The organism is Oceanobacillus phoenicis (assembly GCF_047238145.1).
Taxonomy (GTDB): domain Bacteria; phylum Bacillota; class Bacilli; order Bacillales; family Amphibacillaceae; genus Oceanobacillus.
In genome coordinates this window covers 3,157,546-3,215,216 of record NZ_JBDFME010000001.1, presented here as the reverse complement: position 1 = coordinate 3,215,216, position 57,671 = coordinate 3,157,546, and the positions used below count along the sequence as shown (strand labels likewise).

The 57,671-nt window shown below is 34.2% G+C and carries 52 protein-coding genes and 3 pseudogenes (2 of these 55 only partly in view); 36 read left to right on the top strand and 19 right to left on the bottom strand.

Going from position 1 to position 57,671, the window contains the following annotated elements; genetic code table 11:
- On the top strand, positions 1 to 1,031 hold the 3' portion of the coding sequence (ftsW, locus tag ABC346_RS16120) for a putative lipid II flippase FtsW (RefSeq protein WP_413235817.1). It extends 88 nt beyond the left edge of the window; 1,031 of the gene's 1,119 nt are visible here — the last part of the coding sequence; its start codon lies beyond the left edge, outside the window; the stop codon is at positions 1,029 to 1,031.
- Between the two features lie 66 nt (positions 1,032 to 1,097).
- Here the strand turns inward: ftsW and ABC346_RS16115 are convergent, their stop codons facing one another.
- The 9 genes and pseudogenes from ABC346_RS16115 to ABC346_RS16075 form a co-directional block, all read right to left on the bottom strand.
- Positions 1,098 to 1,436 (bottom strand): hypothetical protein, encoded by a 339-nt coding sequence (locus tag ABC346_RS16115; protein WP_413235816.1) that lies wholly within the window; start codon positions 1,434 to 1,436, stop codon positions 1,098 to 1,100.
- A gap of 2 nt (positions 1,437 to 1,438) precedes the next feature.
- Positions 1,439 to 3,305, bottom strand: a pseudogene (locus ABC346_RS16110) (DUF6792 domain-containing protein).
- A gap of 5 nt (positions 3,306 to 3,310) precedes the next feature.
- A complete protein-coding gene (locus ABC346_RS16105; RefSeq protein WP_413235815.1) occupies positions 3,311 to 3,919 on the bottom strand; it encodes a hypothetical protein in 609 nt (202 codons plus the stop codon).
- Positions 3,920 to 4,145: 226 nt separating this feature from the next.
- Complete coding sequence (locus ABC346_RS16100) at positions 4,146 to 4,298, bottom strand: hypothetical protein (RefSeq protein WP_413235814.1); 153 nt, start codon at positions 4,296 to 4,298, stop codon at positions 4,146 to 4,148.
- Positions 4,299 to 4,303: 5 nt separating this feature from the next.
- Positions 4,304 to 4,969, bottom strand: coding sequence for a hypothetical protein (locus ABC346_RS16095; protein WP_413235813.1), 666 nt, complete (start codon positions 4,967 to 4,969; stop codon positions 4,304 to 4,306).
- 414 nt (positions 4,970 to 5,383) lie between these two features.
- On the bottom strand, positions 5,384 to 6,046 hold the full coding sequence (locus ABC346_RS16090; RefSeq protein ID WP_413235812.1) for a hypothetical protein: 663 nt from the start codon (positions 6,044 to 6,046) through the stop codon (positions 5,384 to 5,386).
- 132 nt (positions 6,047 to 6,178) lie between these two features.
- Positions 6,179 to 6,844 carry a hypothetical protein gene (locus tag ABC346_RS16085; protein ID WP_413235811.1) on the bottom strand — a complete coding sequence of 222 codons (666 nt, stop codon included), beginning with the start codon at positions 6,842 to 6,844 and terminating at the stop codon, positions 6,179 to 6,181.
- A 200-nt stretch (positions 6,845 to 7,044) separates the two neighbouring features.
- Positions 7,045 to 7,470 carry a hypothetical protein gene (locus tag ABC346_RS16080; RefSeq protein ID WP_413235810.1) on the bottom strand — a complete coding sequence of 142 codons (426 nt, stop codon included), beginning with the start codon at positions 7,468 to 7,470 and terminating at the stop codon, positions 7,045 to 7,047.
- Positions 7,471 to 7,550: 80 nt separating this feature from the next.
- On the bottom strand, positions 7,551 to 9,008 hold the full coding sequence (locus ABC346_RS16075; RefSeq protein ID WP_413235809.1) for a flavin monoamine oxidase family protein: 1,458 nt from the start codon (positions 9,006 to 9,008) through the stop codon (positions 7,551 to 7,553).
- A 124-nt stretch (positions 9,009 to 9,132) separates the two neighbouring features.
- Here ABC346_RS16075 and ABC346_RS16070 point away from each other — a divergent pair, with 124 nt between their 5' ends.
- On the top strand, positions 9,133 to 9,579 hold the full coding sequence (locus tag ABC346_RS16070) for an NUDIX hydrolase (RefSeq protein ID WP_413235808.1): 447 nt from the start codon (positions 9,133 to 9,135) through the stop codon (positions 9,577 to 9,579).
- Between the two features lie 66 nt (positions 9,580 to 9,645).
- Here ABC346_RS16070 and ABC346_RS16065 read toward each other — a convergent pair whose 3' ends face one another.
- Positions 9,646 to 10,644 carry an anti-sigma factor gene (locus ABC346_RS16065; RefSeq protein WP_413235807.1) on the bottom strand — a complete coding sequence of 333 codons (999 nt, stop codon included), beginning with the start codon at positions 10,642 to 10,644 and terminating at the stop codon, positions 9,646 to 9,648.
- The gene (locus tag ABC346_RS16060) at positions 10,625 to 11,155 is read right to left on the bottom strand and encodes a sigma-70 family RNA polymerase sigma factor (RefSeq protein WP_413235806.1); all 531 of its coding nucleotides are present in this window, start codon (positions 11,153 to 11,155) and stop codon (positions 10,625 to 10,627) included. Before ABC346_RS16060 ends, ABC346_RS16065 begins: the two co-directional genes overlap by 20 nt.
- Before the next feature lie 520 nt (positions 11,156 to 11,675).
- On the opposite strand from ABC346_RS16060, the gene ABC346_RS16055 reads away from it, so the two are divergent.
- The 10 genes and pseudogenes from ABC346_RS16055 to ABC346_RS16010 all read left to right on the top strand — a co-directional run bounded on the left by ABC346_RS16055 (position 11,676) and on the right by ABC346_RS16010 (position 23,124).
- On the top strand, positions 11,676 to 13,682 hold the full coding sequence (locus ABC346_RS16055; protein ID WP_413235805.1) for a glycoside hydrolase family 3 protein: 2,007 nt from the start codon (positions 11,676 to 11,678) through the stop codon (positions 13,680 to 13,682).
- A gap of 30 nt (positions 13,683 to 13,712) precedes the next feature.
- A complete protein-coding gene (locus tag ABC346_RS16050; protein WP_413235804.1) occupies positions 13,713 to 14,129 on the top strand; it encodes a hypothetical protein in 417 nt (138 codons plus the stop codon).
- A 20-nt stretch (positions 14,130 to 14,149) separates the two neighbouring features.
- Positions 14,150 to 14,707: a signal peptidase I SipW gene (gene sipW / locus ABC346_RS16045; protein ID WP_413235803.1), complete on the top strand. Its 558-nt coding sequence runs from the start codon at positions 14,150 to 14,152 to the stop codon at positions 14,705 to 14,707.
- A 22-nt stretch (positions 14,708 to 14,729) separates the two neighbouring features.
- Positions 14,730 to 15,317 carry a TasA family protein gene (locus ABC346_RS16040; RefSeq protein WP_413235802.1) on the top strand — a complete coding sequence of 196 codons (588 nt, stop codon included), beginning with the start codon at positions 14,730 to 14,732 and terminating at the stop codon, positions 15,315 to 15,317.
- A gap of 338 nt (positions 15,318 to 15,655) precedes the next feature.
- Positions 15,656 to 18,325, top strand: a complete 2,670-nt coding sequence (ggt, locus tag ABC346_RS16035) for a gamma-glutamyltransferase (protein WP_413235801.1) — start codon at positions 15,656 to 15,658, stop codon at positions 18,323 to 18,325.
- 107 nt (positions 18,326 to 18,432) lie between these two features.
- Positions 18,433 to 19,638, top strand: a pseudogene (locus ABC346_RS16030) (exo-beta-N-acetylmuramidase NamZ family protein); the annotation flags it as partial.
- Positions 19,615 to 19,902 (top strand): FIMAH domain-containing protein, encoded by a 288-nt coding sequence (locus ABC346_RS16025; protein WP_413236566.1) that lies wholly within the window; start codon positions 19,615 to 19,617, stop codon positions 19,900 to 19,902. The pseudogene ABC346_RS16030 and the gene ABC346_RS16025, both read left to right, overlap by 24 nt.
- A 20-nt stretch (positions 19,903 to 19,922) precedes the next feature.
- The gene (locus ABC346_RS16020) at positions 19,923 to 21,044 is read left to right on the top strand and encodes an endonuclease/exonuclease/phosphatase family protein (RefSeq protein WP_413235800.1); all 1,122 of its coding nucleotides are present in this window, start codon (positions 19,923 to 19,925) and stop codon (positions 21,042 to 21,044) included.
- A 424-nt stretch (positions 21,045 to 21,468) separates the two neighbouring features.
- Positions 21,469 to 22,569 carry a D-alanine--D-alanine ligase gene (ddlA, locus tag ABC346_RS16015; protein ID WP_413235799.1) on the top strand — a complete coding sequence of 367 codons (1,101 nt, stop codon included), beginning with the start codon at positions 21,469 to 21,471 and terminating at the stop codon, positions 22,567 to 22,569.
- A gap of 93 nt (positions 22,570 to 22,662) precedes the next feature.
- Complete coding sequence (locus tag ABC346_RS16010) at positions 22,663 to 23,124, top strand: hypothetical protein (protein ID WP_413235798.1); 462 nt, start codon at positions 22,663 to 22,665, stop codon at positions 23,122 to 23,124.
- Between the two features lie 191 nt (positions 23,125 to 23,315).
- On the opposite strand, the gene ABC346_RS16005 is transcribed toward ABC346_RS16010, so the two are convergent.
- Positions 23,316 to 24,596: a helix-turn-helix domain-containing protein gene (locus tag ABC346_RS16005; RefSeq protein ID WP_413235797.1), complete on the bottom strand. Its 1,281-nt coding sequence runs from the start codon at positions 24,594 to 24,596 to the stop codon at positions 23,316 to 23,318.
- 256 nt (positions 24,597 to 24,852) lie between these two features.
- Here ABC346_RS16005 and ABC346_RS16000 point away from each other — a divergent pair, with 256 nt between their 5' ends.
- Positions 24,853 to 26,508 (top strand): ABC1 kinase family protein, encoded by a 1,656-nt coding sequence (locus tag ABC346_RS16000; RefSeq protein ID WP_413235796.1) that lies wholly within the window; start codon positions 24,853 to 24,855, stop codon positions 26,506 to 26,508.
- 67 nt (positions 26,509 to 26,575) lie between these two features.
- Here ABC346_RS16000 and guaC read toward each other — a convergent pair whose 3' ends face one another.
- Positions 26,576 to 27,559, bottom strand: coding sequence for a GMP reductase (guaC, locus tag ABC346_RS15995; RefSeq protein WP_413235795.1), 984 nt, complete (start codon positions 27,557 to 27,559; stop codon positions 26,576 to 26,578).
- Between the two features lie 427 nt (positions 27,560 to 27,986).
- On the opposite strand from guaC, the gene ABC346_RS15990 reads away from it, so the two are divergent.
- The 17 genes and pseudogenes from ABC346_RS15990 (at position 27,987) to ABC346_RS15910 (ending at position 45,339) form a co-directional block, all read left to right on the top strand.
- Complete coding sequence (locus ABC346_RS15990) at positions 27,987 to 28,283, top strand: WXG100 family type VII secretion target (RefSeq protein WP_017796447.1); 297 nt, start codon at positions 27,987 to 27,989, stop codon at positions 28,281 to 28,283.
- A 198-nt stretch (positions 28,284 to 28,481) separates the two neighbouring features.
- A complete protein-coding gene (esaA, locus tag ABC346_RS15985) occupies positions 28,482 to 31,988 on the top strand; it encodes a type VII secretion protein EsaA (protein WP_413235794.1) in 3,507 nt (1,168 codons plus the stop codon).
- Positions 31,963 to 32,457 carry a type VII secretion protein EssA gene (gene essA, locus ABC346_RS15980; protein ID WP_413235793.1) on the top strand — a complete coding sequence of 165 codons (495 nt, stop codon included), beginning with the start codon at positions 31,963 to 31,965 and terminating at the stop codon, positions 32,455 to 32,457. The genes esaA and essA overlap by 26 nt, the downstream gene beginning before the upstream one ends.
- 12 nt (positions 32,458 to 32,469) lie before the next feature.
- Positions 32,470 to 32,724 (top strand): EsaB/YukD family protein, encoded by a 255-nt coding sequence (locus ABC346_RS15975; protein ID WP_413235792.1) that lies wholly within the window; start codon positions 32,470 to 32,472, stop codon positions 32,722 to 32,724.
- A 40-nt stretch (positions 32,725 to 32,764) separates the two neighbouring features.
- Positions 32,765 to 34,093 carry a type VII secretion protein EssB gene (gene essB / locus ABC346_RS15970; protein ID WP_413235791.1) on the top strand — a complete coding sequence of 443 codons (1,329 nt, stop codon included), beginning with the start codon at positions 32,765 to 32,767 and terminating at the stop codon, positions 34,091 to 34,093.
- Positions 34,094 to 34,137: 44 nt separating this feature from the next.
- The gene (gene essC / locus ABC346_RS15965; protein ID WP_413235790.1) at positions 34,138 to 38,586 is read left to right on the top strand and encodes a type VII secretion protein EssC; all 4,449 of its coding nucleotides are present in this window, start codon (positions 34,138 to 34,140) and stop codon (positions 38,584 to 38,586) included.
- A gap of 17 nt (positions 38,587 to 38,603) precedes the next feature.
- A complete protein-coding gene (locus ABC346_RS15960; RefSeq protein ID WP_413235789.1) occupies positions 38,604 to 39,017 on the top strand; it encodes a DUF5082 domain-containing protein in 414 nt (137 codons plus the stop codon).
- A gap of 5 nt (positions 39,018 to 39,022) precedes the next feature.
- Positions 39,023 to 39,331 (top strand): TIGR04197 family type VII secretion effector, encoded by a 309-nt coding sequence (locus ABC346_RS15955; protein WP_413235788.1) that lies wholly within the window; start codon positions 39,023 to 39,025, stop codon positions 39,329 to 39,331.
- Positions 39,332 to 39,343: 12 nt separating this feature from the next.
- Positions 39,344 to 40,861 carry a T7SS effector LXG polymorphic toxin gene (locus ABC346_RS15950; RefSeq protein WP_413235787.1) on the top strand — a complete coding sequence of 506 codons (1,518 nt, stop codon included), beginning with the start codon at positions 39,344 to 39,346 and terminating at the stop codon, positions 40,859 to 40,861.
- A gap of 58 nt (positions 40,862 to 40,919) precedes the next feature.
- On the top strand, positions 40,920 to 41,582 hold the full coding sequence (locus ABC346_RS15945; protein ID WP_413235786.1) for a DUF443 domain-containing protein: 663 nt from the start codon (positions 40,920 to 40,922) through the stop codon (positions 41,580 to 41,582).
- Positions 41,583 to 41,623: 41 nt separating this feature from the next.
- Complete coding sequence (locus ABC346_RS15940) at positions 41,624 to 41,935, top strand: DUF4176 domain-containing protein (RefSeq protein WP_413235785.1); 312 nt, start codon at positions 41,624 to 41,626, stop codon at positions 41,933 to 41,935.
- A gap of 120 nt (positions 41,936 to 42,055) precedes the next feature.
- Complete coding sequence (locus ABC346_RS15935; RefSeq protein WP_413235784.1) at positions 42,056 to 42,781, top strand: hypothetical protein; 726 nt, start codon at positions 42,056 to 42,058, stop codon at positions 42,779 to 42,781.
- A 46-nt stretch (positions 42,782 to 42,827) separates the two neighbouring features.
- Positions 42,828 to 43,472, top strand: coding sequence for a DUF443 domain-containing protein (locus ABC346_RS15930; protein ID WP_413235783.1), 645 nt, complete (start codon positions 42,828 to 42,830; stop codon positions 43,470 to 43,472).
- Between the two features lie 82 nt (positions 43,473 to 43,554).
- Positions 43,555 to 43,801 (top strand): annotated as a pseudogene (locus tag ABC346_RS15925) (DUF4176 domain-containing protein).
- 180 nt (positions 43,802 to 43,981) lie between these two features.
- Positions 43,982 to 44,512 carry a hypothetical protein gene (locus ABC346_RS15920; RefSeq protein ID WP_413235782.1) on the top strand — a complete coding sequence of 177 codons (531 nt, stop codon included), beginning with the start codon at positions 43,982 to 43,984 and terminating at the stop codon, positions 44,510 to 44,512.
- A 319-nt stretch (positions 44,513 to 44,831) separates the two neighbouring features.
- A complete protein-coding gene (locus tag ABC346_RS15915; RefSeq protein ID WP_413235781.1) occupies positions 44,832 to 45,152 on the top strand; it encodes a hypothetical protein in 321 nt (106 codons plus the stop codon).
- A gap of 58 nt (positions 45,153 to 45,210) precedes the next feature.
- On the top strand, positions 45,211 to 45,339 hold the full coding sequence (locus ABC346_RS15910; RefSeq protein ID WP_413235780.1) for a hypothetical protein: 129 nt from the start codon (positions 45,211 to 45,213) through the stop codon (positions 45,337 to 45,339).
- A 117-nt stretch (positions 45,340 to 45,456) separates the two neighbouring features.
- On the opposite strand, the gene ABC346_RS15905 is transcribed toward ABC346_RS15910, so the two are convergent.
- Complete coding sequence (locus ABC346_RS15905) at positions 45,457 to 46,050, bottom strand: PepSY domain-containing protein (RefSeq protein WP_413235779.1); 594 nt, start codon at positions 46,048 to 46,050, stop codon at positions 45,457 to 45,459.
- Positions 46,051 to 46,329: 279 nt separating this feature from the next.
- Here ABC346_RS15905 and ABC346_RS15900 point away from each other — a divergent pair, with 279 nt between their 5' ends.
- Positions 46,330 to 46,611: a hypothetical protein gene (locus tag ABC346_RS15900; protein ID WP_413235778.1), complete on the top strand. Its 282-nt coding sequence runs from the start codon at positions 46,330 to 46,332 to the stop codon at positions 46,609 to 46,611.
- Between the two features lie 53 nt (positions 46,612 to 46,664).
- Here the strand turns inward: ABC346_RS15900 and ABC346_RS15895 are convergent, their stop codons facing one another.
- Together ABC346_RS15895 and ABC346_RS15890 are read right to left on the bottom strand one after the other, a co-directional pair.
- Positions 46,665 to 46,868 carry a hypothetical protein gene (locus ABC346_RS15895; protein ID WP_413235777.1) on the bottom strand — a complete coding sequence of 68 codons (204 nt, stop codon included), beginning with the start codon at positions 46,866 to 46,868 and terminating at the stop codon, positions 46,665 to 46,667.
- Between the two features lie 18 nt (positions 46,869 to 46,886).
- Complete coding sequence (locus ABC346_RS15890; protein ID WP_413235776.1) at positions 46,887 to 48,482, bottom strand: amidohydrolase; 1,596 nt, start codon at positions 48,480 to 48,482, stop codon at positions 46,887 to 46,889.
- Between the two features lie 274 nt (positions 48,483 to 48,756).
- Here ABC346_RS15890 and ABC346_RS15885 point away from each other — a divergent pair, with 274 nt between their 5' ends.
- From ABC346_RS15885 to ABC346_RS15870, 4 genes are all read left to right on the top strand, one after another.
- Positions 48,757 to 49,938, top strand: a complete 1,182-nt coding sequence (locus ABC346_RS15885) for a D-alanyl-D-alanine carboxypeptidase family protein (RefSeq protein WP_413235775.1) — start codon at positions 48,757 to 48,759, stop codon at positions 49,936 to 49,938.
- 308 nt (positions 49,939 to 50,246) lie between these two features.
- On the top strand, positions 50,247 to 51,149 hold the full coding sequence (locus tag ABC346_RS15880) for a hydroxymethylglutaryl-CoA lyase (RefSeq protein WP_413235774.1): 903 nt from the start codon (positions 50,247 to 50,249) through the stop codon (positions 51,147 to 51,149).
- Between the two features lie 402 nt (positions 51,150 to 51,551).
- The gene (locus tag ABC346_RS15875) at positions 51,552 to 52,085 is read left to right on the top strand and encodes a helix-turn-helix domain-containing protein (protein ID WP_413235773.1); all 534 of its coding nucleotides are present in this window, start codon (positions 51,552 to 51,554) and stop codon (positions 52,083 to 52,085) included.
- A 21-nt stretch (positions 52,086 to 52,106) separates the two neighbouring features.
- The gene (locus tag ABC346_RS15870; RefSeq protein WP_413235772.1) at positions 52,107 to 52,520 is read left to right on the top strand and encodes an HIT domain-containing protein; all 414 of its coding nucleotides are present in this window, start codon (positions 52,107 to 52,109) and stop codon (positions 52,518 to 52,520) included.
- A gap of 475 nt (positions 52,521 to 52,995) precedes the next feature.
- On the opposite strand, the gene ABC346_RS15865 is transcribed toward ABC346_RS15870, so the two are convergent.
- From ABC346_RS15865 to ABC346_RS15855, 3 genes are all read right to left on the bottom strand, one after another.
- Positions 52,996 to 54,537 carry a multicopper oxidase family protein gene (locus ABC346_RS15865; RefSeq protein ID WP_413235771.1) on the bottom strand — a complete coding sequence of 514 codons (1,542 nt, stop codon included), beginning with the start codon at positions 54,535 to 54,537 and terminating at the stop codon, positions 52,996 to 52,998.
- 161 nt (positions 54,538 to 54,698) lie between these two features.
- Positions 54,699 to 54,881: a Spo0E family sporulation regulatory protein-aspartic acid phosphatase gene (locus ABC346_RS15860; RefSeq protein ID WP_413235770.1), complete on the bottom strand. Its 183-nt coding sequence runs from the start codon at positions 54,879 to 54,881 to the stop codon at positions 54,699 to 54,701.
- Positions 54,882 to 55,263: 382 nt separating this feature from the next.
- A complete protein-coding gene (locus ABC346_RS15855) occupies positions 55,264 to 56,622 on the bottom strand; it encodes a sigma-54 interaction domain-containing protein (RefSeq protein WP_413235769.1) in 1,359 nt (452 codons plus the stop codon).
- A gap of 262 nt (positions 56,623 to 56,884) precedes the next feature.
- On the opposite strand from ABC346_RS15855, the gene pruA reads away from it, so the two are divergent.
- Positions 56,885 to 57,671 carry the 5' portion of an L-glutamate gamma-semialdehyde dehydrogenase gene (pruA, locus tag ABC346_RS15850; RefSeq protein WP_413235768.1) on the top strand. Its footprint extends 761 nt past the window's final position, so only the first 787 of its 1,548 coding nucleotides appear in the window; the start codon lies at positions 56,885 to 56,887; its stop codon lies beyond the right edge, outside the window.

Below are 57,671 nucleotides of genomic sequence, written 5' to 3'. Positions count from 1 at the left end.
GCGCCAGCTTTCCTTTTGCATACGTAAACTATGATAACTCAACTTATTTTGTTCAAAGACAAATTCTATGGTTTTTAATCGGTCTAGTGTTTTTTATATTCGCCACACTTATCCCTATACATATATATGGGAGGTTAAGTCCGATTTTCATATTACTGTCTATCATATTATTAATTCTTGTATTACTTCCAGGAGTTGGAGTAGAAAGAAATAATTCGCAACGGTGGATACAACTTGGTTTCTTTCTATTCCAGCCAACTGAAGCAATTAAAATATTTATGATTATCTATTTTTCTTACATTTTTGCTAGAAAGCAGTCATACATAGAAAAATTTCATAAAGGATTATTACCGCCGTTAATTATTTTACTAGTAGTATTCCTGCTAATATTATCACAACCAGATTTAGGTACAGCTGCATTAATTTTACTATCTTGTGGAATTATTGTTACGTGTTCAGGTGCAAAGTGGAGCCATCTATTGTTTTTAGTCAGCACCGCAGTTGTCGGGCTTATTTATTTTGCATATTCTTCCCCGTATCGATTGGATCGTTTAACGTCATTCCGCGATCCATTTGACAATTTTGCCGGAGACGGATATCAGTTGGTGAATTCTCTAACTGCAATTGGAAGTGGGGGATTGACTGGGAATGGGTTAGGAGCAAGCATTCAAAAGTTAGGTTTCTTACCAGAATCACACACGGATTTTATTATGGCTATTACCATTGAGGAATTAGGTTTACTAGGATTATTTATAGTGATTATAGCGTATATGTTTATTCTAGTTAGGGGAATACAAATTTCGAGAAAACTTACCGAATCATTTCATCAATTTCTGGCAATAGGTATTACATGTCAACTAATGATACAAATCATGTTTAATTTAGGAGCTGTTTCAGGTCTATTACCAATAACTGGTATAACACTCCCGTTAATTAGTTATGGGGGATCTTCCCTATTATTTACAATGATATCCATTGGAATATTAGTGAATCTATCTTCTTATGTGAAGCAAACGGAAGAAAAAATATAAAGATGGGAAGGAAGACATCTACTTCCTTGCCATCTTTAATTTGTTTCTTTATGCATAGGATAATCTTTAAGCTGACGGTGTATTTTCATAAGTTATGGTTAATCGTTGTTCTTTCAAATCTTCTACTTGTTCACTGAAATTAGTTACCACTCGGTTGATTTTATAACTTAAAGTAAGGCCAATAGATACGTCATGTAACTGTAGAAGGCGAGATTCACTTTGCAGAGATTCTACAATCTTTCCTTTTTGATCTTGTCCAACAATAACGTCTTCAATAAGTTTATAAAATTGATCATCTTGTTCTTGTATGTTATTCACATGTTTTCGTAATGTATCTTTTTTATATGAAAAATCTTCACTACTAAGTATACTCTCTGTAACAGTGATAGAGTGCAATTCACTCATAATTAGATCCTCCCAATTAACTTGAACATATCTGAAACGTGATCTTCTGCTTCAAATAAATCTTCAATGGACGTTCGGTACGTCTCTATATGTTTTTTCCCTTTTTCAACGGACTGTCGCATGTAACTAATTTCCTCATCAAGATCAGCTTGTTCTAAAGGAAGAAATTCTTCATGGACATTAATTTGACGGACAGTCTTATTCAAACGTGGAAAGTATATGTGTTTTCTTAGTAAATCTCTATATAGACCAGGACTAGCTTCCATTTCATTTATCTTGGCGATTACTTTTTGTTTTTCTTCATTAAATGCGGTTTGAATTTCATCAGTCACTGCTTTTTCGAGGTTATTAATCATGGTGGATTTCTCTTCAAGAAGGGGAAAGCATTGTTGATACATTCGAAGTGCCGCAGATATATTAATTTGTATGTTTCCTTCTTTACTGGAGGTTAATACCATATCTCTTCCTAGATAAGATTTATTACTGCCATCACCACTTATAGATGAAAGCATTTCTATCAGACTATGACTATCTGTAATTGCTTCTAAGTTGTGTAGAATATTACTATTCTGAATATTTTTGACGATTTCTGTGAAGCTTTTTCCGTGTTGCATGATTTTTAAAATTGTGCCAGAGTCTGCACCTAATGTAGCAAATGGGTTATTCAAATCTCGTACACTTATATTTCTTTCAATTAATTCTTGAATCTCATTAAGTTCGTACTGCAAATTACCGAACTCGGTGATTAATATATCTTGTTGGTTCTTGGTAATATAACCAGCTTCATAGAGTCTGCCGAAAATTAATTCTGAGTTATCTGTTATCATTTTAATCTTTTCGTTTAATATCGGAACATTGTCGTTTAAGTTACGGATGACAGTATCTACTTCAGTAGAATTTGTAATATACCATTTGAAATAGTCCATTCCGCCACTTTTATCTTCAAATATTGAAGGGTTAACTCCCAGTAATTTCTCAATACCAGCATTCATTCCACCTTGCTCTGCTGCTAACGTGTAATCTATGGCCATTTCTTGAAAACTAACAATGACATCGTCGGGAATATCATCAACCATTTCACGTAAACCAGGAAGGGTAGGGTTCGTGTTAATATACTGAACGGCTCCTAATGTTAGAAAACCACGTATACCACTCACAGCGTATAGTGGGTCATCTTCAGAAATAAGTTGTGTTATATTTTGTTCTTTGTCACTGTAGTAATCTTTTGCGAAATCGTGAAGTTCTTGAGGCGGGATGTCGTAGATGTCAGCATCTGAAAACACTATATTCTTTATTGACTTTATTTTCGAAATCTTCGTCAATGTGATATAGCTGATAATAATTGGTTTGTGCTCCGTTAACGCTAAAAACTTCATCAAACGTATCGAAAGCTAAGTGTGCTGTTGTATTATTGTTATGTGCTAAAGAGTGAGAAAGGCCAATTGTTTTTATATTATTAAGGTGGAAAATATCATTTGTTTCGTCTGCAAAATCTTTGGTGGCAATTGCTTGATCAGCATTATTTCCTGCAAACATTGCTTTTATATTATATTCCCAATCATGTATATCTTGTGTCCCTTGAGATATTATATATACTTCTTCTGTTTTACCATTATCAATATATAATGCGGTACCATCATAACTGGATTGATTGATTTGTTTATTACTCGACTGGGAAGAATGATATAGATTAAGATCCCCATCAAGTAATTCCCCAGTTTCTTCTAAATATATTTTTTCAAAATCTTTTTCAAAATTATTTTTTGCTTCATTTAAAGAAGTATTTTGTAATGCTTTAGGAGAAAAATGTTTATATTCTAAGTCGATTATTCTAGTCTTTAATTCAGGAGTAGATAAAATATTTTCCATTTATATCACTCCTTTTTACTATTAATTATGTTTATAGATTTAATTTGTTTCAGCCATTTTTCTTTTTCGGAATTTGTTTTTTCTGAGCATTGGTTTGCTTCAAGTTTATCGTTACACCTTAACCTTATAGTCAAATCTATTTGACCATGTGTATTCCAAATAAATACTGCTATCTTATAAAACTGTTCATCTGGTCTATATTCCGCAATGGATAAATTTGAATTATTGTCCGTTTCAATATTTCTAAATTCTAACTCTCTATCATGACTTTTTGATATGCGATCCATACTAGACTCAACATTAGGCTCTCCTTTGTAATAGCGTAATTTATAGTTCACAAAAATATCTTTCGTTTTATCAACATCCGCAAAAGTAATCGTCTCACTTCTGTCATCTGGTCCAACAATATGGGTTCTGTCACTGACCATCATCTCCTCAGGAAAGTCCATGGTAACACTATTTGATTTGGATAAAAAAGGATAGAAGCCTTCACGTACAGGTTCTATGGATTGTATAAATTCTCGGGTGAATTCATCTTGAAGGGCTGGAACATCGGGTAATTCTTCGGCATTCATTTCAGAAGGAGACACATTTTCTTCTTGATCATTATTCATACCACAACCTCCTATAATAATTAAGCAAGTGAATAGTAACCACATATATTTTTTCATGAAGCATTCCTCCAACATAGGTCTTAATATTCATCGTATATAAGTATATAGATTATATACCCCAAATCAATAAAAATAAGTAAAAATTATGAAAATAATGCAAATGTCTTGAATAATATTAACTATAATAGGTGAAAAGCAAGCGTGTAAATGTCTCTATTAAAAGAATTTATAAAGAATATTGGAATTGAAAAGAAGAAAAAATTGAGGGATCGCTTATCTTTTCCAAAGAAGTACCTTTAAATGCTTTAGGAGAAAAATGATTATATTCTAAGTCGATTATTCTGGTTTTAAATTCAGGTGATGAAATTATGTTTTCCATTATCATCACTCCTCTTCAATAGTAACAATATTAATGGTTTTTAAAAGCTCAATTACTTTTTCTTTATGATTAATTATTTGTTTTTGACAATCTTCTGAATCTAGAATGTCATTACATCTAAGGCTTATTGATATATCTATGTTTCCAATTTCGTTCCAACTAAATCCAGCAATATTATATAGTTGCTCATTAAATTTGTAATCAGCAACTGAAAGGGTCGTATCATTTTCAGTTTTTATTTTTTTAAATTCCAAATCTTCTCCATGGCTTTTGGAAATTCGATCTTCAACATTTTCCTCAATTGGTTCTCCTTTATAATAGTCAAGACTAAAGTTTAAAAAAACTTCTTCACCTCTATCGATATGTGAAAAAGTAATAGTCTCGCTTCTATTATTAGGTCCAATATTATGGAATTTATAATTTACTACCATCTCCTCTGGAAAGTCCATCGTAAAACTCTTTGACTTGGATAAGAAAGGGTAGAAGCCTTCACGTACAGGTTCCGTGGATTGTATAAATTCTCGTGTGAATTCATCTTGAAGGGCTGGAACATCGGGTAAATCTTCAGCATTCATTTCTAAAGGAGATACATTTTTTTCTTGATCATTATTTATACCGCAACCTCCTATAATAAATAAGACAACTAATAATAACCACATATATTTTTTCACGAGGCATCCTCCAACATAGGTCTCAATCTTCATCGTATATAAGTATATAGATTATATACCCTACATCAATAAAAATAAGTAAAAATTATGAAAATAATACAAATATCTTGAATAATATTTACTATAAGAGGTGAAAGTGAGAATCTATTTGAATTTCATAATTAATATATTTGGCATAAAATCCAAATGTTGTGCTGTTTGATTTCCATTGCAGACGGACGCTTTTTAGCGGGTACGGCCTCAGCTAACTTAAAAGAAAAACACTTTTCAAGTGGATCTTCAGCTCGTGCTATACCTGTAGGAGTCGCCGTCTTTCATTACAATACAATTAAAGCGAAGTTTTCACTACAAAATACTATAAATCTTGTTTTAATTTCAGGGGGTATTAAATAGATTAGGATTCATACTACTCACTCACTTTTTATAATCTTCAAATTTTATTGATTTAAATTGTTCAATGATACCATTTTTATGGTTATTTATCTTGCTTTCGCAATTATTTTCGTTCAATTCATTAGTACATTTTATGGTAGAGGTTATTTGAATTTGTTCATTATCATTCCATAATAATGAAACTAGCATTAACCTCTTGTCATTTATTTTATACTCTGCAGTATCAAATGTTTTTGTATTGTTACTATCTATATTTTTAAATTCTATGTCATAACCAGCATTTTGGGAGAGCTGCTCCTTACTATTATCTGGACTTGAGATAGCGTTAAAGTAGTTGAATGTATGACTTATAAAGATATCATTAATTGCTTCTTTATAACCTATAACCAGTGTTTCACTACGGTTATCTGGACCAACGATATGACTTTTTTCGTCTATCACCATATCCTCAGGAAAGTCCATCGTAAAACCATTTGACTTGGATAAGAAAGGGAAGGAGCCTTCGCGAACAGGTTCGGTTGACTGTATAAATTCTCGGGTGAATTCATCTTGAAGGGCTGGAACATCGGGTAAGTCTTCGGCATTTATTTCAGAAGGAAGTAAATTGTCTTCTTGATCACCATTGATACCGCAACCTCCTGTAATTAATAGGACAACTAATAATAACCACATATATTTTTTCATGAGGCATTCCTCCACCGTAAATCTTAATCTTTATCGTATAAGTATAAAGAATATATACCCTGATGAAATAATAAAATGCGTAAGCATTATTTTCTAGAAGAAATGAAAATTAATTTATTTTTGAACTTATAGTTATTTACTTTCATTATTAATTACATCTATGGTTTTTAAAATATCAATAATATGTTCTTTTTCCTTATCTACATGCTCTTGACATTGATCTGGTTCAAGATTATCGTTACACATTAAACTTACTCCAATTTGTACTCTGCCATATTCGTTCCAACTTAAAGCTGCTATAGAATAAAGTTTCTCGTTAAATCTGTAGTCTGCAATGGATAAATTCGTTTCATTATTTGTTTTTATATCTTCAAAATTTAAATCCCTGCCATGGGCAACTGACATTAGTTCTTTCGCATTTTGTTCATCAGGTTCTCCTCTGTAATAATGTAAAATAAAATTTGGATATACTTCTAAGTTTCTATCAGAAGGTCCCAAAGTAATCGTTTCGCTTCGGTTTTCAGGAGCAACTATATGACTTTCAGTATTTACTACCATCTCCTCTGGAAAATCCATTGTAAAACTCTTTGACTTGGATAAGAAAGGGTAGAAGCCTTCACGAACAGGCTCCGGGGATTGTATAAATTCTCGGGTGAACTCATCTTGAAGGGCTGGAACATCGGGTAAGTCTTCGGCATTTATTTCAGAAGGAGACACATTCTTTTCTTGAACATCATTGATATCACAACCTCCTATAATAAATAAGACAACTAATAATAACCATATATATTTTTCCATGAGACCTCCAACTTAGGTATTATTCTTATCGAATTTTGAAAATAACAAATATATCACAAGCACTATGTATTGTATGTACATAGGTCATTGTCTACACCACATATAAGTATATAGATTATATACCCCAAATCAACAAAAATAAGTAAAAATTATGAAAACAAAAAAATACAGATAGCGTATCTGTATTTTTTACAAACCAATTATTCTTTTTCTATTTTTGCATCAGTAATAATTGGATATGCCATTCTATTGATTCCTTCAAATGTTCCAACTACTCGAACATGGTCATCTTCTGTCCATTCTTCAATAGAATCAATAACAATAACATAAATATCACCTTCTGCATCTTCAATGTGAATATGGTTACTTTCTTTCAAAGTAAATGCTTCATGTTGTACGTCTTCACTATCTGAGCTTTTCATTACATGTGTTTGTTGGTTTTCATTAATTTTTTTAATTTTTCCATGCAAATTAACCGTAGTACCACTCGAAATAATCTCGTCATCAGCGTGGTCACCTAATTCCAGACTATTCAACATTTTCCTATAGTCTGCTTCAACCGTTTCATTATTGCATGCAGCTAACAAAGTAAAACAAAATAGTAATAGAACTAATACTTTTTTCATGATATATATTTACCTCCATTAATATATTATACGAATAGAAAAATAGCTAGTTCTGAAAAGAATACAGGATTTATCTGTGATCACTCCCGCTGATTCACTTCCGTTGCTGCTCTTATTCCTGATTGAATAGCACCTTCTATCCAGCCGTTAAAATCAGAGGTGTGTTCTCCAGCAAAGTGAATTCTTCCTTCCGGTTGCCTGATAATGTCTTCTGTTATTGAAGCACCGAGTAACGGTGTTAATAGAGTGAAGCATCCTGCTGAATATGGATTGAGACTCCAGTTAAAATATACGGAACGAGAAAATTGTTTATATACTATATTGCTGTATATTTTGGCAAGATCTTTTAAAATCATTTGTACCATGAGGGTAGGAGTTGTACTAGTCCAAAGTAGTGCATCTTCACCCCAACTATAACTAGCTAATAATACAGCTGGTCCTTTTGTTCCTTTACCATAACTAGGTATGTAAGAGAACCTACTGGGAAGGTCAGAGATAGCATTTCCCATATTTAAATCTTCCCAGAACCTTTCTTTGAATTCGATGCCTATTTTTACAGAAGGTATATGAAGTAATTGACGAATAATTTGCCATTTATAAAAAGAAATAGATTCATAGGGGATTACATCAATAAATTGAAAGACAGAGAATGGGGAGGTGTTTATTACATAATCGCCTTTATACGTTTGTTTTTTATCAGTGTGAACAGTAATATGTGTAGATGACTGATGAATTGCGATAACTCGTTGTTCTGTTTTTAAATTTTTGTCAAGCTGCTGAGAGATAGAATATGGTAATCTGTCATTTCCGTTGTTGATAGCATCGAAATGAACATTATCTACGGTTAAAGGTTCTAAAATATCAGTAATGACATCTACAAAACTACCTTGTGGAAATCCCTCCAGTCCAGAAATTATCCCAATTAATCTTATTGCATTTGGAGAAAGAGAGGGACCTAATGGATTATTTTGTAGAAATTCTCCAATCGAATAGCCTTTATATTTTTCTTCGAGTAATCTTTGTTCTTCTTCATCACTATTTGTATATAGTTCTATAAATGGATCAATGGCTTCTTGAAGAAGTTGTTGGGCTGTTTTTCCTTTTTCATGATCTGGTAGGGGGAAGTTTAATATATCAGGGTTCGCTTCATATTCTTCTCTAGTTGTTCGAACATTATTAACTAGAATGATATCTTCAGGCGTTTCGTTTATAAATGGATGGATTTTCAAGTCGAATTTTTTGATATACGCATGTACTAGTTGATGATAATTAGGAATTCTCATTGCACCAACATCTAAGTAATTTCCTTCGGTTAGTGGTTCACGGATTGTATAAACTCTTCCTCCAACACGTTTATTTGCTTCAATAATCATTACATCATGTCCAGCGTCCTTTAGTAAATGTCCGGCAACTAATCCAGCCAAACCAGCACCAATAATAATGATTCGTTTAGGAGTGCTTTTCCCTTTGATACCATTAACGATAATATGAAGATAGTCTTCGGGGTAACGTAGTTGAATTGGTTCTCTTGTGTTCATCTGATTACCACCTTTTTAAAACATCATATGAGTTACTTGTGTCTTATATGCTGAATAACGAGGATAAGGTGGTGTAAGTGTTTGCTATAATTAGTATTACGATAGAAAAAGTGAGGGGAACAGAATGAATGCATATCCGTTATTTATAATTAATGTAGAAGCTGCTATCTATAACAGAGGAAAGTGGTTGATTATAAGTAGAAGTGAACAAGAATCCCATGCGGGAGGTTTATTATCGCTTGTCGGCGGTAAGGTAGAGTATTCCGAGATAGAGCTAGATGTACTCGAAAATGCGTTGAAAAGGGAAGTGATGGAAGAAGTTGGTATTGTTGTAAATAATCCGGTTTATATTTATAGTAATTACTTTACATTTGATTCAGATAAACATGTAGTTAATATTGTCTTTGCTTGCTCATATCAAGAAGAAAATGAAAGGCCAATTATTAACAGTGAGGAAGAGATTGATGAGATACAATGGATGAGCTCGGAAGAAATTAATCAAAATAGCAAAGCACCAATTCACCTAAAAGAAAGTATTCAACGATGTGAAGATCGAATGTTCTGTATTTAAATCAAAGAAGGCCCAAAAACTAAGGTACAAAGTAATGGGCCTTCTTTGATTTATCCACTGCTATTTTTACCTATCCCAATTCCATAATTCCACTTCTCCTATTTCTTCATTTTGAATAAAAGGCAGGTCTTCAAGTTTTTTTAATTCTTTTACTGGTCCTGTGACAACTGCACCGTAAGTGATAAATCCTTCTTCTTTAATGTATTCATATTGTGCTTGTAAATGTTTTAAGTTAAGAAAATTAGTATAGTAACTCTTCGTTTGATTGAGAAGATCCTCCATATTTTTTAACATGATGTTTTGGCTGCTTTCTATATTAGATAAACTATTATATCTGCTTGATAATAAGTAGTCCGAGGAGTGTTCTATTCCTGGGGTTAGACCCAAACGATCTGTGATAGCAATTTGATCATTACTATTGGACCATCCTTCGGGTTCGTATTTTATAAATTCACCAGTATAAAGCGGCATCCATAAAAGCATTATATCCAAATCATGTAATTTGGATTGCAATTCTTTCGGGCTCATATATTTATCTGTAGAAAAAGCAAGTTCGCCTACGGTTCCTTCTGGTAGCTGTTCTAATGATTTCCATACACTCTGATTAGTACTGCCATCTACCGATTCATTTGTCCTCGGATCTTTCGGTAAATAAAAATCAAATGGTGGTAGCTCTTCTGAATTTTGCTCTGAGTAGTTAATGGAGGAAAAATAACTAATGAATGTTTTTTTGATCTCCGCTTCGCCGATAAATTGTTGTTCTGTGCCTATACGTTTTGAGATAGGGTAAGTAATTTCGTTTGTTCCAAAAAAGTTCATTTCTGATTTGGTATCTGTACTTAATTCAGATCCTGTTGCGTTAGGTGTTGTCCATTCTAGGGCTAATATGGAAAAATACAAATTCTTCTTCGTAACATTTAATTGGTCTGCAGCTATGTTAATGACTATCATATAAAAAGCATATAGGAAAAAAACAGCTAACATAATACGTAATACTCGAAATACGAGTGTAAAACGATATTTTCTAAAAATCTTCTTTTCCATATCATTGTTCCAATTCTTCATAGTACCATCCTTTCTTTTTAGCCAACTGTTGTAGTCTCTTTCTTGCACGATGAAGAGTTACTTTTACTTGCTCTTCAGTCAACTCGGTTGTTTGCATTATTTCTTGATAGGAGAAGTCTTCAAATTCTCGTAAGTAGATAATAGTACGATAATTTTCTGGAAGAAACTGCAATAACTGTGCAATATTCTCATAAGTTTCTTTTCTTTCTAAATCTTCCTCTGGGAGACCATATGGGCTTAACATCTCTTTTTGAGGAAGTAGTTTGTGAAACCAAATTTGTTGCCTTCTTACTTTTTTGCGCCATTCATCGATATAGGTGTTTCGAGTAACGCGAAACAACCAGCTTCGAACACTCTCGTCTTTAAAGGTATGTAAATGAATGGTTGCTTGAAGAAATGTTTCTTGAGTCAGGTCTTCAGCGGTTTGCCTAGATTTAGAAAGTTGATAAGCGTATTGGAAAACAGAAGGGGCATGTTTGATAAAAATTTCTTCTAATTGGTTTTTCTTCACTTAATCCCCTCCTAGTTTAAAGTCATTGATAATAACGTTTATGCTTACATCAATGTTACAGTAATTTTTCAAATATTTATATTTCGTCATAACAATGTTTTAATATTGATTATTTTCTTCGACATAAGTGATGATATTCGTCATTTCTCGACATGAATATTAGGTTTGTTGTCGATGTATTCGTAAGAATAATTTAAAGTAATTTATCTGGAAACTTTCGTATTTCTAAAGAATGGATATAAAGGATTAATTTTATGTTGGTATTTTGTTTTATTCAGAATAAAAAAATAATTCTTACTTCCTGCTAATTATTTAACTTGAAAGTAGACTTAGTCCTACGTATTCATTTTGTCTTCTTAAGCAGATTTACAACATATTCCAACAACATTTTCAAACAAGGTTTGCTAATGTCTAGTTAGCTATTACAAAATTACACATTACTTCAGAATTTGTTTTATCGAAGGAAGGGGGATTGACGGATTTTGATAGTGCTTTTTATAACGAAAAGGGAGGTATACAGATGGTCCGTAAATTCTTTCTATTAATTCTATCAATCGTATTAACCTTCACTATTTTACCGATGTCAGCGTTTGCCGAACAAGAAGATGAAATACAGACGATTATAAATAATATGTCTGTCGAAGAAAAAGTAGGGCAGTTATTTATTGTCCATGCATATGGACAAACTCCAACAGATCCAAATTATGAATCAACAAACCTTACCAATAACCGTGGTGGTAAGAACTTTCAAGAGGTAATTGAAAACTACCATATTGGAGGGATTATTTACTTCAATTGGTCACAAAACATCGGTACCCCACTAGAAAAACAACAAGTGCATGATTTATCAAATGGATTACAAGATATCGCCTTGGAACAAGATTCAGAGATACCCTTATTTATCTCAACTGATCAAGAAGGTGGTATTGTTCAGCGAGTAATTTCACCAGGTACGGTATTCCCAGGAAATATGGCGATAGGAGCAACAAATTCAATAGACTTTGCATCCAGAAGCGGTGAAATTCTTGGGAAAGAATTGGATGCTTTAGGTATAAATATGAATTTCGCTCCAACAGTAGATGTTAATCTTAACCCTGCTAATCCGGTCATTGGTGTGCGTTCTTTTGGTGAAGATCCGGCGATGGTATCACAATTGGGAGCAGCGCAAATTACAGCATATCAAGAACAAGATGTTATAGCTACTGCAAAACATTTTCCTGGACATGGTGATACGGATGTAGATTCTCATTATGGTCTTCCAGTTATTGATCATGATTTAGAGACTTTGCATGAAGTTGATTTACCTCCGTTCCAAGCAGCGATTGATGCAGGGGTAGGGGCAATTATGACAGGACATATTGTTGTACCAGCATTAGATGATTCTGGATTACCTGCGACATTATCCTATCCTATATTAACTGAATTACTTCGAGAAGATATGGGGTTTGAAGGGTTAATTATTACGGATAGCTTAGGAATGTCTGGAGCAAATGTGGTACCGCCGGATCGTGTAGCAGTTGAATCTTTTCTAGCTGGAGCTGATATTTTATTAAATCCTCCAGATGTACCAGTAGCATATGACGGTGTAATGGATGCTGTAGAGTCAGGAGAGATTAGTGAACAACGATTAAATGAATCGGTATATCGAATTCTGTCTGCAAAAACGAATTCTGGATTGTTTGAAGATCCTTATACAGAAAGTAGTAAATTAGAAGTTATTGGCTCAGAGTCACATCTAAAAACAGCTAGTGAAATTGCGGAGAAAAGTATCACTTTACTAAAGAATGATGGAGATGTATTACCGCTTCAGGAAGATGAAGAAGTGTTTATTACAGGCCCTTCAGCTGCATATCCAAATAAGATAGCAAATCTACTAGAGGAAGAAGATTTCAATGTTTCGCATTATAGTACTGCAACGAGTCCAACAGATGATCAGATTGCAGAAGCAGTAGACAGAGCAACGTCAGCAGATAAAATCGTTGTGACAACATATACTGCAAATACAAATGAACGACAACAAATGCTTGTGGAAGCACTACAAGAACTGGACAAACCGATTGTAGTTTCCGCGCATCGAAATCCGTATGACTTAATGGCATTTCCAAATGTAGATGCTTACCTTAATTCTTATAGCTATTTGGATGTTTCATTAGATGCAGTTGGTGATTCGTTAATTGGGAATATTAATCCTCATGGGAAATTACCTGTAACGATACCGGATATAAATGAAATAGGAGATGGTATTGATTATGTTGGTGCTGAAAGTGCAAATGATATTAAAGCACTTGTAGAAGATCTTCATGCAAATGAAGAATTAAATTCAGAAGAAGCGAAGAAAGCGTTAGAAAGACATTTAACTGCAATCGCGCAATTTGAAAAGACTAATCAATCAGCGAAAGTCATCAAACATTTGAAGAGTTTTCAAACATTAGTAGATCACTATAGTGAACAAGAAGCACTAAGTGAAAAGGCGTATAACTATCTAGAAACTACTAGTCTTCGTTTAATAGATCAATGGGAAGACTAAAATAATGCCAAGCAGTAAAGGAAGAAAAATATGTTGTTTCGATCATTAATGAAATTATCTCTTTTCTGTTGTTTAGTACTCTTGACTCTATTACAAATTCATTCACCTACCTCAGCTGTATTTTCTGATTCCGAGGAGATTCAAGGAGAAATTAATGTTGAGATAGAAGAAAAAGAACAAGAGACAGAAGATAATAAGAAAATGGAAGAAAGTGAAACAGAAAAAGACAAATTAAACAGTGAGAAAGATAGTGATTCTAAAGAAAAAGAAATTCAAGTAGAGGAAGATACACCACAAGACCAGAAATTACCTTCTGAGGAAGGGAATGAGGTTCATCATGAAAAGGATGAAACTAGTTCTGACATGGCTGAAGAGGAGAAAGAAACGAATAAAAAGGAATCTAGTGAAACAACGAATTCCGAAGATGAAATAGAGGAAGATTCATAATTGGAGAGGGGGTGAATGCTATGCGTATAACTAATATTTTTCGAAAAGTCGGTAAACTTATTTTCACATGTTGTTGGGTAGTATTAATAGCATTTTTAGCATTATCGCTAGTTTCAAAAGCAAATGGAAATGATGGAAGTATCCTTGGGTATCAGGTGAAGTCAGTTCTGTCTGGATCAATGGAGCCCGGTATCCAGACTGGGTCCATTATTGTTATTAATACGAAGTCGAATGCAGCTGACTATCAACGTGGAGATATAGTTACATTTACTGGTGAAGAAGGAATGTTAATTACTCACCGAATTGAAGAGGTTCAAAGTAGTGGCACGCAATTTATTACAAAAGGGGATGCAAATAATGGTCCTGATGTGAGTCCGGTCCCGGTATCAAATATCGTTGGAGAATATAGTGGAATTACCATTCCTTATATAGGATATGTGTTGCATTTTGCCACCACTGCACAGGGAGCAGCGTTATTATTTATTCTTCCTGGGATATTATTAGTAAGTTATTCCATTATTACCATTCGAAAAGCTTTAAAAGAAGTAAAACAATTAGTAGAAGAGAAAACGGCCTAATAAAAATGAGGAGGAAATTACAATGGATATTAAAAAGAAATTAGGAACAGGTATAGCTTCAGCGGTATTAGGATTAACGCTTATTAGTGGAGGAACGTATGCTTATTTTAGTGATTCTGTGACCACTAATAATACGTTTGCTGCAGGAACAATTGACTTAGGGGTGGATCCGACAGAAATTATATCCGTTGATAATATTAAACCTGGTGATGTAATTACACGAGATTTTGAGTTGCAAAATAATGGCACACTCGATATTGAGAAAGTGTTATTAGATACTGATTATACTGTAATTGATGTAAATGGTGATAATTCTGAGGACTTTGGTAGTCATATCCGAGTTGAGTTCTTATATAACGCGGATAAGCTTGATGAAGTTATCTATGAAACCACTTTAGCAGAGTTGAAAGATATGACACCTGAAGCAGTAAATGAAAATGTATTTTATCCTTTACTAGGTGAACAAGGTCTTCCAGTAGATTCCATTGATGATTTAGTTGTTCAATTTCAATTTGTAGATAATGGTGAAGACCAGAATCAATTCCAAGGAGATTCCCTAGAATTGTCTTGGACATTTACAGCATTACAAACAGAAGGTGAAGATAAATAATAGTAGCTATAAGAGGTTGGGACACAAGTATTAGTCAAAAGATAACCGAATGATTTGGTTCTGAGAACCCGCTTCAGAAATATACTCGCTTATCCAGCGGCGGCAGGTGAGCCTCCGAATGCTTATGCATCAGGGTCTCACTTATGCCTTCCTTCCTCCCATAGGACAAGGAAGACATCGACAGCATTGCATCGCACGCAGAAAATCTATTTTTGATCTTCAAGGAGTCTCTGTATATTTCTTACGCTTAATCTAAATATCATTCGTCTTTTTACCAATACTTTTTGTCATGTGCCAACCTCTTATTTCTATGGAGTAATGGAGGAAGGAGGAATGTAATGAATTATCGTTTGCGTAGAAAGATTAATATATTTTTCGTAATAGTTTTGTTATATGGTGTGATTTTACCTTCAACACAAGCCGTTGCAGACAATACTGAGTATGAACCTGAAAACCCAGGAATTAAAGGTGAACAAACAGATCAAGGTAATCTTGGGATGGTAGTTACTGCTCATCCTCTAGCTTCAGAAGTAGGATCAGAAGTATTAAAACAAGGAGGAAATGCTGTCGATGCGGCAGTCGCTACCCAACTAGCATTAAATGTGGTTGAACCAATGATGTCTGGGATTGGTGGTGGGGGTTTTCTGATGCACTATGATGCTGAATCAGAAGATATCTCTATCGTAAATAGCAGAGAACGTGCGCCACAAGGAGCAACTCCTGATATGTTTATGGATAAAAGTAATATTGTTACAGAACCAGGGAAATTCTTTCTTGGAGCTATTGATTTGAACGGAGACAGTGGTGGTGCAAAATTTCATGTAGATGATATTCAATTACTCGATTTACAGTCGTCAGAAATGATTTTCGAAGTGGATTTTGAGGGAGGAGAAGGCTCTTGGGATGCAGATAAATTTAATATTTATGAGCGTGGGACTACATTCTCTGAATCTAGTGGTCTTGGGGAAATTATATTTGGTCCCCCATTTGGTAATAATTCATCATCCTTTGGACAAACAACTGCAATAATGGATGAAATAGAAGATAGTGAATTATCATTGAGATTTCGTACAGATGATCCTGGGGAAGACCGTCGCCTCCGACTATGGTTACGGGCGGATGAATATCGTTCTTCTGGTACAACATATGTGAAAAATGGTTATGGCATTGAATTAAATACGGATACAAATGAAGCTCGTATCTTGCAATCAAAGGATTCTACTACTTCTACTTTAGGTAGTTTTTCGTTAAGTGGAACTACTGACTGGCAACATTTACGTTTTCAAGTGGAAGGCAATCAACTCCGTGTGAAAATTTGGCAAGACGGAGTGGATGAACCTAACGAATGGAATGTCGATACCTTTGCTGGTGAAGTGATGCCATTTTCTGAACGAGTACAAAGTGGTTTATCTGTAGGTGTCCCAGGAACTTTAAAAGGGTTAGAAGATGCATTAAATCAATGGGGAACAATGGAATTAGATGAATTGATTCAACCTGCCATTGAGCTAGCTGACGATGGGTTCCCAGTTAATTGGGCTCTGGCAGATGCGATTGAAAGTAATCAGAACAAATTATCGAAAACGGCTGCTAAAGAAGTTTTCTTACCAAATGGAACTCCGTTAGAAGAAGGAGATCTATTAGTTCAGGAGGACTTAGCAAAAAGTTTTCAATTAATTCAAGAGCAAGGAACAGAAGCGTTTTTTCACGGTGAAATCGGAGAAGCTCTTGCTGAAGAAGTAAGTGACCGCGGCGGTAGTATGGAATCAACAGATTTGAATAATTACCAAACCACAGCGGAAGCTCCGGTTTGGGGCGATTATAGGGGATATGCTATAGCATCTATGCCACCACCAAGTTCAGGAGGAATTACGATGCTGCAGTTGCTCGAAATGTTTGAGCAATTGGAACTTACACAATTCGATATACGTTCTATGGAGAAATATCATTACATGACTGAGTCAATGCATCTAGCCTATGCGGATCGAGGTGCATATATGGGGGATCCAGAGTTTATTGATGTACCCTCTGAAGGACTATTGCATCCAGATTATGTAGCTGAAAGGATAGAACTAATTTCTCCTGATCGGGCGAATGATCAAATAGAACCAGGAAATCCTTATGAATATCAAGATGGAGAACCTAGCACCTTCATTGAACAACCAGATGATAAAGTTGATGGTCAAACGACGCACTTTACAATTGCTGATCGCTGGGGAAATCTTGTTTCATATACAACGACAATTGAACAAGTATTTGGATCTGGAATAATGGTGCCGGATTATGGGATTATGTTGAACAATGAATTGACAGATTTTGATGCCGTACCGGGTGGAGCCAATGAAGTACAACCAAATAAACGACCACTTAGTAGTATGACACCGACAATCGTTTTAGATGAAGGGAAACCTTATATGACAGTAGGCTCTCCTGGTGGTGCGACTATTATTACCTCTGTAACACAAACGATTGTCAATACAATCGGATATGAAATGAGTATAAAAGATGCTATTGAAGAACCTCGTATTTATAGTAACGCTTATCCTTCCATTCGTTGGGAATATGGGATTGGTGAATCTGTCCGAGAAAGAATGGAACAATTAGGGCATCGTTTTGAATCGAGCCCGCAAGAAATCGGTAATGTTAATAGTATTGTGCTAGATCAAGAATCAGGCATGTATTTTGGTGCAGCGGATTCAACTCGAGAGGGAACGGCAATTGGCTTAAACTTAGATGATTTTCCAGGGATCAGTGAATTAATCGAGTTAGTAGAAGCGAATGTGGAAAGTGGAGAAATAAGTTCTGATGCAGGTAACACGCTGCTTACCCATTTGTCAGCTGTTCAACATTATGAAGAGACGGATCAAATGTATAAAGCTATAAAACACTTTGAAAATATGGAAGTACTTGTAAACCATTTTTATGATAACGGAAAGATTTCAGAAGATGTCTACCATCGTTTATTAAGAGAAACATACCTAATTTTGGATTTATGGGAAATGGCTGCATAATGTAGCTATTTCTCTAATTAAATTATAAATGAAAAGGGTGTATGGCGATGAACAAAAGATGGATGCTAACAAGTATGTTAATTGTAATAATGGGTATAGCAATAACGATGACTTATGCATTGATTCCAACAACAGCAGATGAAACGGCCACCAATGAACATGTGATTGAATTAGGAGTAGACACGTTATTAGAAGATCATATGGATTTGGTTGAAGGAAAAAGAGTCGGATTGATTACAAACCCAACGGGTGTAGATCAAGAACTAAATAGTGTTGTTGACCGCCTTTTTGAACATCCAGACGTAGAGTTAACAGCTCTTTATGGACCAGAACATGGGGTTCGTGGAGATGCACAAGCAGGGGATTATGTAGAATACTATATTGATGAACAAACGGGACTTCCTGTATATAGTCTTTATGGGGAGACTAGAAAACCAACTCCAGAAATGCTAGAAGAGGTTGATGTGTTAATTTTTGATATTCAGGATGTAGGTGCTCGTTTTTATACCTATATTTATACGATGGCCTATGCAATGGAGGCTGCAGCAGAGAATGATAAGGAATTTATTGTTCTTGACCGTCCAAATCCACTAGGAGGTAACAAAGTAGAGGGGCCTGTGTTAGATCCAGATTACGCTTCCTTTGTAGGGAATTATCCTATCCCGTTACGACATGGAATGACGGTTGGTGAATTAGCAACATTGTTTAATGGGGAATTTGATATAAATGCTGATTTAACAGTAATAGAAATGGAAGGGTGGAAACGAGGAATGCACTATGAAGATACGGATTTGGAATTTGTACTACCTTCACCAAACATGCCAACCGAAGATACAGCTTTTGTCTATCCAGGCACAGCCTTAATTGAAGGAACAAATGTATCTGAAGGTAGAGGGACAACGAAACCGTTTGAATTTATTGGTGCACCTTTTGTGAACAGTACGGAATTTGCAGCAACATTAAATGGGTTGGATTTACCAGGAGTTACATTTCGTGCTGCATCGTTTACACCGATGTTTTCTAAACACAGTGGAAGTTTGAGTCATGGTATACAGATTCACATTACAGATAAAGAGATTTATGACCCAATCATAACCGGTCTACATGTGGTACAAATGTTGCATGATACGTATCCAGACGATTTTGAATTTAGAGCAGAGAATAGTAATGGAATTTCTTTTTTTGATAACTTGATTGGAAATGGCTGGATTAGACAAGGAATTGAAAATGGTGTACCTGTAGAAGAATTAGCGAGTCAATGGGAAGAAGACTTGTATGATTTCAAGGATGTGCGTAGAGAGTATCTGCTATATACGATACAAGTGGAAGATATCCATGGTTTAATTGAAACATATTCAGAGTCAGGAGATCTTCATGATGATGCAAAGAGAAAATTTGAAATGCATTTGACTGCAGTAGAACGCTTTGAAGAAAGAAAAGATGCTTCGAAAGTGGCAAAGCATATGGAAAGCTTCCAATTATTATTAGATCAACAATTACAAGCTGGCAAGCTGTCTACTTCAGCATATGAAGAATTAAGTGCCGAAACAACAGACATGATTTATCAATGGAAATAATTCTAACGAGGTGAAGCGCATTGAAAACATTTCGATGGTTAAGCACCGTTATTCTTGTAAGTTTCTTTGTAGTTGTTGGTTTTCCAGTAGAATCTGTTTACTCCAGTCCAATGGAGAAAATAGATTTGAAGGTTGGTACTTTTAATGTCGCAGCCGGCACAGGTTTAGATGGTGAATATGATGTCGATAGATTAGCTGATACGATTAATGAATTAGATGTGGATATCATTGGACTCCAAGAAGTTGATGTTCATTGGGGTTATAGGAGTAACTTTGATCATATGATGGAGGAGTTAGCGAGTAGATTAGAGATGGAATATTATTTTGCGCCAATCTATGATTTAGAACCAGTTAATCAAGGTGAACCTAATAGGAAGTATGGTGTGGGAGTTCTAAGTAAATATCCAATTGTAGAAGCAGAGAATCGAAATATCACAAGGTTATCGACACAAGTTCCTAATCCCGCTCCAACACTCGAACCTGGATTTTTACAAGCGAAGATTAATGTAGAAGGCGCTGAAGTAATGTTCTACGTGACCCATTTAGACTACCGGGGAGATCCTACTATTCGTGAAATGCAAGTGGCCGATATGCAGGGAATTATGAGTGAAGGGAATTATAATATTCTGGTAGGAGATATGAATGCAAGGCCTAATGCTACGGAGATAAGTCCCTTATTTTCAGATTTTATAGATGCGTGGGATCTGAACGATACAGATGGAGAAACTTTTCCAGCACATAATCCGGATCGAAGAATAGATTATATATTTGCCTCAAAACGTATGGAAGTTCATACTTCAGAAGTGAAAAAAGGAGGACAAGCCTCTGATCACTTACCTGTTATTGCAGAAATTGAAGTAGTATCTGGAAATCATTCGACTTCTTTTGAAGGACTGGAATGGCTAATCGATTATTATGAAAGACAAGACGCTTTTCATGATCAACGTATACATTTAGCACTATCGGGACAAATAAAAGTATTAAAGCATTATCAAAAAACCGATAATGTTGAAAAATTGCTGCGACACCTGGAACAATTAGAAAACACTATTCATCAATTAGGTGGAGAAGGATTAATAGAAGAAGAGGCAGTAGTAGAAATAAATGAAGATATCAATTATTTATACAATATTGTAGAATAGTATATTAATAAAAATGTTTGAGGTTGAGATCACTTAGTGATTATATAGGAGAACAAGCTAATATCAAATAAAATATACTTAAACTTTTATAGAAGGTGAGACTCCACAAGTACTAATAGGTGTTCATTATTGTTCGTAAAAAGTACAGTATATTTTAGGTATTGTCTCAGATTTTTCCTTTAATTAGTTACGTGTATCTCAACCTTATTATTATTTGAAAATATGAAAAAGGAACACCGTAATCCTATTAACATATTCAGCCTCGCATAGTTGGAAAAAATGGGCAATATGAAATTAAACAACACTAAATGGAGTAGTCTGTGATAAAATAACGATACAATGCAAGTAAAATTTGTACATTACATAATATAAAATTAAAGAGATATGTATGAACTAATCGCTGGTTTTGTTAGGAGAGGATAACATGAAGAAAAAAGTTGGTATTGTATTTGGAGGTAAGTCAGCAGAACATGAGGTTTCACTGCAGTCTGCTAAAAATATTGTAGATGCAATTGACTCAGATAAATACGAGGTATACTTATTAGGAATTGATAAGCAAGGAAATTGGCATGTGAATGATCGATCGCATTACTTGATAAACGAAGAGGATCCTAAATTAATTTCATTAAACAAAACAAATGAAGGAATCGCCGTTATTCCTGGGGCAGAAAAAAACCAGATAGTTACATCGAATTCCAATACTTCTCTAGATCAGTTGGACGTTATTTTTCCAATCGTCCATGGAACACTAGGGGAAGATGGAAGTTTACAAGGAATGCTTCGAATGGCAAATATTCCATTTGTCGGTTCTAGTGTATTAGGTTCTGCTATTAGTATGGATAAAGATATTGCTAAGCGTCTGTTAAAAGACGCTGGATTAAAAGTGGCAAAAGGGTATGCTTATCGAAATATTGATAAAGAAAGCATTAATTATAATAGTCTCAAAGAAGACTTAGGATTACCAATGTTTATTAAGCCAGCAAACCAAGGTTCGTCAGTAGGCGTTCATAAAGTAGAAACTGAAGAACAATTTTATTCTGCAATTAATGATGCTTTTCAATTTGATCATAAATTACTGGTTGAAGAAGCAATTGTAGGTAGGGAAATTGAATGTGCTGTTCTGGGAAATGAAAAACCAGCTGCTTCTATACCGGGTGAAATTTTACCAACGGGAGATTTTTACTCTTATGAAGCGAAATATATTGATGAAACTGGGGCAATACTTCAAATTCCTGCTAAACTAGAAGAGCCTGTAGTAGAGAATATACAAGATATTGCTTTACAAGCTTTTAAAGCATTGAATTGTGAGGGTCTAGCAAGAGTTGATGTATTTTTAACGGAAGACAATGAAATTGTCATTAATGAAATTAATACACTCCCAGGCTTTACAAAAATAAGTATGTATCCAAAATTATGGGAAGAAAGCGGAGTTTCTTATCGAGAACTAATCGAGAAATTAATCGATCTTGCTATAGAGAGAAATCAACGTGATCAACAATTAAAGAGTTCTAGAAATGATGAATAGGGGCTAATTACTTAGTCCCTTTTTAATACTAGAATTGTAAATAGATTTACTTTAAGATGGGTATTAAAGTATAAAGATTTGAGGGAGTATGGAATGAATGAAAAAACAAGTATAAAAGAGAAAGTAATTAAATATGTGGTGAGGAATTTACAATCCATCTTCTTACATTTCCTCATTTTAATTATTGCTTCTTTTACGATGGATCTCAGCTTTGAGACTAGTCAAGCTGCGCAGACATTATTTATATTATTGTTGCTTTATCTTCTAGGGGGATTCGTACTAAAAGTACAACCAACAATGTTACATAATCTTTTGTCTGTTTCACTTGTGCTTATCTATAATATAGTTTTATACTTAGGTCCTATTTTGATTACTCCATTAGAGCAATCCGCTTGGAATGTATGGTTAATCATGAACAGTATACCTTTTATTTATTTAGCATTTTTACATGAACAACTCATTTTAGTTGCCATTGTTATTCCTACAGTATTTTTCTTTATAGGATTATCTATTAAAACTATTATTGTACGAAAAAGAAAGAGAAAGACAAATTAAAGGAAATATACATAAGATTTAGATAAAAAATAGCATTGTAGTAAAAAAATAGGATGATTATCGGTGAGCTCGTACTTTTCTTGTTAGTGTAAAATTCTCTTATTTCAATTACTCAATGCTATTATTTAATTTCAAAAAGCCAAACCTTTTAGAAAAGATTTGACTTATTTTATTTTATCTTTAGGCTCTTCTTAAATCGGTAAGTAGTTATGCGTTTTTAAAGACTTTTGATAATAAATAGCAGCTAATTGAAATTGCTCGTGATAGGAATAAGCATCTGCTAATTGACGTAGATATAGTTGTAATTCATAATGTAACGATCTTTCTTCAAAATATGGGATGATATCTTTTTTTACAAATGATTCAAGTGCATTGGGATTTGTATGGTTGATCCGATGTTCTAACATTTTTACATCCAGTGTTTGCTTATTAATCTTATTTCCGTAAAATTCTTGTACGGATAGTAATACTTGTTCTAACCACTTACTAACTTCAGTGTGGCTATTATGAATATAATAGACTTTAATAAGTTTGAGTATGAGTCCAATTTTTTGTTCCATATTACAATGAATACAAAGTTCGTAGCTTTTTAATAAGTAGTCAATACCTGTTTGGTAATGGTGTTGATCAATTTCTATGGAACCATAGCTTTCATTGCATTTAGCGAGTAGAGTGGGGCAATTTATTTTACTGGCAATGTCTTCTGCAACTTCTGTACATTTCCAAGCTTGCTTATAGTTATGAACTTGCCGGAAATAATTTGAAAATAATAAATGGGATTCCGAACATTCCTCTAGTAAATAACGGCTCCGAAATAGATCTAATGCTTTTTTATTATAATGATAAACATTGTGTAAATCTTTTGAAGATGAAGCTGCTGTAGCTAAGCGATAATATAAATCTGTTTGCTCCTTTTGTTCATGAAGTACAAACTCATCCATATGTTTTTCCGCTTTCAAAAATAATTGTAATGCACGAGGATGATATTCTTTAAGATCCCAAAAGATTCCTGAGTACTTATACCAATAATATAATTCCATATTACTAAATTTTTTGGACTGCATATTTAGATGTTGATATTGTTGCAATGCTTGATCCAGGTCATGTAATAACAAGAAGTACCTGAATTTGTGTAATTCAATTGGAATATTAATTGTAGAATGAGTGATTTCTAATATTTGCTTTATATTGTTTTCGTACATATTTACCGCATTATCAACGTCTTCCTCCAGTAAATAATCAATCCAATCTTCAATTAACTTATTATCCTTATCCTTACTTTGGTTCAATAACTCCACTGGTATGTCTAATCGTTTGCTGAGAAGTTCAGCTATGTCCCTAGGAGGTATTTGATTACCATTTTCAATCTTGGACAGATATGATACGGAAATCAGTCCATCTGCAAGGTCTGCTTGGGTCATATTGGCTTGTAATCGATAATGCTTTATAATCTGCCCAATTCTATTATCCAAATTTTAACACCTCCTTCTTTATTATATAAGGGATGGCTTTGAAATACTAACATAGAGTATAATTAATTGGCGTAAAAAATGTAAAAATATTTTATTTTTGCTGGAATATTAGAGTAGAGGAAGGTATTTTTATTAAAAAATAGATATAATGGAGAAAAGATTTTTGTTATGAAATGGTAATAATAGGGTATAGAATAAGAATGAAGAAATTGTTAGCTAGGGAGGGCTTGCTATTTTTAAAAGAAGAATTCGTCATATGCAAAGATATAGAGAAATTGTTGTCGCCTTTTCTAGAAATGGGTTTGGATATATTGTAAGAGAATTAGGATTGCATAAGATTTCCTCCCTGCCAAAGCGTTTGTTTGAACAAAGTGATAGAGAAGTACATAATAAATCAACCGGTGAAAGAATCCGATTATTTTTAGAGGAATTAGGCCCTACATTTATAAAGCTTGGACAAATCGCAAGTACAAGACAGGATCTAATCCCAAAACACATTATTGAGGAACTAGAAAAACTACAAGATCAAGTTGCACCGTTTTCGTATTCTGATGTCCAAGAAATAATAGGTAGAGAACTACAAGAACCTATAGATGCCATTTTCCAATCCTTTGATGAACAACCAATTGCTGCAGCATCCATTGGTCAAGTTCATTATGGTGTGCTTCAATCAGGACAAGAAGTAGCTGTAAAAATACAACGACCAAATTTAGAAGAAAAAGTACACACTGATTTGGAAATATTAATGAGTATAGCAAAGCTAGCAGAGTCTAGGATTGATTGGGCGAAAAAATATCAATTAAGTGCAATTATAAAAGAATTTTCCAATTCATTAATTGCTGAATTAGATTATACGTTAGAAGGAAGAAATGCCCATCGTATTGCGCAGCAATTTAAAAAACATGAAGATGTGGTTGTACCTGATGTTTATTGGAATCTTACAACAGAAAAAGTTCTAACAATGGAGTATATTAAAGGAATTAAATTAGATGAGAATAAGAACCTTGTTCGTGAAGGCTACAATCCACAATTAATTGCAGAAAAATTAATTCAAAAGCAATTTCAGCAAATCCTTATCGATGGTTTCTTTCATGCAGATCCGCACCCTGGTAATGTAATGATTCTCCCTAATCATAAAATTCTTTTTATGGATTTCGGAATGGTTGGAAGATTAACGTCGACAATGAAAGATCATTTATCTTCACTTATCGTAGCTATAATGAGACAAAACACGAAATCAATAATTAAAGCTATTTATCGAATGGGGATTGTCTCAGAAGATGTGGATGCCGACTATATGTATGCAGATATTGATGATTTAAGAGACAAATATTACGATATCCCATTCAGTCAAGTGAGTATTGGAGAAGCAATTAATGATTTATTTCGTGTAGCAACGACACATGGAATAAAGATTCCAACAGATCTATCTCTAGTCGGTAAATCATTATTAACGCTCGAGGGTACAGTAGAGAGACTAGATCCTGATATTAGCATTGTAAAAATCGCAGAGCCTTTTGGGAAAAGATTATTAAAAGAAAAATATCAACCCAAAAGAGTAGCTGATGAGGTATACCAACAAGCGGAAGATTATAAAGATATAATATTGGATTTTCCGGATCATATTAATCATTTGTACAAAGTTATTCGAAGAGGAAAACTACCGTTAGAAATCTCTGTTTCTCGAGTGGAAGCATTCTTGAGGAAACTAGATCGGATAAGTAATCGACTTTCATTTAGTATTGTATTGCTTTCATTCAGTATTATCATGGTAGGATTAATCATTGGCTCCGCCTTAGCAGGAGAATCTTCGTATCTGTGGAGTTTACCAGTAATTGAGATAGGATTTGTCGTTGCGATAGGGATGTTCCTCTGGTTACTTTATTCTATCTTTCGTTCGGGAAGGTTTTAGAACATCAGTAATAAAAATCGCAGTCATCATTGGGTCATGACTGCGATTTTTTTGTATGATAATAAAATTAAAACACTTTATCACCGTTAAAAATTGAATTCTTAACAACTACATAATCTACATTTCGAATAGCATCTAATTGCTGGCCGCCGGCATATGAAATGGAAGATTGAAGGTCTTGTTCCATTTCAGTTAATGTATCTTGGAGGGGACCTTTATGCTCTACATACATTTTCTTGCCTTCCACATTTTTCTTTTCACCTTTTTGAAATTCTGATGCCGAACCAAAATATTCTTTGATTTTTTTGCCATCTTTTTCAATTGTTTCCCCAGGTGATTCTTCATGTCCAGCAAATAATGATCCTATCATTACCATGGAAGCTCCAAAACGAATGGATTTTGCGATATCACCATGTGTACGAATCCCGCCATCTGCAATAATAGGTTTACTAGCTGCTTTTGCGCACCAACGTAAGGCTGCTAATTGCCATCCGCCTGTGCCAAACCCAGTTTTTATTTTTGTAATACACACTTTCCCAGGTCCAATACCAACTTTTGTAGCATCAGCCCCGGCATTTTCCAATTCTCTTACAGCTTCTGGAGTACCTACATTACCAGCGATAACAAAAGAGTTAGGTAAGTTTTCTTTAATATGTTTGATCATGTTAATAACTGCATTCGAATGACCGTGTGCAATATCGATCGTAATATAGTCAGGAACCAATTGTTGAGCTGCTAACTCTTCGATAAATCCATATTCCTCTGTTTTTACACCGACACTAATAGAAGAGAACAAATTATTTTGATGCATATCTTTGATAAAATCCATTCGCTTTTCAGGTTCAAAACGATGCATTATATAAAAATAATTTTTCTTTGCTAAATATCTAGCAATCTTTTCATCTATAATCGTCTGCATATTAGCAGGAACAACTGGCAATTTAAATGTTCTTTCTCCAAGTGTTACTGAAGTATCACATTCTGCTCTGCTATTCACCACACATTTTGCGGGTATTAGTTGAATATCTTCATAATCGAATACATTTTCCATGGTTTTCACTCCTAAATACGGATGTTTTTAATAATTTAATATAAAACGTTCGTCTTTTGTAATTTAACTTATTTATTCAAATATGTCAACAAACCAATACGCAGAATGGAAAAATAGATAATTTTTTGAAAATATAGGTTTGATTTATTTTAGGTATGGGTAAATATTCACCAAGTAAGAAATTACTATTACATGAAAATAGTTCCTTTGTTGGATGAAAGGTGGGGTGTCTTTTTTACTGGTATATTTTAAATTTTAAATAATTCAGCGTATTTTTTTGGGACTTATCACTCAATTTTTGGAAAACTTTAGATAGTTCGTTGACATTAAAATCCCGTTTCTTTAGGATTTACTTGAGAAGGTACATGAATTTATTTACAACTGCGAGAACCTTCGCAAAAAAAATATTATAGAGGAGATGAGCAAAATGGCAGGACAAATTCGTATGAGTCCAGAGCAATTACAAGCTAAGGCAAAGAGGTACGGTCAAAGTTCACAAACAATTGATCAAGTACTTAGAGATTTACAAGGCCTTCAAGATGAGCTACGTGGAGAATGGGAAGGTCGTGCTTTTGAAAAGTTTGACATGCAATTCCAAGAACTTAAGCCAAAAGTGCAAGATTTCTCTCAACTTATGTTAGACATTGAGAATCAACTTATCAAGACTGCTGAAGCGGTTGCGCAACAAGATGAGCAATTGTCTCAAAACTTCGGTTTAAGATAAGGTAGTAGATTAAGAGAAGGTTTCTGGATGAGCTGCATGACAAAGGTTATGTAGCTCGTCTAATGCCTGGAACTATTTAAGGCTGCTTTTTTTAGAAGATTAGTAGCCTTTTCTTACACTTTCGTATTGATTCTTTCGACGTGCATGTAATGTACTATTAAATAGATTATTAGTTTTAATCACCAGGAGTGAGAAATAATGAAAAAAGTAGATAAGCGGTGGATCTTATTTCTGGTTCTTATTGTTGCATTGGCATCAGGGTTATCTTTTTTATCGTTACATCAAGAAACGGAGACAGAAAACCCAAACCGAACACAAACGATGGCTATTGCAATTGTTAATGAGGATCAAGGATCAACATTTAATGGAACAGACTTGGCCTTTGGAGATGCATTTACACAATCGATCAATCGCAATAATAACCATGAATGGTTTGTGGTTAGTCGTGGAGTGGCAGAGAGCGGCTTAGAAAATAATACATATGATATGATGGTTGTCATTCCAAATGATTTCTCCGAGAAATCATTAAATATCCATGCAGAATCTCCAGAACCAGTTGTTTTACAATATAAAATCAACGCATCAGAGAATGCAAGAATAAAAGAAGAAGCAGAAAAAACTGCTAGTAACATATTGAATGATTTTAATAGACGTATTATTGACGTGTATTTTGCTAGTGTGATTGGAAATCTTCAAGATGCACAGGATAATGTAAGTGAAATGGTTGATAGACAAGCGTTACATACAAATGCCTTCAACAGCAATGTTCACCAGCCATTATCAGGATATACCGACCAGTTCAATACAATTAAAGATCAAACGGAACATTCTACCAATAGCTTTAGTAGCTTTGAAGAACTAATAGAGTCTTATGAAAATCAATTATTGGAAGAAGCAGAGCAAGGTGAAGCGTTTGTATCAAATATCGAAGACGTTGTTGAACTGAAAGGGAATAATTTATCTCAACTCCTTGCATTTAATGACATGTTTAGTCAATTTAATCAGGGTATGAGAGCAAGTGAAGTGGATGAGAAGTTATCTAATTTACAAACGGCTAATGATCAGATTAATCAGCAGTTGGCTGCAGGTCAGAATAACAGTGGTCAAAATCCATCTGTAGTTAGAGTTCAAAATAACCCTGCAAATGATAATATTGCCACGTCTACATTAAAACTTCAAAACTATTTAAAACGTTCTTCTGAACAAGTATCTGTTTTACAAGATGATGTAAATAATTATCTGACAGATAGTAATCAACAATTTGAGGAAAATATCAGAACGAAAATTGAAGAATTGTTGGATGAATCCATTGATGAAGGTATTAATATTAATACTCTTTTTGAAAATCCTAATCAAGTTGCATTGGGAGATATAAATAATGCTATAGGTGAATTACCTTCGTTAAATGAAGAGGACTTTAGGAATGTTGGATTACCTGAAGAACTTGAGCAGGACATAAGAGATGTTATACAAGTAACACAAAAATACAGATCTGAATTTGAATATGCACCAATAAGTGATGAACGTGGAGAGTTATTAAAAGATCAAATTGAAAGTTTACGCACTCAAGTTAAAAATGGTATTACATTATCAGATACAGTAGAGCTACCCAAAAATGAAAAAGAGGGCCAAATATTTACTATTAACCTCCCAGACGGATTTGATCTCCAATATTTAGGAATTCAACTTCCCGGTGAAGATGAAGGTAACTATACAGGATCTATTGATGAAAATGGTAAAGTAAAATTACCTGCGAATAGAGCAGGGTCCTTTACTGTAAATGTTAGAGTAAATACACAACCAGATGAAGGAATATTTGATTTTTATAAACCACTTGAATGGTCCTGGAAGTTAAAACAAGAAGATTTAGATGATGTAGATAAACCAGAAAATGTTGCTTATCATCAGTCAGATATGCAATTAGTTGCGTCTACTCAAGTGCTTAATATAGATACCGAAGAAGAAGCGTCAAAGGATGATTCAAACGGAATACCGACAAATGAAGGAGATCCGTATGATAACGGTGATGAATCAACTGGTGGCGATGACAACTCTGGTGAAGGCGGAAACAATGACGGGTCCAATGAACCAACAGACCCTGCAGAACCAAAAGAACCAAGTGATCCAGAAGAGGAACAACCAGAGACACCAGAAGAGGAAGATCTAGAAGAAGAACAACCTGAAGAACCAGAGAAACTGATTATCAAGAATAACACAATATCTCACAAAATAATGACACCAGTCGAAGATTTAGGAGATACGACATCTACATTAATAAACACTGTAAGTAATTCAATAGACGGTTACTTTAAACTACAACCTCTATATGAAAGTTATTTTGGTGAAAATATTCATGGGATTGCAAGAGAAATACAAAATAATGAGATGTCTTTAATAGATGTAGCTAGTAAAAGGGGAAATAGAGATTCTTTATACTACCTATATAATGAAAAAGAAATAAAAGAATTGTTAAGTGATTATATTACTAGTCAGGTTGTTAAAGGAGTTGCAGAAGAACTTCGTACACCTACAACGAGCTTCAAATCTCAAGTAGATAATTATCAAGCTGGTGTTCAACAAGCAATTCGTGACGCTGCTAAATTGTCTGAGGAAGTTGCAAAAGCAAGGGAAAGGGCAGCTGTTTTAAATACAAATCTTACGGATACTATTGAAGGCGTACAATCTTGGCGCGATGAGGCCATGTCCTTACTAGAACAGCAACAGGATATTCAAGCGAGTGCAGAAGGTGAACAGAATGCTGTTATGACTTTAGGAAGCGACTTCCAGCCGATATTATCTTCTAGTCAAAACTTAGCAGATCAAGCTTCGAATAACTTAAATACAGCTGAAAATGTTTATCAGACTTTTGAAGATATCGATAATCAAGCAACGGAGATTGAACAAAGTGGTACGAATTTAGTAAATAATGCTGAAAATCTTGCCGTTGAGATGACCGATAAGCTAGAAAATGATGAAACATTTATTGAGAACTTTACGGGTGTTTTAGCAAATAGTCGTGTCGGAGATCGTCAAAATGAAAATTTATATGATTTCTTGTCAAATCCAGTAGAAACGAGTAACGAAGGAACTATTACGACACAAAATAATACATTTACACCATATTTCTTAGTGTTAATTAGCTTTATCGTTGTATTATTCACAGCTTATGTAATTTCAACAATTAATCAGAAGAAAGTGAACCAAGATCAATTTGCATCAGAAGCATCATTGATGGGGACGAATATGCCTATTACGATCATTACAGTAGGTATAGGTATACTGGAAGGTATCGTTATTGGTATTGTTTCAAGTTATTATTTACCAATTAGTGATCTCAATATGTTGCAGTTAACCATTATTATGGCTTTATTGGTAACAGGGATGTTACTTGTAGCAACTTATTTACTAAGACAGATAAAAATGATAGGAATGTTCTTATTGTTAGCTGTATTTAGTTTGTACTTGTTCTTTACAGATGCTTTAGGTTCTGGTTCAGCGCCATTCCCAGTATTAGAGAAGTTTTCTCCACTGCAATATATGGAGACATTCCTCCTGCGAATTGTGGAAGGAACGGTTAACTATGGTGGAGCAATATTCATCGTGCTAATGTTATTATTAATTGGTGCACTCGGAAACCTATTGGTTATCAACCGACCTGATAGAGAGGAAGAAATGACCGATGAAAACCAAGCTGAAGCTGGTTAATTTGGCATTTGTAAGTTCCATGATTCTGCTGATACTCCTTCCAATTGGAGTATCAGCAGAAACTGGATCTGAAAAAGATGGAAGTCTACAAATGCAAATTGATCGAATAATTCAAGATAAAGATGAAAAAAATGAAATGCGAGAAACAGAACTAGATAAAATTTTCCCGAGCCTGTTCACTTCGGAAACTACCCAAGAAATTAATGAAAAAGTCAATGCGGAAGAAGATAAAATCGAAAATATAGAGCAAAATTTATTTTCTGAAGATGTGGAAGGAAATGTAGTGATTCAAGAGGTGAAAGACTCCTTATTTCAGTCTGACTATGAATCCGTTGCAGCAAATAGCAGTAATGTAGAAGAGGAATCATCTAGTTCCAGTTCAAGTAATATCATTTTAATGACATTTGCTGGTATTGCAGTAGCTCTATGTGGAGGTTTGTATGTCTTAATGCAAAGATTATTAGATTAGGAGAGTCGAAGTATGCCGAAAACAACACATATTAATATAACAATGGACTTTCGTCAAAAAGCATCTGGAGGGTATGTATATGATTTGCGTATTCCAACGCAATTAACAGTCAAACAATTATTGTTAAACGTGATGGAAACGTTAAATATTGAAAGGACGAATACAAAGTCATCTATTAAAATTGTTAATAAGAATATCGTTCTTGCTGATGACGATTTTATTGATGACCATCCTGTAGCTGATGGAGATATTTTAGTAGTTTTATAAATCTAATAATCTATGCATTATTTGTGAAGGAGTTAATAAAATGAACGAAAAAACGATAGAGATAGATAATTTTACATATACGTTCAAGCAAGATAAAAATACTGTTCGTACATCTTTGCCAATTTCTCAAACAAGAATGAAAAATATACGACAGTTGGATTTAATGATACAGTCTTCGGAATTTTTTGTGCCATTGGATATCAAGGAAGAAGAAGATACCATTCATTTCGATTATCAGCTTTATCATAAAAGGAAGTCTTGGACAGAAATTCAGAAATTAAGTCGGAATGACAAATTGCGAATTTTATGTAATGTAGGTAAGCTAGATCGATTTTTAACCTCCAGAATTACTTTTTTCATTCACCCGGAAAATGTGGTATTTGACGATAATTACTTACCGTCTATAATTCATCGAGGCATCAGAGATGTTGTACCACCGTTTGATATGCAAGAAGAAGGATTCTTAAAGCAGTATAAATGCTTTGTCATCGCTTTATTCTCCAAAAAATATAACTTCGATCAGCTTTATTATGGTTCCTTAGAGAAAGCGAATGAAACTGAATTTGAAAAGAAAGTTCAACAAATAAACAGTATAGAAGCTCTGAATGAATTCTTAATAGAGAGCTATGAACGTGAACAAGAAAAAACGGAAAAAACGATGAGCTTCGTTCCTACTAAGCGATTTCGTTTATATAAACAGTTATCGATTATTATGATTATTGTATCGGTTCTGTTAGCAGCTCCACTTATTTATTACGCATTAATCAATCATCCATTTCAAGATAAACAATTGGATGCATATGGAGAGTTTTTAGGAAATAATTACAATGGAGTCATTACTACACTTTCTGGTGAAAATCCAGAAAACTTCCCTAGTCAAACTAAATATATGTTGGCTTATTCCTATATACAGGTAGAGAGCTTACCAGATGAGCAGAAGAGTTCTATTTTAAATAATGTATCTTTAAATAGTAACCAGGATTATTTATTGTACTGGATCTATAACGGTAGAGGAAACTTTGAGGAATCATTGGAAAAAGCAAAATATATCGATGATCCACAACTTATTATTCATGGACTAATTCAGAATCGTGACCAAGTGAGGAATAATCCAGATTTAAGCGGAACTGAACGAGATGAAGAATTGAATCAATTACAGGGTGAACTAGATCGATATTTAGAAGAGTACGAATTAGATCCATTTAATGAAGAAGAGCAAAATGAACCTGCTTCTGGGGATGGTACAGGAAATTCAGATCTTGATCCGAGTGATGACGAAGCATCTACAGAAAACAATGAAGAAGATAATGCTGAAAATAACAATGATTCTAATGAAGAAGAGAATAATAATGATGGGGACGAAGAGTAATTTCGTGGAGAGATAGAGCTTGAATAGAAAGGGAGAACGAAAAGATGGCAGGACATATTTTATTTGTAGCATTTCAAGATCAATTGCATAAATGCCATTTACCTTCTAATACAGATCGGATGATAACGATCGGTAATTCCTGGTCAAATCAAGTAACAATACCTGAGATAGATGAGGAAATTACATTAGAATGGGATGGCAAAAAATTAATCTATCTGGAAAACGAAATTAATATGACTAAACGAGTAGATATGAAGGATAAAAAAATATATTTTTATGTACTCGATGAAGAACAAACAAACTATTATGATATAGCTGGCTATAACTCTATTACTTTCGGATCTCAAGAATATAATGATGTAACTATATCTGGTTGGGATGCAGATATTGTGTTGGTAAGAGATGAGAATCACACTACCTTTTACTTAGATATACAAGATGGAGATGTTTTCTATAATTACGGTTATATCAAAGAAGACAGGATTCTTCATATTGGAGATCAATTGTTTATCGATGGTATTTCTATTACAGTCCATCCAGAACATATAGAATTAAGGACTAATAGAGAAATCAATTCACGATTAACGGAATTAATCAATTTAGACAATCCTTATGAGGGTGATTATCCCGATTATCATCGCTCTCCGAGAATTATTTATAGGGAGCCAGAAGATAAGCGAACCATTGCAAAACCGGCAAATAAACCGGCAAAACCAAGCGAACAATTAGCACGAACGATTGTACCACCACTAGTTATGATAGCCGCTTTAGTTATTATTTCATTGGTGCAGCCACGAGGGATATTTATTATTGCCATGTTAGCAGTTACAGTGGTTACCATTATCTTTTCGATCACCTCTTATGTGAAAAGTGTGAAAAAGTATAAAGCAGATATGAAACACCGTGAAGAAACATATAAAAAGTATTTACAACGAAAAACAAAAGAATTATTTGAGGCCAGTGAGGAGCAGCGCCACGCATTACACTATCATTATCCAGATGTAGAGAAAATTAGTGAAATGGTGACAAATATTGAAGCAAGAATCTATGAAAAAACAATGTACCACCATGATTTTCTTAATTTCCGGACAGGACTAGGAAGAGTGGATTCAAGTTTTGAAATCGAATTTAACGAAGAAGAATTTACGCAAGAGGAAGACGAGCTAGTTGATGCGGCTCGTGATTTATTAGGGCAGTTTAATGAGTTGCGAAATGTTCCGGTTGTTACTTCCTTAGCCAAAGGTCCGGTGGGATACATTGGCCAACGTAAATTAGTGTTGGAACAATTACAATTAATTGTGATGCAATTATCATTATTTCATAGTTACCATGATTTACAGTTTATTACGATCTTCCCGGAAGAAGAAAAGAAAGAATGGGATTGGATGCGTTGGCTGCCACATGCCAGTGTAAGAGATATCAACGTACGTGGATTTGTATATCATGAACGTTCTCGTGACCAAGTACTTCATTCCATGTATCAAGTATTGAAAGAGCGAAAACAGCTCGTTGAAGAGAAAAGTAATACAAATGAGAAATTATATTTCTCGCCACATTATGTTGTTCTCGTCACTGATGAGAAATTAATTCTCGACCATACGATTATGGAATTCTTTAATGAAGATCCTAGTGAATTGGGTGTGTCAATCGTATTTGTGCAAGACGTAATGCGGGCTTTACCGGAACATGTGAAGACAGTAATTGATATCCGTGATGCAAATGAAGGAAAAATCATTCTCGAAGAAACAGAACTCGTAAACAAAAGTTTTAAACCGGATCATTTTCCCAAAAACTTTAATAAAGAGGTTGTATCTCGGGCATTAGCTCCAATTAATCATTTGCAAAATCTGAAAAACTCGATTCCGGAGCAGGTGACATTTTTAGAGCTATACAATGTGGAAAAAGTAGAAGAATTAAATATCCAAACTCGTTGGAGTCAAAACGAGACGTATAAAAGTTTAGCAGTTCCGTTAGGGTTAAGAGGGAAAGAAGATCTCGTCCAACTTAACTTGCATGAAAAAGCCCATGGACCACACGGGTTAGTCGCAGGTACGACAGGCTCTGGTAAATCAGAAATTATACAATCGTATATTTTATCTCTTGCAGTTAACTTCCATCCTTATGAAGTCGCATTTCTACTTATTGACTACAAAGGTGGAGGGATGGCGAACTTATTTGCTAAATTACCGCATCTTATGGGAACCATTACGAACTTGGATAAAGCACAATCGATGCGTGCACTTGCATCGATCAAAGCAGAATTACAGAAACGCCAACGCTTATTTGGAGAACATCAAGTAAATCATATCAATCAATACCAGAAACTCTTTAAACAAGGAAAAGTTACTGAACCAATGCCGCATCTATTCTTAATTTCCGATGAATTTGCGGAATTGAAATCGGAACAACCAGATTTTATGAAAGAATTAGTGTCTACCGCACGTATTGGTCGTTCCTTAGGAATTCACTTAATTCTCGCGACACAAAAACCAAGTGGTGTAGTTGATGACCAAATTTGGTCCAACTCGAAATTTAAGCTAGCTCTAAAAGTACAAAATGCCGGAGATTCAAATGAAATTCTAAAAACGCCAGATGCTGCTGAAATTACCTTACCAGGGCGAGCTTATTTACAAGTAGGTAATAATGAAATCTATGAACTATTCCAAAGTGCTTGGAGTGGGGCTGATTATATCCCAGATAAAAATGAACAAGATTATGTTGATATGACTATTTATGCTATCAATGAGCTCGGTCAATATGATATTTTAACTGAGGATCTCAGTGGTTTGGAACATAAAGAAGAAGTAGAAAAAATACCTACAGAATTAGATGCAGTCATTGATCATATTGCAGATTATACTGCCCAGCAGGAAATGGAACCTTTAGCAAAACCATGGTTACCGCCATTGCCTGAAAAAATCTTCGGACCAGAACTACATCCAGTTGCGTTTGAAGAAGCATGGAAGGAACCAAAGAAGCCTTTACAACCAATGATCGGGCTGCTTGACCAACCAGAATTACAGAAACAGTCACCGTTAACATTAAACTTATCCAAAGATGGACACCTAGCTGTATTCTCAAGTCCTGGATATGGAAAATCTACGTTCTTACAAACAGTAGTAATGGATTTAGCTCGACAACATAATCCAGAACATTTCCATGTGTATTTACTAGATTTCGGTACGAATGGATTGCTTCCATTGAAAAATCTTCCGCATGTTGCTGATACATTCTTAATAGATGAGGAAGAGAAAATTGGAAAACTCGTTCGTATGATTTCCACAATTGTAAAACAACGAAAACAACAGCTAAGTAAGTACGGAGTAGCAAATATTGAAATGTTTGAGAAAGCGAGTGGCGAAACGGTACCGAATATTAGTCTAGTAATCGATAACTATGAATCTGTACGAGATGCGGAATTTGTAGATGACTTTGAGAAAATTATCACACAGATTGCTAGAGAAGGTGCAAGCATTGGAATCCATTTAATTATTAGTGCAGGCCGACAAAGTGCAATGCGTATGCCTTTACTATCGAATATTAAAACGCAAATTGCACTGTATTTAATTGAAACAACAGAAGCGAGATCGATTGTAGGACGAACAGACATTGAACTTGAAGAAATTGCTGGTCGAGGACTTGTAAAACTAGAAGAACCAGCGTTATTCCAGACGATGCTCCCTGAAAATGGTGCAGAAGCTCTTGAAATTATTGATAAACTCCAAACAACTGCGAAAGCCATGGAAGAAGCGTGGGATGGAGAGTATCCTGAGCCAATTCCAATGATGCCAGAAGGCGTTGTAGACTTTGAACAATTCAAGAACCAACGTCGTACGAAAAAACTAGTAGAAGAACAAAAAGTTCCGCTTGGCTTGGATTTTGAAGAAGTTATGCCAGTAGGGTTTAACCCTGCACAATATGAAAATCTAACCGTAATGAGTGATCGAAAAGATGGTTTAGACCGAATGATCCAATCCGTTGCCAAAAATGTAACAATGATGGACGATTCGTATCAAACGATACTTATCGATACGGCAGATCAAAAATTCAAAGATATCGGCAGGAATATGAATACGTATATGTCAGAAACAGAAGGCTTACAAACAATAAAAGCAGAACTCGTTAATGAAATTGAAAAGCGTTCAAAAGATGGAGTAACTAGTGAACAAAAATGGCTAGTTCAAATTGCAAATCTACAAGACTTTGTTGAACGAACAGACTTATCTGTAGACGATGCTTCAACCATGATTGATAAAGGAAGTAAAGTCGGCATTCATTTCATTATTTGCAGTGAATATAGTTATCTAGGCATGAGTTATGAACAAGTACCAAAGTACTTCCGTGGTCAAGCGATGATCGGGCTGCTTAGCATGCGTCTTGGAGATCAAGATATGTTTAAACAAGCCTTTATACGACAAGAGAAATACCCGAATAAATATGAATGTTACGTGGCATTGGATCACCAACATGTGAAAGTGAAAATACCGGAGTAGGGAGGGGAATAAAGTAAATGACATCTCTGAGTCAGTTATATGGTCAGAAACGAACAGTTTTAAGTGCGATGGCAGATACGAAAAATAATATCTCTACTTTAGAAGATAAGATAACTCGATTGAGAATAGCTTCAAGTCAAATGGAAGCAACGAATTCAAACCTTAACAATCTTAATAGTTCCATTCAAGGTATTATAGTCGATAATTCAAAATGGAATGGAAAAGAAGAAAATAACTATAATGAAGCCTATAGCAACTATAAAGAAAGTACGAAACATTTTGTAACGAAATCAGAAGAAGTAAAGATAAATATGGAAGAAGATATACAACGTTATGAATTAGAAAAGACGAACTTAACAACAGGATTAAATAACCTAGAAACTTCACTTGGTAATCTTGAATGGCAAATAACTCAATTGGAAAAGGAGTGATTTAGATGGTTGTAGAGATAGGTATTAATCTAAGTGAATTTCAATCAAGTGTAGATGCGTTAAGGACCTCCTCTTCGAATCTAGTGAGTAGTATTCAAAAGAACCGTACATTTGATAAAACAAACATTCAACCATTTACAAAAGACCTAGAAAATGTAATAAGAGCAGTAGATTTGTTGCAACAATATAAAAGCCTTTTAGAATCAGATATCAATACATTAGAACATACTGGAGAAAACATCAGGGAGAATGATGAAGGCTTGGCGCAAGCAAATACGAATGTATTAGATGGAGCACAGAAAATACACTTGTAAAGGAGGATATAGATGGGACATAAAGTTGACATATCCGAAGTAATTGAATTCTCAGATGATGTTAAGTCTTCAACAGCTGATATAAAAACAAGTCTCAATAGTATTAGTGAAAGTTTTGATAGGTTAAATTCATTGGAATCATTTTCTGGAAAAACAGCAACGAATGCAAAAAATTATTTTAATGATCTCCATAAGACTATTTTAATAACTTTTGAGCACTTATTTACAGATTTGGATGATTCCCTAAGAAAACATTTAGAGTTGTTCAAATCACGAGTCGATACAAGTGAATCTGCTATTATTGTTAGTGACTACGTAAAAGATTTAGAACTAGATATCAAAGAAGATTGGGAAAAGTTGAATTTAGAACAAGATACAGTAAGAGAAACAATAAAGAGTGTATCCGATATCACTAGTGCCATTCATCCCAATTATTACCCGCCAGAAGCCGATAAAGATGATGTAATAAATATTATTACAAATCTAGAAGAAGAGCTAAATTCGTTTACTAGTGTAGGAAAAGAAGAAATTTCTAGTATAGAAGATTTGCTTAATCAAGTAGCAACGGCAATTGAAAATGCGGGGACAGTAGAAGGTGAAGGGAGATTTACTGATTATATCGGTAGTTCTACGACTGTAGGATTATCCTATTTAAAAGATTATAATGCTGAAAAAAGAGAAATCATGCTTGATGAAGCTAGAAAAGCTAAGGACTCTGCATTGAAGGATATGGATGAATCTTCGCAAGAGATATTAAATAAAGCATATACGGATTTAAAAAATGGTGAAATTGAAGAATCAGAATACTACAGCTACATGAATGAACTGAAGAAGCTTCAAAATGAAGAGGATATGGACGAAGAAGTATCGGAGAATTTTATAAAGTATGTGATTGATAATTTTGAAGTTTTCGAGGAAAACTTTAACTTTAATGGAATTGCTGGTTATATAGATCAAAGTATAAAAGATGTAGGAAAAAATAATTTAACTAGATCTGAACTTGTGAAGCATATGAATGCTAACAAACCATCTTCTACTTCAATTTTATTAAAAAATCAAGGTGACAAAATGTTCAAGATAGGAAAAGCGGTAAGTAGATCCTTACTAGGTGTTAGTATTGCAATTGGAACGTATAGTGATCTCAAACAAACTGATAAAACTGCAGGAGAGGCAATTGCAAAAAATACTTTCTCTAGCGGAGCTGGTTTTCTTACAGGTGCTTTAATTGCAGGGGGAGCAAAGGTATTTCTAGCTTCTAACCCAGTAGGATGGGCTTTAGTTGGAACTATAGTTGGGGGTACCGTAGTAACAACTTTAGCTAATTGGGCGTATGATAATAATTTCTTGAATATTCAAGACGGCGTAGATTGGGCAGGACAAAAATTAGATTGGGCAGGAGAACAGTTAAGTAATGGTTATAACTGGGTAGACGAACAAGTGAATAAGAGTATAGAATGGGCAGGAGATCAAGTAAATAAAATTGGTGATGCTTTTAGTAGTGGACTTGATTTTATAAATCCTTTTAGTTAAATTAAAGTATCTTTTTAGGACAGCAGGAAATTTCTTAGTTAGGAGTGAAGATATTTTTATGGAATGTAAAGTGCAATTGTTAAATAAAAATCTAAGATATAGAATTCTTGAAATAAATGGGGAAGAATATGTTCTCGACTTTGGGAATTCGATTTGGAAAATTATTTTTCCTTTCTTACATTGGGTATTACCAAATCCCGTATACAAAATAGATAATCACGAAATCATAGAGAAATTAAAGGTACCACAAGAGAATCAACCAAAGAAGATAAGTACAGGAACGGGCGCAGTGGGAGGACTCATTGGAGTTTCTCTAGCTGGTTTAATTCGGCCACTGGCAAATGCGTTCCATATACCAAGTACATCATTGGTTAATTTAATTATTACTATTATTGTTGTAATGATAGCTTTATCAGTTTTTGTATATATGAATAGGAGACATGAAAAAAATTTAACCGCAATAGTTGATTATACACATTACCCAAGAAAAAAAATATGGATAAAGCCCCCAACATTAAAATTTTTCTTTATTATATGTTTCGCTTACTTGTTTTTTATGGCATTTACAGTTGTTCCATTACTGGGATTTATTGAAACTGGGAATATGGTAGTATTCTTTGGAGGGATAGTTGTTTTGTTTATAACACTTATGATTACCTATATGACTATACCTCCGGGGAATACAACGGTAAAATTCAAGGGTGGAAAACTATTAAGATAAATAAAATATTTTTTATAAGAAATTTAGAAAGGGGAATATTTATGTTACCAATAGGATCAATAGTATATTTAAAAGAAGGTACGAGTAAGTTAATGATTTTAAACCGTGCGCCAATTCTTCCGGCAGAGAACAAAGAACAAAAAGGGATAATGTACGACTATACGGGATGTATATACCCTCAAGGGTTAGATCCAAATAATGTACTGTACTTTAATGAAGAAAATATAGATAAAGTAGTATCTGAGGGTTATAAAGATGAAGAAGAGGATCGTTTTCAAGAGATTTATGATAGTTGGATGAAAGAAAACGGGAATACATTTGAAAAAGGAACGGTATCAGGCCCGTTGAAATAAGAAAATAAACTATCTTTACACCAAGAAGCATATACAAGTATGCTTCTTTTGTTTAGATTAGGTAATATGCACTGACAATTAAAAAATGGTGAAATTGAAGAATTAGAATACTACAGCTACATGAATGAACTGAAGAAGCTTCAAAATGAAGAAGATATGGACGAAGAAGTATCGGAGAATTTTATAAAATATGTGATTGATAATTTTGATGTTTTCGAGGAAAATTTTAACTTTAATGGAATCGCTGGTTTTATAAGTCAAAGTATAAAAGATGTAGGAAAAAATAATTTAACTAGATCTGAACTTGTGAAGCATATGAATGCTAACAAACCATCTTCTACTTCATTGTTTTTAAAAAATCAAGGTGACAAAATGTTGAAGATAGGAAAAGCGGTAAGTAGATCCTTACTAGGTGTTAGTATTGCAATCGGTACGTATAGTGATCTCACACAAACTGATAAAACTGCAGGAGAGGCAATAGTAAAAAATACTTATTCTAGCGGTTTTGGTTTTCTTACTGGTGTTGGAATTACAGTAGGGTATAAAGGTTTAGGAGCAATGGGGTTAATTTCTAATCCAATAGGTTGGGCATTAGCTGGTACTGTTGTCGGAGGAACCATTGCAACAACATTAGCTAATTGGTCGTATGATAATAATTTCTTAAATATTCAAGACGGAGTAGACTGGACAGGTCAAAAATTGGATTGGACTGGAGAACAGTTAAGTAATGGTTTTAACTGGGTAGACGAACAAGTGAATAAAGGCATAAGCTGGGTAGGAGATCAAGTAAATAAAATTGGTGATGCTTTTAGTAGTGGACTTGATAGCATTAATCCGTTAAGTTAGTTTTTAACATATGGCAAGTTCAATAATTTAGGGGTGAAAATATTACATGAAGTGTAATGTACAAGGTGTTTTTAAAAATATAAGGTATAGAATTCTTGAAATAAATGATGAAGAATATATTCTAGATATGGGAAATTCAATTTGGAAAATTATCTTTCCTTTCTTACACTGGGTATTACCTAATCCCGTGTATAAAATAAATAATGAAATTGTAGATAAATTAGCAGTGCCAGAACGGGAACAACCAAAGACAATAAGTGCAGGGACGGGTGCATTGGGAGGACTCGTTGGAGTTTTTCTAGCTAGTTTAATACGGCCCCTGGCAAATATGTTTCATATACCAAGTACATCATTAATTAATTATATTATTACTATCATGGTTATAATAATAGCTTTAGCTGTATTCGTATATATAAATACTAGAAGTAAAAGAAATTTAACTACAATAGTTGATTATAAGCATTACCCAAGAAAAAAATTATGGATAAAGCCCCCATCATTAAAGTTTTTCTTTAATATATGTTTCTCTTATTTGTTTTTTATGGCATTTACAGTTGTACCTTTTATGGGGTTCATTGAAACAGGAAATATAATCGTTTTTTTTGGTGGGATATTTTGTTTATTTATAACATATATGATTAACTATTTTACTATACTTGTTGGTAATACAACGGTAAGATTCAAAGATTAGTTACATGCACAATACTTATGGCTTATCTATGTATATGCCAAAAAAATTGTAGAATTTTGCTACCAAGAATTCTATGGAATTTATGTCACCAATTGGATCAATAGTATATTTGAAAGAAGGTACGAGTAAGTTAATGATTTTAAACCGTGCACCAATTCTTCCAGCAGAGGGCAAAGAACAAAAAGGGATAATGTATGACTATTCGGGATGTATTAGATCAGAATAATGTACTGTACTTTAAAGAGGAAAATATAGATAAAGTAGTATCTGAAGGGTATAAAGATGAAGAAGAAAGTTTTCAAGAGATTTATTGTAGTCGGATGGAATAAAATGGAAGTACATTTGAAAAAGGAACTGTGTCAGGACCGTTGAAATAAGAAAATAAATTATCTCATCAAGAAGTATTTAAAACTATGCTTCTTTTGTTTAGACGATAGTGGAAGGAGTTAAATGAAACGTACTTTCAATATTTACGAAACAATATATGGATAATATTGAGGTGTAAACAAATGCGGCATAAACCTATACCAATTTACGCTGAAAGAAAAAAAGGGGATACGGGTTATACTATCTTTTTAGATAGTAGTACAAAAAAAGTATATAGAGCATTTCATAAAGATTATAATCAAACTACTTACTGGATCATGTTTGCATTGACATTAGGTCTTTTAAGAGTCATTTCAGGAATTTATCTAACGCAATTTCCTATACTAATAAAGTTAGCTGTTGTTATTTTTATTGGGGGACTAGGTATAGGGATAGGTAAGCTATTACATAAAAAGTATACTGGAAGTCTAGTAGAAATATTTCTAAATCATTTGGAAATCAAAGAGCTCCTCGAACAAGGAAAAAAGTTAATAAAAATTGAAATTATATTTATTAGTATTCTATTAATTATATCGTTGATATTAGCTGTTTTGTTCATCATATACAGTTGGATAGTTTGGTTAGTTTTTACATTTATGTTATTTATTATAGTTGGAATATTACTAAATAGCCTTTCTGTGGAAAGAATTATACTATTATCTAAAGATGGATAGATTTGGAATGTTTCTTAACTTTATGCCTTCTAAAAGATGAGAGCCATATAGTGAGCATGTGCTGATTATGATACTTAATATAAATTTATATATAGGAAGGGTGAATACGTGAAGAAACTTGAAATACCAATATATCGTGAAGATAATATATATACACTATTTTACGATGTTTTATAGATTTCCACATAGAAAGAATTCTTATATCATCTATTTAGTTGTTTTTATTTTATTACTGTACGGTTCAGGAACATTGAATAAAATTTATCTACCCTATGCTAATTTCTTTTTTAATAGCTTACTTTTAATAGTAATTTTTATCTTGAGCTATTTACTCGCAAAGAATATATTTTATTCATTTTATGATAAAGCTACACAAAGATATCTATTGATTGATAAAAATAAATTGAAAGATTATGCAATTCAAGGACTGAAACAATGGAAGATGGAAATTTACTTAGGAGGGGGAATAGCATTAGGGTTTACAGTTTTTGGGATGCCGTTATTTTTTATATTAGATAAAATTGAATTTTTAGTAATAACTGGTTTAGGATTAGTGCCACTTCATATAATATTCCTAACTTCTCCAATTAAACGGTACAAAATATTACATAAGTTTATTAATGATGAAATTCAATTATAGTGTTTTCGAATTACGGAATTTTTGTTAATTAAGTAAATAGATAAAGGAGTAAATCGTTGTGAAGTTAGTTCCAATTTATACGTTGAGTATAAAAAACGGTACAAACTATACTATCTTTTTAGAACAAGGATATCAACTAGTTTATAAAGAATATAGAGATGCTATGAACAATAATACTCCCCTTTAGTATAGAACCAGAATAAATTATTCTTGTCTATACTAAAGGGGAGTTAAAATAAAACCAGTTACTTAGTATCCCGCATGAACGGGCAGTAATACTTCCACTTAATGAAGTTCACGCTAATTAATCATCTACGTCTACTGCTAGTTGTTCTCCTGTTTTAGCATCAATGACTATAGTTACGTCTTGCTGATTATCATTTTCAAATTCTATTTCATAAGTAGCTACTCCATCATCTATTTCTAATTTCCAGCTAGTAGGGACTAGTTCTTGTACTTCTTGGGCTTGGGAAGCTGTAGATAATGCATCTTCGTGACTTACATAATCATCAAAAACGAGTTCTTGATAATTATCATCTTTTTCTCTATTTTCTTCTTCTTGGTCGATTATGTTCTTCTCTAAATCAATTTCAGCCTTATATTCTTTTGCATCATCAAATCCCTCTATCTCATAGGTATATTCAAAGTTATGTTCATCTAATTCAATGGAAGAGATTGTAGCTCCTGTATACGTATCCATGAAAATCTGCATAGCTTCTTCAGGAGTTAGTTGTACATCCTCTACTGATTGGAGAGATGTTGAGCCTTCTTGTTGATTATTGGTATTTTCTGTCGATACGTCTGAGTTTGTATCTGTGTCATTATTATTATTCGTACCACATGCTATTAAACCAATTGTCATAACAACGATTAAAAATGATAATTTATATTTTCTCATTCTAAACACTCCTTTCATTCTAAGTATAGTACATAATTGATATTAGTTTGTAGTATTATTTGCAAATTATTCATGTAATAACTAATAGAAAGTATGAGTGTGGTCTTGTGGAATTCACACTTAAGAGTGGTATATCTGTTAGAATTGATGATCGTTAAAACATCGTAGTATAATAAATGATATCTCTTTGTAACAGATTCAGTGACTTGGTTATAAAGTTCATATTAAGTGGTATGTAAGAAAACGATAAATAGTAGATGTATGGATGGAGGTTCAAATATGAGTGAACATAAAAAGGTGGAATTGCAAAAAGGATTTTATACCTATGGCATTATTTTATTTCTCTATTGGGGATTAATGTTCTTCTTAGACAGAGATTATTTCTCAAGTAAATACATGATAGAAGGCATGTCATTTATAAGTGTAGCAGTTATTATTTATTTTCTGTTGGTCTATTTATTTCATAAAAGTGACGTTGGAAGAAAAATTGTTATGTGGAGTTTAGGTGCAGTTTTCCTCGTTGCTGTTATTGGATTTTGGGTTACACTTGGCAACCATTAATGCTTTGTAAATTTATAAAAGAATATCCCATTACGTGAATAAAAGGAAGTCATTTAATTGACTTCCTTTTTGTTCGTTGTTTTATTGATGAATAAGCTGGTGATTCCGCATATAAATGTAACAACACATAGTGTAGTAAACACCCAACCAGAACTCGTATCTTGTCTCCCAAAATATTGATAAGCATTTAAACCGTTTGCTATAGAAGATAGAAAAAGGGCAATAATAATTAATGGGTGAATACGTTTTTGTTTCATTCGAAATTACAACTCCTTTTATCGGCTATATTTGATTTCTCCTCCAATAATCGTCATTTCAATTGAAGTTTGGAATAATTCATCCGGATGACTCATTTGAAAAGGATTATTGGAATATACGGTCATATCCGCTAGCTTTCCAGGTTCAATCGTTCCTTTTTTATGTTCTTCATTTGTCGTGTAAGCTGCTTGTTCTGTAAATAAGCGAAAGGCTTCGTACATGGATAGTTTCTGTTCTTTATACCAACCATTATGATCTTCACCGGGAGCTCTTCGTGTTACAGCAGCATGTATGCCAAGTAATGGGTTCATTGGTTCCACGGGAGCATCGGATCCACCACCACAAATTACTCCGTTGTCTAATAAAGTCTTCCAGGCATACGCTAAAGGCATACGTGCTTCACCTAATCGATCTTTTACCCATGGATAATCACTTGCTAGAAATCGCGGTTGAATATCTGCGATTCGATGATTACTTGCTAACCGTTTTACCAAACTATCATTTATCACTTGCACGTGTATCAGTCGGTCACGATAATCAGAAGGAGGAAATTGATCTAAAATATCTAAAACATTTATTAATGCTTGATCGCCAATGGTATGTACGGCAACCGGCATTCCGCGATCTCGTACTCTCTTAACGATGTCATAGAGTGTTTCTTGTGAGAACATTGCCTCGCCATATTGGCTAGGGCTGTCGTGATAGGGTTCTTGTAAAAGAGCAGTTCTTCGTCCAAATGCACCATCTGCGAAGATTTTAATTGCCCCGATTTGTAACGTATCATTACCATACCCTGTGTACATATTCATCGCGTCTAAGTCTTCTAGAAATTCATGATTAATTAATAGATTCACTCGTAGCCCAAGTTGTTCTTTATTTAATAGTTCATCGAATAATTGATAGGTTTGCTTAAGTCCACCTAAGTATAAAGGATCGTTAGAGTGAACACTTGTTATGCCATGTTGTATGGTAGATTCTATCGTTTTTCGTAATGCATCTTTCCAAGTATCGTACGATTTTTCTGGGATGTGTTCTTGGAATAAAGTAGAAGCTGATTCTAATATTAATCCTGTTGGCTTACCGGAAGTAGAGTCAACAACGATCTTGCCGCCTTCAGGAACAGAAATGTCTTTGTAATAATTGATCGACTCTAACGCTTTGGAATTAACGACTGCTGCGTGTTCGCAAATTCTAGTAATATACAATGGGTTAAGCGGAGCGACCTGATCTAGTTCATCTAAGGTAGGGATTCCACCGTCAGTAAATAGATTCTCATCCCAACCACTTCCAAGAAGCCATTCTCCAGACTTTAATGTATGAGAACGTCGACGAATATACTCGAGCATATCTTGTTTGGAAGTTACTCCAGTTAAATCTAAATCTACAAATTTGCTTGCTACCATAGATAGATGTAAGTGGCTATCTGTTAATCCAGGAGTTACCGTCAATCCTTGTAAATCAATGATTTCTGAGCTTTTTGTTTTCCAGTTTGATAATATTTCTTTTGTAGTTCCAATCTCGATAAAATAGTTATTTTCTATTGCCACTGCTTCAACAATTGGCTGTTTTGACTGGAATGTATGTATTACACCATTAATATACAGTTTTATCATGGCCATGCTCCTTACTCGTGAAAGTCTATTTACACAAAAAAACAACGATAGCTATCTATCCTTGTTCTTATAAAGCCTGCTGAGGAAAGTAACTTTATACTAGCAAATTCAAAATAAAATAACAACTAAGATAACTATGATTAATCAGATGAAATAATTATACCAAATTATTCCTATAATATTATAGGTTGTTTACAATTTTTATTCATATATTTACATGAATATTCATGTCTATTATTCTTATTTATGGAATGAATTGGAGGAGTCGTTGGATATGCTGAAGAAAATTTACATCATGATTATTATAGCATCACTTAATTTTTTTATTTGGGCAAGTACTACGTTAGCAGATGAAGGCCTTTCATTACATAGTGAATCAGCTATATTAATGGAAGCAGAATCTGGACAAGTTCTTGCAGAGAAAAATGCAAATCAGCAAATGTATCCAGCGAGCGTAACGAAAATCGCAACTGCAATTTATGTGATAGAGAATGGAAATTTGTCTGAAGAAGTGGAAATAAGTGAAAATGCTACAGAAGCAGATGGTACTACTGTATTTTTGACAGAGGGAGAAGAAGTTTCTCTCGGTAAGCTTGTAAAGGGCTTGTTAATTAATTCAGGTAATGATGCCGGCGTAGCCATTGCAGAACATATGAGCGGCAGTGTTAGTAAGTTCTCCGAAGAAATGACGGAGTTTTTCGAGGAGAAAGCAGGAATAGAAAATACGAATTTTGATAATCCACATGGTTTATATAATGATAATCATTATACAACGGCAGAGGACCTTGCAAAAATAACGAAGTATGCTTTGCAGAATGATCAATTTGTAAAGTTATTTGGAATGAAGTCCGTAGATTGGAATAGTAAAACGTGGGAAACGACGATATTGAATCATCATCGTATGGTGAAAGGTGAAATACCTTATGATGGGGTAACCGGTGGGAAGAATGGATTTGTCTCTCAATCTGGTTTTACGCTTGTGACAACTGCCGAACAAGAGGGTATGCACTTAATTGCAGTAACTTTAAAGACTCCATTTGCCGAACAATCCTATGAGGATACGGCTGAGTTATTGGATTATGGCTTTGAAAATTACGAGCCATTTACGATTGATGAAGGTACTTCTTTTATGACGAAGGGCAAGGAATTTAAAAATAGTGAGGATTTAACCTATGTTCATGAAGAAGGTTCAAAGGTAGAGGAAGAAATTAAAGAGGATGGAAAACTTGTTATTGAGGATAACGGAGAATTACTGAAAGAATTTCAATTGGACAAAGTCGAGAAAAAACAACCAACGATGATGAAAAACAATCAAATTGAAAAAGAAGACCAAGAAAGTATTGCAGGCTCTTTATACCTCTATATTGGAATAGGTGTAGCTGGAGTGGTATTAATAATCGTCTTATTCTTATTATGGAGAAGAAGGAAGAAACGAAAGAATAATATATTCATATAATATAATGAGAAACCTTAAGGTGCTCGGGTCGAATCCAGCCTTAAGGTTTTTTAGTTAGTATTTATCTCGCATATGTCTTGCACCTAGAGGCGTTGAGGCAAGGCTGAAGAAAATCAGTGAGCGAAGCCCTCATTGAATGTAGTTTCACTTTATGCGGATTGACATTGTAAGAATATTTATTATATACTGTATTCAACAAAGTTGAATGAAAGGAAACACGATTGAAAAAAATGTGTTTTCAAGAACAATAATGATATTTACGTATATTGTGTTGTAAGCGGATTCAAATATGAAGTGGGGGAGAACCAATGCGTTCATTACCATCTTATGTTCAATTAAAAGAAGTAGGTCCAAGAGACGGGCTTCAAAATGAAAAGACGTGGATAACAACAGAAGATAAAGTAAACTGGATTAATATGTTATCGACTTCAGGGATAAAGGAAATCGAGTATTCATCGTTTGTTAATCCAAAAATGATTCCAGCTTTATCGGATGCAAGGGAAGTAGGAAAGCGAATCATTAGAAATCCAGATGTGACGTATTCTGCTTTAGTTCCAAATCTTAAAGGATTAGAATTTGCGCTTGAAGCAGGAATTGATGGAGCATCCGTATTTATGTCTGCTAGTGAGACACATAATCAAAAGAATATCAATAAATCAGTTCAAGATACGTATCCAGTATTAGATAAAGTGATTATAGAAGCAAAACAAGCTGGAAAGCATGTAACAGGTTATATTTCAACTGTATTTGATTGTCCTTACGAGGGTAAAATTGCCCCTGAAAAAGTGCTGAGCGTATGTGAAAAATTAATTGAGAGTGGAGTAGATGATTTATCATTAGGAGATACCATTGGCACAGCAGTTCCAACGCAAGTGGAGCAATTATTGGAACTTTTGTTACAACACTACCCAAAAGAGAAACTTATATTACATTTTCATGATACAAGGGGAATGGCAATCGCTAATATTATGACTGCCATGCATTATGGTATTTATCGTTTTGATAGCACCATAGGCGGACTTGGTGGCTGTCCATATGCTCCTGGAGCTGCGGGAAATGTAGCTACGAACGATGTCTTATATTTATTAGAGGGGCTTGGTATCAATACCGGTATTGACGAAAGGAAATTACAAGAAGCTGGTGTATTTATTCAAAATAAATTAGATAAGACACTGCCGAGTCGTTCATTGGCTTATTTAAAAAACGCATAAAGTTTTTCTGAGAAGAATCACCCCAGACAAAAGTACGTAATGGATTTGCATTCGTATTATAGTTTGGGGTGTTTTATTCATGGTTAGATTTTTGGGCATCAAGAGTAAAATAATGACAAAAGTAATTACAAATCCAATGATTATCCTTTGAAAATCCACTAGGAGAAGTGGTTTCCTTTTAGTTGAAGCTGTGCCTGCAAAAAAGCGCCGTCTACAATGGAAATCAAACAGCACAACATTCGAATCTTAAACCAAATACCTTAATTATGAAATTGATTCAATTGTAGTAATTATCTATGAATATGGATTGACTCGTGAACAATGCTAGATTATGATTAGATTGATTTTAATTATATTATGGAAGGAATGGTTCCCATCGACCTGCAAAGTATTGGAGATAAGATGAAGCAAGTTCGTTTGAGAAATAAAAAAACACAGCAACAGATTGCGGATGAATGTGGGATTTCCAAAAGCCTTCTATCGAAAATAGAAAATGGTCAAACAGCATCAGCTATTGCTACTTTATCAAAGATTTCGGATGCATTAGAGGTACCGTTAGCTTGGGTACTTGATGATAAAGAAGAACAAGACTTATTTATTCAACGAAAGTATAATCGTACTTCAAAAGTCGGTGATGAGAGTATGGGATACTCATACGAATTACTTGCCAATCGATCGAAGTATAGTGGAATTGAACCTACCATTGTCCATGTTACCCCAAAGCATCGAAATTTACGTCAAGAGAAGACATACACACATTCACAAGATGAATTTATTTACATATTAGAAGGTGAAATAGAACTACTATATAATGGAGAAAAGCAATATTTAGAAAAAGGGGATAGTGCCTATTTTGCTGGTTCAAAACCCCATTTGTTTCTGCCAGTAAATGATCGCGGAGCAATGGTATTAACTTGTTTTATTGATCAAATATAAATGGACGTGAGAGGGAAGTAGATGGAAAATGATTGTGTGTTTTGTCATGTGGAAAATGATCGATTTCAGTCGGTTATTTTATCCAATGATTACGCGATGTTTTTGCAATTAAGAGATGCATCTCAAAAAGGGATACCGTTAGAAGGAGCAGGAGTAATTGTTCCAAAAGCGCATCGTAAAACAGTATTTGATTTCTCTGAAGAAGAATGGAACTCTACCTTTGAGTTATTAAAGGAAGCAAAAAAGTGGATCGATGTTTATCATCAACCACATGGTTATAATATAGGATGGAATTCGGGGAAAACTGCAGGACAACATATTTTCCACGCACATTTGCATATTCTTCCTAGATACGATGATGAAAAGTATGCAGGTAAAGGGATTCGAGCGTTGTTCAAACAATCGGATAATCGAACTAATAAAAGCGATTCGTAATAATATAAAGTATTTTATAAGAAGAATGATGTCGAAGTTTGTCTCATGTGGATTTGTCCCGCATGTAACAGGCAGTAATAGCTAACTTCAAAACGATGAACCTAACCTTGAGGATAGGTGGGGGGATAAACTGCCTATAATAGTCTGATTCTGTTCAAGGGCTTTAGTTCATGCTCTTGTGGTATTAACACATTCTGTAGGGGAAAAAAGAAACTCCCCCACGGAATGAAATTCCACTTTATTCTTTGATTAAATGGTTTTGATACAACTACTTTTAAAAACTTGAAATTATTGATGTAGACCAATAATATTTATCATGGCGAGGGTGGTGAGTGAACGTCTGTAAAAATCCTGTATCAAGACTAGGTTAGTACGCAAGTAGTCGAAGCGAAGGATAACGGACATTAACATCTTAGTAAGTTACTATAACCATGAGTAAGGGATAAATAAAATCCCCACTGATGGAAGTCTTACATTATGAAGTTTCAGGATCTTCTTTTTCCACAATTGTAAATGGTCGCATCATATCATAATCTTCGTGTTCTAATATATGGCAATGCCAGACATAATCCCCTGTAAAAGGTTCAAACTTCGCAATAACTCTTGTCACTTGAGCTGAGGGTGCTGCTAAAGTATCTTTCCAGCTTTTTTCATTTTCAGCAGGTGAAATCGGAGCATCAGTATAAATTATCGATCCATCTTCATTATATTTTTCTAAATCAAATGGTTGACGATCAAGAACTTGAAATTGGACTAGATGGAGATGAATGGGATGGGTGAAGTTAGTAACATTTATAAGGGACCAAATTTCAGTATCACCGAGCTGTGGTTTTTCCGTTATAGGGTCATGCCATAACTGATTATTGAGTAATAACAGTGGTCTCCCGAATGCATCTTCTGAACCAACCAGTTTTAGATTTCGAATAGTTTTTATTGAATTTTGTTTTAATGAAGGAATATGCGTTAAATGTTTAGGAATTCTACTCGTATCTTTTTTCTTTAAAGGCTTTGTGACTTTAAATTGCATAATATTATTGGTTTGATCTTCTGGATCTGCATCCACACCTAAGTCATTGTTTATAATCATACTTTTTCCTTCAAATTCGCTAAAGTCAATGACGATATCTATACGTTCTGCTGGTTCCATTACGATTTGTCGAGTAGGGATACTTTTACGGAGTAACCCACCATCTGAACCTATTTGATATAAAGGTACATCCTCATTCACAGATAAGCGATACGTTCGAGTATTAGATGCATTCAATAGTCTGAATCGATATTTTCTCGGTTCAACATCGATATATGGCCAAGCTTTCCCATTAACTAGGATAGCTTCTCCTAAATATGCAGGTACAATAGAAGGGGTTGGTGCTCCTGGGATTGGCTCATCAGGTCCAGAAGGGTAGTATAATGATCCATCTGGATTAAGGGTGCGATCACAGATAACCAAGGGTATTTCATATTCTCCGGACGGAAGTTGTAACGCTTTTTCCTCTTCACCCCGAATAATATACATTCCTACAAGGCCTGCATATACATTCAATCGAGTGATTCCCATTGCATGATCATGATACCAAAGTGTAGCTGCACGTTGGTTGTTTGGATACTCATATACTTCCCGAGAAAAATCAGGACCAGTCTCTTGAAATCCACGTGTAAACCATGCCTCAGGATAACCGTCACTATCTGGTTTTGTTACACTTCCATGTACGTGAGTAACCGTTCTGGTTTGCGGCATTTGATCTAGATGGTGTATTGAAGTATCTAAGGGTAATATAAGTTTCGGTGGTAACTCGTTCAACCATTTAACATGTGTTAATTCCCCTTCGGAAACATCTATGGTTGGACCTGGGAATTGCCCATTGTATCCCCAAAGTCTTGTTGGTGGTAAATCACGATGAAGCTTATGCCAACTTTCTTTCATAACCACTTCATAATATGTTAAATGATTGCTTTTTTTCGTTGGTTCTAAAGTGGAGATAATGGGAAGCTTATCTACAAATTTTGTTAATTTCATTTATTCCACTCCCAAAAAAACATATTACTATCATTTATGTTTATATAGGTGTTCTGGTTTGGGCATTTACCTATTAATAGTAAATTCTATTTGGAGATTATTTTCCCGATAGCAGAAAATGAACACACAAAAAGGAGCTGTCGGATAGTTACAGCTCCTTCTTATGTAGGAAGATTCGCATACTTATTGAGTTGATTTAACAAATTATCTAATTCTTGACTACATATAATCGTGTTTTCAGAGGATAATCCATCTTCTTCAGCAATTCGTAACATTTCATTCCTTTTTTTTACAATCGAGAGAAGTATACTTTCTCTATCATTTTTTTTCACTTTTGTATACATTATTCTATTTGCACCTCTACTTTAATTATCTTGTATCACACGAATAGGATTATCTCAAATTATTAAATAAAAATAAACCTTTTCGACAAAACTAGATATTATATTCATGCAATAAAAATGTATAATATAACTCGTACTTTTGAAATACCTTCATATGACCTAATTAATATGGGTGAAAAAATAATCACATTCAAAGTTATTATGTTTTATAGGAAGAAAAATATCGTAAATATTGTCGAATTTCGTAGTTATTTGGGATTCAAAATCTATTTTTCAATTTTTAGGATAATTAAAGGGTAGTAATTGCCTAGATGAAAATGCTTACATATAATCAAAAAATAATGTCGAACACCAAAAGTTAGTAGATCGTGTATGCGAATAATTATACAGTTATATTATATTTTTTAATTTTATGGTAAAGAGTTACTCGTGATATCCCTAGTTTTTCAGCTGCTTTTGATTTATTTCCTTCTAGTTGTTGTAATGTTGTCTCTATCAATTGTTTTTCCATCGCCTCTTTTTCCTTTGGTAGATTGGATCGTGTCTCGGTAGAATTGAAATTAGTTGCTTGTGGCAGATAGCGCTGCATGTCCTCCTTGTGGACAAGAGAGTTCTCGTGAAGAATGATTATTCTCTCCATTAAATTACGAAGTTCACGAATGTTACCAGGCCAATGGTATTGAAGTAAGCATTCAAAAGCTTCCACTGAAATTTCAGGTACCAATACTTGGTATTTATTCGCGAATTGATCGGAGAAGCTCTTTGCTAAAATTTCAATATCTTCTATTCTTTCACGAAGAGGAGGCATTGTTAATTGAATTACATTTAATCGGTAAAAAAGATCTGAACGAAATCGTTTTTCATCCATTAGTTGCTCTAATTTTTGGTTGGTTGCTGCAATAAATCGAACATTAACTTGTTTACCTTGTGAATCTCCAATTCGATAAATTCGATTTTCTTGTAAAACACGTAAAAGTTTTACTTGCATCTCTAATGGTAATTCTCCAACTTCATCCAAAAAAAGTGTCCCACCATCAGCCATTTCAATTTTACCTGCTTTACCTTTCTTTTCTGCGCCTGTAAATGAACCACCTTCATATCCAAATAGTTCACTTTCAAATAAAGCATCTGGGATGGCGCCACAATTTACGGGAATAAATGGTTGATTTCTTCGCTCGCTAGCTTCGTGTATAGCTTTTGCACAGACTTCTTTCCCTGTTCCGCTTTCTCCTAGAATTAATGTAGTCGCGTTAGTATGGGCGGCCTTACGTGCCAATTGAATGATTTGTTGAAGTGCATTACTTTTTCCTTTTAGCTTCGCAAATGGCGATTCAGAATTAGCTGGGTAAACTTTTTGCCGTAATTCATTTAATTCCGCAGATGTAGACTCGAGATTATCATTTAATTTTACAATTTGAGTAATATCTCTTTCCACAGAAATGGCTCCAATTAAATCCTGATTATTATCAAATACGGGAAGGGTGTTTACAACAACATGCTTATCTTTTCTTGGACGGTGGTATTGATTTTGTACCGATTGTTTAGTGTCTAAAACTTTCATTACCATCAAGTCATCATAAGCAAAGAAGTTTGTAATCGGTTGACCAATAATTGTGGTTTTCTTAATATTGTAGGTGTCTACTGCAGCGTTGTTCCAATATAATACCGTTCTATTTGTATCTACTATAGTAATTGCATCATCTTCTGCTTCTAACAATTTCTCAAAGAAAAAATCATTCATTTTAGAAAAATCCTCCTTCCTTCACTGTAAAGACGATTGTAAATTTTCTAAACAATAACTGTAAATTTATTATACAATAAATTTCTAATCTTTCCATTCATTTAAATGGTTATATATTCTAATGATGCTAAAAACACAGATGTATCAATCGTTAACCAATGTAAACGAATACAATTCTGAAAGTTGGCATCATTTTTGCTAGTAAAATAGTAGAGAGTATAATTACTCTCTAATGTATTATTTTTCAAGGAGGATTTTATTTATGGTATTACCTTTTAAACATGAACCATTTACAGACTTTACAGTGGAGGAAAACCGTAAAGATTATCAAGATGCATTAGCAAAAGTTAAAGAAGAATTAGGAAAAGATTACCCACTTGTTATTAACGGTGAAAAGATTTATACCGATGACAAACTAGTATCTATAAACCCTTCAAATAAAAATGAAGTAGTAGGTAAAGTATCTAAAGCAACACAAGAACATATTGAAGAGGCTTTTTCTTCATCGAAGGAAGCCTTTAAAGAGTGGAAAACGTGGTCCGCTGAAGACCGTGCACGTGTCCTATATCGTGCAGCAGCGATTGTAAGAAGACGTAAACATGAATTCTCTGCATGGTTATCGTATGATGCGGGTAAGCCTTGGGATCAAGCGGACGGAGATACTGCAGAGGGAATTGACTTTTTAGAGTATTATGCTCGTCATATGGTTGAACTTGAAAAAGGAAAACCGTTAGCCGATCGACCGAATGAAGATAATAAATATTTCTATCAGCCAATGGGACCAGGTGTAGTAATTCCACCATGGAACTTTGCATTTGCAATTGTTTGTGGAACAACTGTAGCTCCAATTGTTGCAGGAAATCCTGTACTGTTGAAGCCATCTGAAAATACACCTGTAATCGCCTATAAATTAGTAGAAGTACTTGAAGAAGCAGGATTGCCAAAAGGTGTTCTAAACTTTGTACCTGGAGACCCTGCAGAAATTGGAGATTATTTAGTCGATCATAAAGACACGCATTTTATTAATTTTACTGGATCTCGTGCAACAG

Coding starts and splice junctions, on each gene's coding strand:
- essA (WP_413235793.1), top strand. CDS start 31,963: ATGAAAACCAAGCTGAAGCTGGTTAATTTGGCATTTGTAAGTTCCATG.
- ABC346_RS15865 (WP_413235771.1), bottom strand. CDS start 54,537: ATGAAATTAACAAAATTTGTAGATAAGCTTCCCATTATCTCCACTTTA.
- ABC346_RS15920 (WP_413235782.1), top strand. CDS start 43,982: ATGCGGCATAAACCTATACCAATTTACGCTGAAAGAAAAAAAGGGGAT.
- ABC346_RS15860 (WP_413235770.1), bottom strand. CDS start 54,881: ATGTATACAAAAGTGAAAAAAAATGATAGAGAAAGTATACTTCTCTCG.
- ABC346_RS15855 (WP_413235769.1), bottom strand. CDS start 56,622: ATGAATGATTTTTTCTTTGAGAAATTGTTAGAAGCAGAAGATGATGCA.
- ABC346_RS16090 (WP_413235812.1), bottom strand. CDS start 6,046: ATGAAAAAATATATGTGGTTATTATTAGTTGTCCTATTAATTACAGGA.
- ABC346_RS16115 (WP_413235816.1), bottom strand. CDS start 1,436: ATGAGTGAATTGCACTCTATCACTGTTACAGAGAGTATACTTAGTAGT.
- ABC346_RS15900 (WP_413235778.1), top strand. CDS start 46,330: ATGAGTGAACATAAAAAGGTGGAATTGCAAAAAGGATTTTATACCTAT.
- ABC346_RS16055 (WP_413235805.1), top strand. CDS start 11,676: ATGGTCCGTAAATTCTTTCTATTAATTCTATCAATCGTATTAACCTTC.
- ABC346_RS16075 (WP_413235809.1), bottom strand. CDS start 9,008: ATGAACACAAGAGAACCAATTCAACTACGTTACCCCGAAGACTATCTT.
- essC (WP_413235790.1), top strand. CDS start 34,138: ATGGCAGGACATATTTTATTTGTAGCATTTCAAGATCAATTGCATAAA.
- ggt (WP_413235801.1), top strand. CDS start 15,656: ATGAATTATCGTTTGCGTAGAAAGATTAATATATTTTTCGTAATAGTT.
- essB (WP_413235791.1), top strand. CDS start 32,765: ATGAACGAAAAAACGATAGAGATAGATAATTTTACATATACGTTCAAG.
- sipW (WP_413235803.1), top strand. CDS start 14,150: ATGCGTATAACTAATATTTTTCGAAAAGTCGGTAAACTTATTTTCACA.
- ABC346_RS15870 (WP_413235772.1), top strand. CDS start 52,107: ATGGAAAATGATTGTGTGTTTTGTCATGTGGAAAATGATCGATTTCAG.
- ABC346_RS16000 (WP_413235796.1), top strand. CDS start 24,853: ATGCAAAGATATAGAGAAATTGTTGTCGCCTTTTCTAGAAATGGGTTT.
- ABC346_RS15880 (WP_413235774.1), top strand. CDS start 50,247: ATGCGTTCATTACCATCTTATGTTCAATTAAAAGAAGTAGGTCCAAGA.
- ddlA (WP_413235799.1), top strand. CDS start 21,469: ATGAAGAAAAAAGTTGGTATTGTATTTGGAGGTAAGTCAGCAGAACAT.
- ABC346_RS15955 (WP_413235788.1), top strand. CDS start 39,023: ATGGTTGTAGAGATAGGTATTAATCTAAGTGAATTTCAATCAAGTGTA.
- ABC346_RS16100 (WP_413235814.1), bottom strand. CDS start 4,298: ATGGAAAACATAATTTCATCACCTGAATTTAAAACCAGAATAATCGAC.
- ABC346_RS16065 (WP_413235807.1), bottom strand. CDS start 10,644: ATGAAGAATTGGAACAATGATATGGAAAAGAAGATTTTTAGAAAATAT.
- ABC346_RS15990 (WP_017796447.1), top strand. CDS start 27,987: ATGGCAGGACAAATTCGTATGAGTCCAGAGCAATTACAAGCTAAGGCA.
- ABC346_RS16050 (WP_413235804.1), top strand. CDS start 13,713: ATGTTGTTTCGATCATTAATGAAATTATCTCTTTTCTGTTGTTTAGTA.
- ABC346_RS15885 (WP_413235775.1), top strand. CDS start 48,757: ATGCTGAAGAAAATTTACATCATGATTATTATAGCATCACTTAATTTT.
- ABC346_RS16040 (WP_413235802.1), top strand. CDS start 14,730: ATGGATATTAAAAAGAAATTAGGAACAGGTATAGCTTCAGCGGTATTA.
- guaC (WP_413235795.1), bottom strand. CDS start 27,559: ATGGAAAATGTATTCGATTATGAAGATATTCAACTAATACCCGCAAAA.
- ABC346_RS16080 (WP_413235810.1), bottom strand. CDS start 7,470: ATGAAAAAAGTATTAGTTCTATTACTATTTTGTTTTACTTTGTTAGCT.
- ABC346_RS16105 (WP_413235815.1), bottom strand. CDS start 3,919: ATGAATAATGATCAAGAAGAAAATGTGTCTCCTTCTGAAATGAATGCC.
- ABC346_RS15975 (WP_413235792.1), top strand. CDS start 32,470: ATGCCGAAAACAACACATATTAATATAACAATGGACTTTCGTCAAAAA.
- ABC346_RS15875 (WP_413235773.1), top strand. CDS start 51,552: ATGAAGCAAGTTCGTTTGAGAAATAAAAAAACACAGCAACAGATTGCG.
- ABC346_RS15895 (WP_413235777.1), bottom strand. CDS start 46,868: ATGAAACAAAAACGTATTCACCCATTAATTATTATTGCCCTTTTTCTA.
- ABC346_RS16070 (WP_413235808.1), top strand. CDS start 9,133: ATGAATGCATATCCGTTATTTATAATTAATGTAGAAGCTGCTATCTAT.
- ABC346_RS15935 (WP_413235784.1), top strand. CDS start 42,056: ATGAATGAACTGAAGAAGCTTCAAAATGAAGAAGATATGGACGAAGAA.
- ABC346_RS15905 (WP_413235779.1), bottom strand. CDS start 46,050: ATGAGAAAATATAAATTATCATTTTTAATCGTTGTTATGACAATTGGT.
- ABC346_RS16010 (WP_413235798.1), top strand. CDS start 22,663: ATGAATGAAAAAACAAGTATAAAAGAGAAAGTAATTAAATATGTGGTG.
- ABC346_RS15930 (WP_413235783.1), top strand. CDS start 42,828: ATGAAGTGTAATGTACAAGGTGTTTTTAAAAATATAAGGTATAGAATT.
- ABC346_RS15890 (WP_413235776.1), bottom strand. CDS start 48,482: ATGATAAAACTGTATATTAATGGTGTAATACATACATTCCAGTCAAAA.
- ABC346_RS15960 (WP_413235789.1), top strand. CDS start 38,604: ATGACATCTCTGAGTCAGTTATATGGTCAGAAACGAACAGTTTTAAGT.
- ABC346_RS16085 (WP_413235811.1), bottom strand. CDS start 6,844: ATGGAAAAATATATATGGTTATTATTAGTTGTCTTATTTATTATAGGA.
- ABC346_RS15940 (WP_413235785.1), top strand. CDS start 41,624: ATGTTACCAATAGGATCAATAGTATATTTAAAAGAAGGTACGAGTAAG.
- ABC346_RS15950 (WP_413235787.1), top strand. CDS start 39,344: ATGGGACATAAAGTTGACATATCCGAAGTAATTGAATTCTCAGATGAT.
- ABC346_RS15945 (WP_413235786.1), top strand. CDS start 40,920: ATGGAATGTAAAGTGCAATTGTTAAATAAAAATCTAAGATATAGAATT.
- esaA (WP_413235794.1), top strand. CDS start 28,482: ATGAAAAAAGTAGATAAGCGGTGGATCTTATTTCTGGTTCTTATTGTT.